The organism is Pseudomonas violetae, assembly GCF_023072615.1.
GTDB lineage: Bacteria > Pseudomonadota > Gammaproteobacteria > Pseudomonadales > Pseudomonadaceae > Aquipseudomonas > Aquipseudomonas violetae.
Window position 1 is genome coordinate 287,164 of sequence record NZ_JAKNRW010000005.1, and the last position, 57,671, is coordinate 344,834.

The following is a 57,671-nucleotide window of genomic DNA, read 5'->3' on the forward strand; positions in this document are numbered from 1 at the left end:
CATCGGCGGAGTCGCCGACCATCTGGTGACTGTTAATACGAACAGTGCGCACATGGCTGAAGTCGGCAGCCAGCTCAGGCAATGAGGCGGCACTGCGCAAGTCAATTTCGAACGCCGGCTCCAGGCCTCTGTAGAGGCCTCTGCGCCAGCAGTCACGTACGCTTACCGCGAGCTGCCTGCGAGCAGAGCTCCCTGGGCGAGTGCCGATCCAGGTGACTAACTGGCGCTCCAATGCCTCGAACTCGCGCTGACGATTGCCCAACAGGTTGAACACTTGCTGATGGGTATCCCCGGCGCTCAAGCGGCTGCGGACAAATCGGCTGGCTTCGGCATCGGAAACGTTTGGGTAGAGTTCTCGTACCCTGGTCACGAGACCGGCATCGGGAAAGCCGACGCCGCGGCCACTGGCCAGGTAGCCGAGTTGCCCGGACGCCAGGCGCCAGGACGGAGCGCTGGCATTGACCGGTCGTTGATTGAGTACCCGTGACATTTCCTCACGATGGGTGTTGGCGTAACTCGCCAATTCTTCTTGCAGCGCCTGGACCGGGTCGCCCTGGAGCCCGGCACGGGTGGCGGGCGGCAGCACCTCGAGCAGCGCGCCAAACAGATTGCGGCCGTGCGCTGGAAGGCTACTGAGCGTGCCGCCGTTAGCGTCAAACGCCTGGAAAACGCCTTCGCGCTTGACCAGGTAATAACGAGTCGTAGCGTTATCAGCGCCGACACTGTCCAGCAACAGGCCGCGGGGCGAGCCCGAGCGGACTTCCACGCGCAAATCTGCCGTCCAGCCGACCACGTACTGCAAGGTGTGCACCGCCAGCCGGTCGCTGGCCACCGACGCCATGCCTTCCAGCCGCAGGCCACTCAGTGCGCGAGTCAGGGCCCCTTGCTGCAGGTGCGGGCGAATGGCCTTGGCCTGGCGCAACGACATTTTCCCGGTGCTGCGCAAACGTGCCGTCTCAGCATCACTTGACTGGTTCAGGACTTGCTGTGCTGCCTCCGGCGATAGCGTCGGGAAGCTGCGTTGCAGGCGCTGTATATCGGCGTTTTCCGCGAGGAATTTGGGGGCAAGCAGACGGTCGAACAGCATCTGTTTTCGCTCCAGCGCTTGATCGGCCAGGCGGTCTCTGAACATCTGCACCGGGTCTGCGCCGTCTTCCACGCTGCGGGCTCCCAACAACTGGATGCGCTGCGGTTCGTCGAGGGAGGAGACCACGAGCTCCGGCAACTTGCCGGCCCTGATTTGCGCCAGGCTGATCTTGATCGTGGGCCTCGCGCTGTGCTGGGCCTTGGGCAAACTCAAGCGCTGCGATGCCCCCCAATGCTCGGCCCCCTCGAAAACCTCCAAGACTTCGTCGAGCGGCCAATTGGGCAGATTGACCACCATAGGCGCGACCAGCTCGGCACCACTGTCGAGCCTACCTCCATTGCGCAAGCGGGCGATCAACTCGTCTACCTGCCAATCTGTCCTGAACGCGGCAATGGCCTCCGCCAGTCTCGGCGGTGGTGGCTGGTGATCGACGTGCATCTGGCGCAAGGTATCATCGCTGACCCCGCTGGCGTCTGCGATCTGCCGCAATTGCGCATCCGCGAAGCCATCCATCTGCGGGCCCATGCGTCGCAACAGCGTCAGGCGATCCCACTCCAGAGGACGCTCATGCACATGGCGCCAGGCGCCCAGCTGGTTGTGTTGCAACAAGGGCCGATACGCTTCGGGGTTGCCGGGGTGCTGGATTCGCCATTGCTTGAGTGCTGGATCGTAGGTCTTCTCGTAGGCGTTGCCCTCTAGCTTGATGTAGGTTTTGCCTGCCACCTCATACTGGCCCAAGGCGTCTGGCCTCACCCCATCGAGGACCACGTCGCTCTTGTAGGCGGCAAGGTCCGGGTGCCATAGCCGCGGCTCACCGAAGGGCGTGGTGACCGTGCGCATTCCGTCGACCAACCGTGAGGCCGTAATGGGGGGTGCCTTACTGGCCACCGCACCGAGCACAGCCATGAAAGCCACGTTCTGCAGGACCGAGCCGAGATGTTGCCAGGCTTCCTCGGCATCGCCCTCCTTCCAGGCTTCGACCCCCTGATACACCTCTCGCCCCAGCTGCACCGCAGTCACCACCAGCATCACTTCGCCCAGGCCAGGGACAAAAAAGGCGGCGACGTTGAGTACATTCAGGCCCCATTCAGTCAGATGCTCCAGGCGCTCGATCCAGGCCTGGTGGTCAACAGCGGCGGTCGGAATAGCCAACAGCCTGGCGTTGAACTTAACCCTGGCCAGATGAGCGTCGTAGCGTGCGCCGAACACCTGCGCATCAATGAATGTTTCGCTCAGGCCCAGGTTGACGTCGTCATTCCAGACCTCCTCGTACATGCCATTGCGGTAGGCTTCGGGGTTGTAGGGCGGGCCGGGCCAGACCGGATTCGGGTTCCATCGCTGGGTCTTGAGCTGGGCCTTGAGCCGGCGGAAAAACCTGGGGGATTCGTCCTGGGGCAGTAAGCCTGAGATGAAGCGTTGGAAGGTGCGCGAGCGCAGCCTGATGGCAAAGTCCTTGGCGAATGCGTCCAGGGACGAGAATTCCTTCACGGGGTTCTGCGGGTCACCGGGGATGCACACGATGATCCGCGCATGACGGTCGACCGCCAGGCTCCATACGGGTATCGGTAACAAGGCGTCGGCGATGTCCTCCAGCGTCGAGGTGGGTTTTCGCGATGCGGACCCGATGATCAATACATCACTCAGCTGCGAGCCCAATACGGTCAATTGGCTGTACGCCACTGCACGTCCGTCAATCTGCGGACTCGAACTGCCGTCGAGCACCGCCAACAGCGTGGCATACGCCGATTCACTGAGATCGGCCTTCATTCGCGCGATATGGGCCTGCAGGCGCAGTCGGTCCTTGTTGGCGGTGATCGTCTGCTCGCGAACGGTTTCCGCCGTCGTGGGCGTATCAAAAACTTCGCTTAGGTGGTCCTGATACTGCTGGCCCAGATCGAGCTGCCGACACAGGCTGGCGAACTCTGCGGGGTTGATCGACAGTTTGTCGCTGATCTTGTAACGCGTGCTAAAGAACGGGTACTGATCCCGTTGATCGTAAAGCTCGTTTTTCATGGAGCCGGCTGGCGCCAGTGCGCTGGTTTCCTGCAAGGCAACTTCGTCGAACGCCTCGTCGGCCTCGAAGTTGCGTAACGCAGCCTGCAACAGCGTCTGCTCATCGGCGAGATTGGGCGCGCGCAAGTGATAGAGCATCGTGGCGGTCACGTCGGGCGACTGGCCAAATTGCTTGCTCATGGCCGCCTCCAGCAGCGGCTTGGCGAATTCGGTGATGCCCTTGAAGTCCTTTAGTGTCGTGGCCAGCGCCTGGCTGGAGTTGTGGCTTTGTACCTGACTGTCGTACAACGCCAGGCGCAATTGCTCTGACGCCTGGGCGTAAAGCGTCGCATAGGTGCGGGCAAATTCCCCGGCGGGATCACGGACACGCACCAGGCTGTCGATATGTGACGGCGCAAGGTGTCGGGTCCAGTCAGGCAGGCGTCGCTTGATAAACGGAACATTAAATCCGTAATCAGCGGGGGGCGAGAGTTCGGGCATAAGGTCTATCCTGATGGCTGTGGGTAAGCCATCAGGAAATCACGCCCCTCCCCGTACCTGGCGGTACATACTTATCGGGGCGAGTGAACTGACGCGGTTCATTGACTATGCTTACGGCACAGACTCAACGCGGTACGACGGGGGGAATATGGACGATCCAGTGGACAACAACAAACCGCCAACCTTCTGGCAGATGTTGCACAGCGTCATGGCGGCGGCATTCGGGGTTCAGAGCGGGAAAAACCGGGCTCGAGACTTCACCCATGGCAAACCCAGTCACTTTGTAATCCTGGGAATTGTGTTCACCGCGGTGTTTGCGTTGACGTTGTTTGCCATCGTCAAGCTGGTGCTGCACCTGGCGGGCATCTGAGATCGCTGTCAGTGCATCAGGGTGAGCATGCTGAAGGGGTACCGGTAAGACGCCGGGCGACCTTTTGCCGACAGGCGCCGGAAATCCACCTGATAATCGGTCGAAGTCTTCATGGCCAGCAGGCGCTTGGCCTGCGTTTGATCGATCACTTGCAACAACGCAATCATCCGGTCTCGTCCCCCGTGCCGACTCAGATCCACACCGAGTTCATGGTCATGCACCTCCACCAGCGCCCAGCCGCCAAGGGTAAAGTGCCCGCCCACTAACACGCTCAGGCGTCCGTCCACCTTTGCCTGCAAGGCCAAAGGCGAGTTATTGACCGCACTGAAAAGTGCGTCCTTGCCCGGAACCCCGCCTACCTCCGAATACGCCTGCATCGCGCCGAACGCCATTTCGTCATTGGCTGACCACACCAGAGTCACTTTCGGATAGCGCTGGAACAGCATTCGGGCTTGCTCATACGCCCGCTGCCGGATCCAGCCGCTATACACCAATTGGCGCAAGCGTACCTCCGGATGTTCAGCCAAGGCGCGATACATGCCTTGCTCGCGCAAATGGGCAGAGGGCGTGATCTTCAAGCCGGAAAAGGCCAGCAACTCGATCACCTGACCGGGCGCGGCAGGCGGATGCTGGCGAATCAGTTCCTTGAGCATCAGGTAGCCGCCCTCCTCGTCATTGGTCACCAGACTGCCCAGCAGGTCAGGACGCTCCCCCAGCAGGCTTTTCTGATTGTCCGTCAGGGTCGCGTTGACCATGAACAGCTTCACCCCACTGCCCTGGGCCAGGCGCAAGATTTGCGGGGCAACGTATTGTTCGTTGACGAAGATCAGGTAATCCGGACGGTGTGGCCCCTGCAAGGCCTGACGGGCTTGCGCCAGGGTCAATTCCGGCATGCGATCGCTATAGAGCACCTGCAGGTCAATGCCCAGGTCATCCGCCGCCGCTCGCATGAACTGCGCGTAGCTCACCCAGAAGTTTTCGTTGGTGCCACCGGGACTTAGGAACAGCACCGATTCGGCGCGCGCAACCGGGCCCCAGGCAGCGCTGAATGCCAGCAATAGAGTGAAGAAGTATTTGAGCATTGGTCGTCCGGGCCCCGAAAATCCGCCGCGCATTATAGCCAGCGAACCCCGGTAAATCGGCCTTTACTGCAGATTTTGTCTGACAACCGTCGGCACCAGGCCCGGACGAGGTTGGTTATTGATGACTGACCCAGAAAACAGCAGTACCCACGACCAGGATGATCAGGAACAAAATGGCCCAGGCATCCACCGTACTATCGGGTTTTGAAGCTTTGGTAGGGTTGCTCATTGCATCGCCTCTTGTCGGTTTTATCGGTGATTGCAGGAAGACTCGCTCACAGTTAAGACGACGATTGCCCACACCACAAACGTGGGTTTGGTAACAACGATTCTCGTTAGTCGTTTTGGTTCTTTACATATACTCAAACATCACTTTTGCGCATAACTACAAACTGGTATCTTGCCCCGGCTCCGTTGGGAGTGCGCGGCCGTGCGCGCAGAATCGCCGAGGCACTATCGGACTTCAGCAAGCCTCACATGCAGCTGGAACCGACCGGCCCAAGCCTGAGAACAGGACTTATATGTACGTATACGACGAGTACGATCAGCGGATCATCGAGGACCGCGTCAAGCAGTTCCGTGATCAGACCCGACGCTATCTGGCAGGCGAGCTGAGCGAAGAAGAATTCCGCCCCCTGCGCCTGCAAAATGGCCTTTACATCCAGCGTTTCGCGCCGATGTTGCGGGTCGCGGTGCCTTACGGCCAGCTGACTTCGCGCCAGACGCGAATGATGGCCAAGATCGCCCGTGACTATGACAAGGGCTATGCCCACATAAGCACCCGACAGAACGTGCAGTTCAACTGGCCGGCGCTGGAAGACATCCCGGATATCCTGGAGGAACTGGCCACCGTGCAGATGCACGCAATCCAGACCAGCGGTAACTGCCTGCGCAACGTCACCACCGACCAGTTCGCTGGCGTCGCTTTCGATGAGTTGATTGATCCGCGCCCATGGTGCGAGATTGTCCGCCAGTGGACTACCTTCCACCCTGAATTCGCCTACTTGCCCCGCAAGTTCAAGATCGCGATCAACGGTTCGACGTCCGACCGTGCCGCCATAGAAGTGCATGACATTGGCCTTGAACCGGTGCATAACGCGGCGGGCGAGCTCGGGTTCCGAGTTCTGGTCGGGGGCGGCCTGGGCCGTACCCCAGTGGTCGGCGCCTTCATCAACGAATTCCTGCCGTGGCAGGACCTGTTGAGCTACCTCGACGCCATCCTGCGTGTCTACAACCGCTATGGCCGTCGTGACAACAAATACAAGGCGCGGATCAAGATCCTGGTCAAGGCGCTAACCCCTGAAGTCTTTGCCCAGAAAGTCGACGCGGAAATGGAGCACCTGCGCGGTGGTCAGACCACCTTGACCGAAAGCGAAGTGCATCGGGTCGCCAAGCACTTCGTCGACCCCGACTACCAGGCGCTGGACGATCAGAGCGCGGCATTGACCGAACTTGACCAGCAGCACCCGGGCTTCGCCCGCTGGCGCACGCGCAACACCCTGGCGCACAAGAAGCTGGGTTACGTCGCCGTGACACTGTCGTTGAAACCGACCGGCGTTGCCCCGGGGGACATCACCGACAAACAACTCGATGCCGTTGCCGACCTGGCTGATCGCTACAGCTTTGGCCAGCTACGAACGTCCCACGAGCAAAACATCATTCTGGCGGACGTCGAACAGTGCCAACTGTTTAACCTGTGGGGTGAACTGCGTGAGCAAGGGTTCGCCACGCCGAACATCGGCCTGTTGACCGACATCATTTGCTGCCCGGGCGGTGACTTCTGCTCCCTGGCCAACGCCAAATCGATCCCGATCGCCGAATCGATCCAGCGTCGTTTCGATAACCTGGACTACCTGTTCGACATCGGTGAACTGGACCTGAACATCTCGGGCTGCATGAACGCCTGCGGCCACCACCACGTCGGCCACATCGGCATTCTCGGGGTGGACAAGAAAGGTGAAGAGTTCTACCAGGTCTCCCTGGGGGGCAGCGCCAGTCGCGATGCGAGCCTGGGCAAGATCCTCGGCCCGTCCTTCGCCCAGGAAGCCATGCCTGACGTGATCGAGAAGCTGATCAACGTGTACGTCGAACAACGTACCGAAGACGAGCGCTTCATCGACACCTACCAGCGTATCGGCATCGACCTCTTCAAGGAGCGCGTCTATGCAGCGAATCATTAAGAACAACGAAGTCGTCGACGAAACCTGGCACCTGCTGCCCAAGGACTTCAATATCGACGAGATCAGCAACTGCGATGACCTGATCGTCCCTCTGCAACTGTGGCGTGAACACAGCCGAATGCTCAAGGCCCGCGATGGCGGCCTTGGCGTGTGGCTGGATGCGGATGAAGAAGCGGAAGAAATCGGTGATGACGTGGACCAGTTCCAGGTCATCGCCCTGAACTTCCCCGCCTTCACCGATGGTCGCAACTATTCCAACGCCCGCCTGCTGCGTGACCGCTATGGCTTCAAGGGCGAGCTGCGGGCGATCGGCGATGTGCTGCGCGATCAGCTGTTTTACCTGCGTCGCTGCGGTTTTGATGCCTTCGCCTTGCGCGCCGACAAAGACCCTTACGAAGCGCTGGACAGCCTCAAAGACTTCTCGGTGACCTATCAGGCCGCCACTGACGAACCGCTGCCACTGTTTCGTCGTCGCTGACGCGTTACAGGCATGACCCCGATCGGGGTCATGCCTCATCGCTATTCAATTGGAAACGGTCGCCCCAGAGCCACCCAGTCATGGAATAACCTGGCACGGTCTTCCAGAACGCCCAGCACAGCCATGGGACTGTCCAATGGACCTGTGCTCACAGGCACGTCACGAACCAATCTTGCCCAGAACTCTGGCGAGGCATCCGCCTCGCTCAACAGGCGCCATACACGCGCCTGTAAATCCTGATACCTGACCCGGAATTCCGGTGTGAGGCTGAGGGTGTTCATGCTGCCCAACAGTCGCGCCCCCGCAGGCTTGAGTAGCGTTCGCTGCCAGATCTGCAACCCTGTATTGCGGTGCTCTGCTTCAACTCCGACTAACCAGGCCGCAGGTTCAGAATAACCAACCCCCGGGCTGCTCAACCATAAGTTGATCCCAGTGCGCTCACGATGCGCCACCAACCGTTGCAAAGTGTCCGGATCCGTCAGCGGGTTGTTCCACAGCAATACCCGGTCCCTGGCGGTAGCCTGGTTAACCACGGCCTGGGGGACTCGCGTGATTTGGTTGTGGCTCAAATCAAGGAACGTGAAGTGCGGTTCATCCGGGATCCCCAGAGGGCAGCGGCTGATTCCGGTATTCCTCAAGTTGACCCAGCGCAAGTTGTTCATGCCAACCAACAGCGGTGGAACCCCTAAAGGGTTTTCGCCCAGGTCGAGAGTTTCCAGGCGGGTCAGGTCGCACAACTGCGAGGCAGTACGCTCGTTGAATACCAGCCGCGTGGTTCGCAAGTTGAGCGAAGTCAGTTGGGTCATCTGGCCGATCACGGGCGGCAAAACGCTGCCTTCAGTGCCCATGATGAAGCGACTCAGGTCCATACTTTCCAGATTTAATACTTCAAGGTTTGGAAAGCTCTCGAGGAACCCATTGAGACTTTCTGGCACGCCCAGGTCGAAGCCTCGCAATGATAGTTCAAGCACCTCGTTGAACTTGATGCTCATCGCCGGCAATCGATGGTAATCCTCGAAGTCGAGCACCAGCCTGACGCCGCGCAACCGACCATCCCGATATAAACGATCTTGCATCGGACCGCGTTTCTGCCAGATAGCCACCAACTCCTCGGCAAGCTCTGTCCTGACTCCGCGCTCCTGCTCCGCTGCGATTTGCATCACATGGTCGTTTTGTGTGGCGATCTGCATCGCGTTCATACCCGCGGCTTGCGGGTCGCCCAGGTTCAGGACGGTAATGTCCATGTCATGGATGTCCTGCGCCACCTGCCCGACCCAGTCGTTCAAGTCGTAGAGGAGTTGATCGAGTTGCAGGTTCAGCCGATCGATGTACGCCTGCAGGTAGTCGCCGGCGTCGTGGATCAGTTGATCCATTTGCGCCTCGCTGATGTTCGGGTAAACATTGCGCAACTGCAGTTTGTTCATTCGTAACTGCAGCGACTGACCCTCGGGAGTGTTTGGGTAACCCCCGCCGCGCAGCCCCGTCGGCTCGAATGCCAGGCCGGCGTCCAACCTTTGCAGACCGAGCAGTGTTTCGGCACGGGGTAACGCGCAATCGGCGATTTTCAGCCGTAGATCCCTGGCGGGATCCGGCGACCGGAGTTGCAGAGCCGTGCACTCTTCATCCGTCAATACGCCCAGCACGGCGTCGAAAAAGTCAGTGGGGTGGTCTGCGCGCAGATAGTGCCCCCCAGCCTTGATGATCTGCCGCAAATGCGCGGCATCGAGTGACCCGCAACGGTCAAGTACTCGACCGGAAGCCGTGCCGTCCAGGATCTCGATTTTGAGGTCATTCGGCCAGCCGGGTAGATTTTTCAGCGAGTGCAGCGCCAGTGCGTCCGACCCGGGGTTCGCCGCCGTCCGCAGGAACAAGCCTTCATAGGCCCGATTGAGGCGCACGTGCAGTTGGTACTGTTGCGCCTTGCTGTGCAGGCGTGCAATCACTGGCGGGATTTCACTGGCGTGGGGCAATTGCTGGATGTCGACACCTTGGCGATCGAGCATTTGTTCGATGGCGCTTTTGGGAAGGTCCGGGTACTGCTGTTGGAACAGCCTGACCCACTCATGCTGCGACTGTTGCAGCGCTGCATAACGGCTGTTGAACAGCGCCGGGCTGGCGGATAGACCGAGGTCCTGAGCGAGCTTGAAACGGCTGATGGTGTCGGCCAGCAACGGGGTTTGCGCGCGACCTGTCTGCATCAACCTCAGCATGTCGTCATCCACTGCACAGACCTTGTTGATCTGTGCCAGCACCTCATCACTGAAGGACGCTACCGAGGGGCCGAGGCCGCGCATCAGTTCCAGCCTGGTTGCCGGCACCGGGCCTGCGATGGCGGGTGTCGGCGTGGTTGTATCTTCCAGTGCAGGGGCCTCACGCTCAGGGTACCGTTGCGTGATGCTACCGGCTTCGGTTGTTTCGACTTCCAGCGCCGCGCCCATCACTGGCAGCGCATTAAGTACGCCAAAGACGGTGCGGGTTATGCCTGCAGAACGTTCGCCGGAGTTACTGGCGTTGATCGCATGGTCCAGCCCATATCCGGCGTCAATCAATCCAGCCAGCGCCAGCATCCCTTCCCCTCCCGGGACGAACAGAGCAAGTGGCCCGAACCGGTTGACCCATTGCACGACCGGCTCCACAACCGCACTGAGGTTGTCGCGATTGACCTGCGCGTCGTCACGGATGCTCTCAGCATTCGCCCGGGCGGCCTGCTTCATGGTCAGTACCAGCCGCGCGAACGGATCGGTGTCCGCCGCCTGATCCTCGAAACCGATATAGTCGCTCGGGTCCCAGTAACCGTCGTTATTGAAGAAACCGGCATTGTTGCCCAGCCAATGTTTGGCCGGATAAAGGGCCATGCCATCCAGGGCGGTGAAGACGCCGGCATGAAAGAACCCATCCTCCCGATCCTCTTCGGCAAAGTGGCCAGCCAGCGCCTGCCTGGTGGCACTGCCTCGACCCTGCACTACCGCCCATTGGCGCAGTTCAGACGCGTTGGCGAAGTCATGTAACGGCGAAGAGTTGCCCGGAACATACAGCACAATCCGCCCGCTATGGGCGTTGCGCAAAGCCCAGACATCGGTCGCGGTGTAGCGGTAGATTTTGAGCAGGCCGCAAGTGATGGGCGGCACAATTAGGGTCGGCGCATGCAACTGCGCGAGGGTCAGGGTGTTCCACTGCTGGTTGGGCGGCAAGCCTGCGGCCTGCAGGGCCAGCTGCAGGCCCTCCTGGCTCAGACGTCGCTCATGCCGTTGCAACCACGCTGCCATGACAAACGCCGCCTTGGCCGCCGTGCGCAAACCGCAGGGCGCAGTTGCAACCAGCGCATCGTCGCCCGGCCAGGCCTGCTTCAGGTAGGCCTGGTACAAGCCCTTCAAATTCAGATTCCAAACCCATTTCTTGAACTCGTCGGGGCGTAGCGGGATTTGTGTCGACGGCCCATACACTTGCGGCGTGGTTTGGCGATAGATACCTTCATGCGCTTGGTGGTTGCCGCTGCCATGGTCGGCAAATTCGTCGACATTCTCCACGATGTTGACGCTGGGGCCGACATCGGGTGGCGAGTAGAGGCCGAGCGCGTTTTCTGCGAATCGCCCGTCGCCCACCGTCTGATAATTCGACAGCACGGCTTGCAGCAGCGACTGAGAGCTCGCGACCCGGCCCTGTTCGACCCCCTCACGTGCAGGATGACCCTTGAAATGATAATCCAGCGTGACCAGCGAGGCCGTTCGCGGATCGATGCCCAGGCCCCATTTTTCCTTGATCAGGCGTTCGGCGAACTCCGCCGGGGTTTGTGGGAGGCTGAGATCGAGCGCGGCTTTTAATTCGTCACGCATGTTAACCGTGACCGTCGGTTTTGGGGCATCAGTCGGGCCCTGGAGATCATCAATCATTGGGCGGTCTCCGGCGGGCGGCTGGCGCTTGGCGCAGCGGGGGCGGGATAACGCGTCAGCGCGGCGGCCGTCAGTTGGCGCATCAGTGCCCGACGCTCGTTCTTGAAATTGTCGATGATGGTATTCACGCGTCCGGTCGACGCCTCGCGGGACAGATCAAATTGAGATTCGACTTGCGCGACCCCCCGCGCCACGCGGTCATTGATCGCCAGGAACTGCTCCTCATGGGAGGACTCCAGGTATTCAGTCCAAAACCCTTGGGTCATCATCCACTCGCGCATTGCACTGGAGCCTTCAACGGTCAGCACCCGTTGATAAGCCGTATCCAGCGACGCTGCCGATACCTCGACATTCGAGCGCGACAACAGGTACCGCGGTTGCGACGGCAGGCCCAGGCGTTCCGCAAGGCCCACTCGATAGGCCAGGCTGATTTCCAGTGCATGTTCATAAGAAGCGGATTGCGAACCGGGCCGCATATTGATGTCAGCCAGCGCCAAACCTTCGACCTGCTGCAGCCTGAACAAGCCCCTGAGCAAGGTGACCAGTTGCTGCTCCAGCGACTCGACGCCGGTGGCAGCCGACACCCTGGCCCGGTAGCACAGCACCTGGACCTCCATCTCGCTGAAGAGTGACGAGTAGCCATCAATGCTGAACCTGGCGAGCCTCGACTGGCGGAAAAGCGCGCGGCGCAAGCGATCATCAAGGCTCGCCGCTTCCAGCACATTCCAGACCCGCTCGCTGAGGTGATGGTACAAATGGGTGTAGTCGGCCGTCGCGGACAAACGCCCCAGTACATCGAAAAAACTGTTGGAATCAGGGTAGGACTGCAATGATTCCCACACCGTTTGCCGGCGTTGCGCTTCAATTTCGCCCAGGCCCACCAGCCAATGCGAGCTCTGCGCCTGGGGCGTGGTGTATGCGCCAGGCCGGCGATACTCCGAGGCGATCACCCCAAGGTTGACGCCGGTTTTCTGCTGGTGCGCCACGATTTTTTTCAAGGTGTCAGCTGTCAACGGGTTGCCGTGGATATGAGTCCCTTTGTTCCCGAGTGAATTACCGGTAAAAACCTCCTCCCCAACGGTTTCAATCTGGTTATCGCGTAAATCGAGTTCACGCAGCTGCGGTAGATTCGAAGCGCCAGCAGGCCATTGGTTGATCCCGGTCGCGCGCAGATTAAGTTGCTCCAGGCGTTGCAGTGCGCTGACGTCGGGAGTCCGGGTCAGGTTTGGATTAAAAGAAAGATCCACGGACTCCAAACGTGTCATACCCGCCAGCAGTGTCACTGATTCGGCGGTCAGTTGAATCTGGTTATCACTGAGGTCCAGATGCTCCAGACTGGACATATTGCCCAGGGCCAGGGGCAACCTGGTCAGATGATTGCCTCGCAATGAGAGGTGGCGAAGATTGTGAAAGTTATGCAGAAAAGCATTCAATCCGGCGCTGGCACCTACGCCGTTCATCACCAACCGGCCAACATGACTGAAATCGCCAGTGATGACCGGCAGCTCGCCCAAGGGTTGAGGCGCGAAGATCAGCGTGCCCAGTAGCCTGTCGTCAGAGTCCGCAAATTCCGGCTCTTTGCGCCAGCAACGGATGATCTTTTGGGCAGTATGATATTTTGCGTTTTTACTGACCTCAAGCCTTGGGCTACCGGGCTGCTGATGCCAGGTTTGCCGACTGACCCACTGACTCAGCACCTGCCTGATTGTCTGGAATTCCAGCCTGAGTGCTTCGAGCTTGGTCAGCACGGTAATGACGTTCGTCCCCAGGGCGTTGACCAGGGCATGAATTTTTGCGGGGCAATGGAGCGGATGCAACTCCAGCGCCCTGCTGACCAGTACGTTGTCAGAACTGTTGACGACCAGGCGAATGGGGCTGGCCATGGGCGTTTTCGGCATGGGTCGATCCGCCAGCCGCATGGGCGAGGTATAGCCTGACCAGGTTGGCATGGCATTGACAAGTTGTGCGATTGCAGCGCGCCGGGCCAGCGCGAGCTCGGTGATTTTCTCGCGCAACGCCTTACCGGCGTCACGGGTGTTCACCCCCAATGCCGTCCTGCGCTGAGCCGAGAGTCCATGCCAGAGGGCTTCAAAGTAGCTTGCACGCGTTCGGTTGCGGACAATGCTTGAGGGAGTGATGTCATCGACCACGACAGAATAGTGATCGGGATGGATGTCGATTCGCACTTTTTCCGTTGCCTGTTCCAGACCAATATAGGCCGACCGGGTCGTGGCGCCAATTGCCTCGCTCATCCGCAGCCATATGTCGTCGGTCCAGCCCGGGAGCTGTTGCAATGTGTCGAGGACCAGGCGGTTAGTGGCCAAGCCTCCCGTCGCATCGAGGAACAATCCTTCGTAGGCCCGACTGACGTGCATCACCTGGAGATAGCGACGCGCTTCCTCAGCGAGCCGCAAAGGTATGTCACCCGCCTCCAGGGCATCCCATTCAGCGGTTTCGGCGTTCCTCACCAGCTCTTCGGCAATGGCCCGGGGCAGTTGGGCAAACCTGTCCATCAACAGGGTTGCACGGGCGTCACTCGCCACTTCGGTACGCATGTAAACCCAATCGAACAGGGTTGATCGATGACTTTCAGCCTGTTCGGCCACCACCCTCGCCAGCGCAGAAGCCTGGGTCGCTGGCTGCGTTGATGTCGTGCCCAGCAAGCTTTCTCGAGCACTTCTTTGCATCGCCGACAGCAGCGAGGCGTGCAATTGTCCATTGAATAACACCTGCTGCTCGATACTGATGGTGCTGCCCTCTGCGGCACCTGCTGGTCCATACAGAGCGGCTTGCCGACCACTCGCATTGACCACTTTGATCCTGCAATTCGATGGCCAGCGGCTGTAGGCGGTCAACAGCCGCAATTGCAGATCAGGGTCGGCCTGGGCGGCCAGTGAAGGGTTTCTTGATTGCGCAATGAAGGCGTTGATTGCCGCATCGGCGCGAAAGCGCTGCACCGTATCGGCCAGTAGTGCCGGGGGATGGCTTCGGTCGACGTGGGCCTGGCGCAGAACCGAATCATCGATGGCACAGACAGCAAGAATCTGTCCGGCCGTGGTATCGGACAGGTCATTCTGGTGATAACCGAAACGCCGAAACAGCTTGATTCGGTCCCACTCCAGCGGCAGCTCCGAATCATGCCGCCAGGCCCCGGCGTCGTTGGTTTCGAGCAACGGTGCATAGGTGTCATTGCTGCCCACCGCCGGCAGCACTTCCCAAAGATCCGTGGCAGGTTTCGGGCGAACGGCATAAAGCCTGTTGTCGACGGGCAGGAATGCCTGACCGTCAACCCATTGAAGTCCCCTGTTATCAGGCGCCAGTGTTGCGGGCAACCGCCGGCTTTGCTGGTAAATCGCCAGATCGGGATTCCACAAGCGGCCCCGGGAGTCGCTACCTGGCACCTTCCTCAACCGCTCGATGAACACGGAGCTCCTGACCGACCTGAAAACCTTTCCAGCGACTGCTGTGCCTGCGGCAAAAGCAGCCATGAGGATCAGGTTTTCCACGGTATCGAACAAGTAATCCGTGGCCTGTTCCTGCTCGCCTCTGGCCCAGCTGGCGACCCCTTCGTAGACCTCCACCAGCATCTGCAAGGCGGTTACCGCCAACAGGACCTGGCCAACCACCGGGACAAAAGAGGCACCGAAAAGCAGTAGATTGAGGCCGATGCTCTCGTAGGTCTCCAGTCTTTGCAGGCGGCTCTTCTCGTCTTCATCGTCCGTGGGAACTACCAGCAATCGGGAATCGGCCAGCATCTGTTGCGAGTATTGACGGAAGAGCTCCTGGAACGGATCGCCTTGCAGATCCGAAACTGATACCGACACGTAGACACTGCTCGGGGGTAACGGCGAGCCGCTGGGTGAGGCCAAGCGTTTATTCAGGGTTTCCAGAAAAACCGCACGTTCACTGAGCTTGATATAGCGCAGGAAGTGCTGGCGGAACTCACTCTGTCTCAGTCGCCGGCTTAATTGCGCTTCAAAGTCTGTATACGAAGCGTATTCCTTCAGCGGGTGCAGTGGGTCATCCGGCAGATAGACCGCGCAGCGGGTGCCGTCATGATCACCGACTGGCCCGATACGCAGCGCCCCACGGATGGTCACGTCAAACAATTTCAACGCCTGGTATCCCAGGGTGCGGCTATTCAGAACGATGGCCTGTTGAAGTTTGACGCCCTTCAATGCCTGGTGCATTTCAACACTGATGGATTGAGTCATCAGCGCCACATGGCGTTTCACTTCAAAGCTGTTTTTGGCGTGGGTGACAAACTTGGCCGATAATGGGTTAACCGCAGATAGCGGCTCAAACAGCGACTTGATATGAGTCTGGTACTGCTTGCCCAAGTCTAGTTTTCGACACAACAGGGCAAACTCGTGCGGCTCGACAGGCAATATCCTGTTGACACTCCCGGTGATTTTTTCAGGAATATAGAGGGTCGACGTACTGCTGTAATTCTGCGACAACGTTTCACTGAGCTCGAAATTTTCGCAGGCAGCAGTCAGCAGATCCCGGTCGATCGGCAGGACCAGCTTCTTGCGCAGCCCCAGCAGGCTGGAAGTGGAGCGAACATGTTGAAAAATGACACCGACAGGATCAACAGGGTTACCCACTTTGTCCGAGAGGGCCTTGGCCAGTAGCGGGAGGCAGAATGCGTCGGGCGCTTGAAGGTCCTTGAGGATCTCGGCCAGCTCGCTTCTTGAACCGTGGCTTGCGATCAGGCTCTCATAAAGTTCGCAGCGCAATTGACTGGATGCGGTCAATAACCATCCAGGGGCATTGGTTTTAATCAGGTCAAAAAAGACGCCCTGCTGATCGGGGGTCAATACAGGAAGGGTCGGAGTTGCGGTCTGCGCAGGCATGATCAATCACTCGAAACTGACGGTGACCATCAGCCTATCGAGCCTGCTTTTTCAGATGCCCTACATATATATCGCCGGATAAAAAAAGACCCCTTCCACTGTATTCAAATGAAAGGGGTCATGCGTGACCGTGTTACCAGAAGCGTTGTTGGGTCAACCGGCTCCACCACGTCAGCAATACCCGGTCGACCGAACCGCTGGCCGCCATGCCGATGCGCTCCTGCAAGCTTTTACGTTCGGCATAGTGCAGGTGATACAACTCAGATTTTTTCGCGCGCTCTGCCAGGTACTCGTCGCTGGTCTTGAGCTCATCGACCAGTTGCAGGTCCAGCGCGGCCATGCCCAACCAGATTTCACCGGTGGCCACCTCATCAATCGCCAGTTGCGGGCGATACCGGGATACGAAGTTCTTGAACAGCTGATGGGTGATGTCCAGGTCTTCCTGGAATTTTTCCCGGCCTTTCGCGGTGTTTTCGCCAAACACGGTCAAGGTGCGCTTGTATTCCCCAGCGGTCAGCACCTCGAAATCGATGTCGTGTTTCTTCAGAAGGCGATTGACGTTGGGCAGTTGCGCAACCACGCCGATGGAACCGAGGATGGCAAACGGTGCGCTGATGATCTTCTCGCCAATGCAGGCCATCATATAGCCGCCGCTCGCCGCGACCTTGTCGATGCACACGGTCAAGGGTACGCCTGCGTCACGAATGCGCGCCAGTTGTGACGACGCCAGGCCGTAGCTATGCACCATGCCGCCACCACTTTCCAGGCGTAGCACCACTTCATCCTTGGGTGTGGCGAGGGTCAGCAAGGCGGTGACTTCATGGCGCAGGCTTTCAGTGGCGGAGGCCTTTATGTCGCCATCGAAATCCAGCACGAACACCCGGGACTTGGCCTCGGATTTCTTCTTCTGCTTTTTCTCGGTCTTGGCCTGGGACTTGCGCAGCACCTTGAGCTGGTCCTTGTCGAGCAAGCTGTGCTCAAGGCTTTCACGCAGGCCTTTGTAGAAATCATTGAGCTTGCTGACCTGTAACTGGCCGGCGGATTTACGTCGACCCTTGCTGCGCAATGCCGCAAAACTGGCCAGGACCACGAGAATGGCGACCACCAGTGTCACGGTCTTGGCCAGAAAGCTGGCGTACTCGGCAAAAAACTCCACAGCAACTCCTTCATTACTAAGCGAGGCGTGAAAACGCCCGCAGGGTGGTAACCAGCATACCCATGAGCCGGCCTGTCGGCCAGCCGCGAAACCTGTAGTAACAGGCCTGGAACGGGCATTTCAAACAAGCGTATGTTTTTTTATTGACAGCACACCATCATCCCCCATAACCTCGCCAGACCTTCAACGTACCGGGATGAAGCGGACGTGGGCAGCATCTATCTGATTCGACATGGGCAAGCCTCCTTTGGTGCAGACGATTACGACGTCCTGTCGTCGACCGGTGTCCGCCAGGCGCAAATCCTCGGCCAGCACCTGGCCGAACTGGGTATCAGCTTCGATCGCTGCCTGGCAGGCGATCTGCGCCGTCAACAGGATACGGCGACCGGCGCCCTCGACCAGTACGCCGTCGTCGGGTTGCCCGTGCCTATCCTGGAAACCGATGCGGCCTTCAACGAATTCGACGCCGATGCGGTGATTCGCGCGTTGCTGCCAGAGTTGCTGCCGCAGGAACCGAAAGCCCTGAATATCTTGCGTAACGCCGCGCAGAACCGCGGCGAATTCCAGCGCATCTTCGCGCTGATCATTGAGCGCTGGCTCGCCGGCACCTATGACACGCCGGGACTGGAAAGCTGGCTGGAGTTTGTTGAGCGGGTTCGGGCCGGGCTGCACCGTATTCTCGAGAGCGCCGACAATACCCAGAAAATCGCCGTGTTTACCTCAGGCGGGACCATCACTGCCCTGCTCCACCTGATCACCCAGATGCCTGCTCGGCAGGCCTTTGAACTGAACTGGCAAATCGTCAACACCTCGCTCAACCACCTTAAGTTCCGTGGGCGCGAGGTGGCACTGGCTTCCTTCAACAGTCATGCGCACCTGCAACTGTTGAAGGCCCCGGAACTCATCACATTTCGCTGAGTCCGGATTATTGTGACCCTGGCTGTAATCATCCAGCTCTAATTACCCAAGAAAGGATCGAACCATGACCTCCGTAGCTGATGCCGTACAAGCAATGAAAGCCAAGTTCAACCCAGCCGCTGCTGCCGGTCTGGACCTGGTCTTCGGTTTCCGCATCGACGACACCAAAAACTTCTCGCTGATCGTAAAGGACAGCACCTGCGAACTGCAGGAAGGCGAAAATCCGGACGCCCAGGTGACCCTGGTGATGGACGGTGAAACCCTGGAAGGCATCGTCAGCGGCGAGACCGACGGCATGCAAGCGTTCATGGGCGGCAAATTGCGCGCTGAGGGCGACATGATGCTGGCGATGAAACTGTCCGAGCTGTTCCCGGCCTAAGCGACGCGCCCCGATCTTCGGGGCCATGCCTGGCTGCAAACGAATCCCGCCCTTCGAGGCGGGATTTGTCGTTTTTCGGCTCGGTGAAAAGGCCGCGGGTGGATTTGCCGTCTATATTTCTTCTGGCCGCATGCGTCAGACATCGGCTGCTGGCCCTCGCTTGCGATGCAATAAGCCCTGTGGAGAGCACCGCCATGAGCGCACGTGACGACCACGACGGATTGAACCGCCGCCGTGTACTGCAAGGCCTTTCGGCAGGCGCCGTCGGCGCCTGGATCAGCCCGCTGTTTGCTGGGAGTAAAACCATGCCCGACACCCCCGCCGACCTCATTTTGTACAATGGACGCCTTCACACAGTCGATCGCAAGAAGCCCCAGGCGAGTGCCGTGGCGATCAGAGACCGTCGTTTCGTAGTGGTTGGCAGCGATGCCCAGGCCATGGCATTGCAAGGTCCCGGTACGCAAATCGTCGACCTGCGAGGTCGCACAGTGATCCCCGGCCTCAATGACTCGCACCTGCATCTGATCCGCGGCGGCTTGAACTACAACCTGGAACTGCGCTGGGAAGGCGTGCCGTCCCTCGCCGATGCCTTGCGCCTGCTCAAGGACCAGGCAGACCGCACGCCAACGCCACAATGGGTGCGTGTGGTCGGGGGCTGGAATGAATTCCAGTTCGCCGAGAAGCGCCTGCCTACCCTCGAGGAATTGAACAAGGCTGCTCCGGACACGCCAGTGTTTGTCCTGCATCTCTATGACCGCGCCCTTCTTAACCGCGCAGCGTTGAAGGTCGTCGGATACACCCGGAACACGCCCAATCCGCCGGGTGGCGAGATCCAGCGCGACGCCAATGGCGATCCAACCGGGATGTTGATTGCCCGCCCCAACGCGATGATCCTCTACTCGACCCTGGCCAAGGGGCCAAAGCTGCCGCTCGAATACCAGGTGAACTCGACCCGCCAGTTCATGCGCGAACTTAATCGTCTGGGCGTTACCAGTGCCATCGATGCCGGTGGCGGATACCAGAATTATCCTGACGATTACCAGGTCATTCAGCAGTTGGCCAAGGACAAGCAACTCACGGTTCGCATTGCCTACAACCTGTTTACTCAGAAGCCGAAGGAGGAACTCACCGATTTCAGGAACTGGACTGGCACCTCTCGTTACGGCCAGGGCGATGACTTTCTGCGGCACAACGGCGCAGGCGAAATGCTGGTGTTCTCAGCGGCAGACTTCGAGGACTTCCTCGAACCGCGTCCGGACCTGCCACAAACCATGGAACAGGAACTCGAACCAGTGGTTCGGCATCTGGTGGAACAACGCTGGCCGTTCCGTCTGCACGCCACCTACAACGAATCCATCACGCGCATGCTCGACGTGTTCGAGAAGGTCAATCGAGATATCCCGTTCGATGGACTGCCATGGTTTTTCGATCACGCAGAAACCATTACCCCGCAGAATATCGAACGCGTCAAAGCGCTGGGCGGGGGGATCGCGATCCAGGACCGCATGGCGTTCCAAGGCGAGTATTTTGTCGACCGTTATGGCGCCAAGGCAGCCGAACACACCCCACCCATCGCGCGCATGCTCGCCGAAGGCTTGCCGGTCGGTGCCGGTACTGATGCCACACGGGTCTCGAGTTATAACCCCTGGACTTCGCTTTACTGGCTGGTGAGCGGTCGTACGGTCGGTGGACTGGAGCTGCATCCCCAGGGCCTGAGCCGCGACACCGCGCTGGAACTGTTCACCCATGGCAGCGCGTGGTTTTCTTCTGAACAAGGCAAAAAAGGCCAGATCAAGGTCGGGCAGCTGGCTGACCTGATCGCGCTTTCAGCCGACTATTTCCACATTGAAGACGAGGCGATCAAATGGATCGAGTCCGTGTTGACGATTGTCGATGGCAAAATCGTCTACGGTACCGCCGAGTTCGACAAGCTCAGCCCGCCGCCAGTACCAGTGGTGCCTGAGTGGTCGCCGGTGGTCACAGTGCCCGGCCACTGGAAACCACTGGCGCCGTTGACAGCCCAGGTTCATCAGTGCGTGGGCGCCTGCGCAGTGCACGCCCACAGCCACGAGCGAGCACGACTGTCCTCTGCACCGGTCAGTGATTTCCAGGGGTTCTGGGGAGCGTTCGGGTGTTCGTGTTTTGCATTCTGACAGCCGTGCCCCATTGCCCGCGATGGCGACATCACCGTCGCAATCGCCGGCAGCCCGGTTCCCAAGGATGCATCGTCCTCCCTCGCCACAAGTCAGCACTGCTCCTACAATGCCTGCACCTCCCGCACCGGCCACCCCATGGACATCGACCTCGCCCGCACCTTCCTCGAAATCGTTCGTCACGGCAGCCTTGCCGCCGCTGCGCAGAAGCTCCACGTCACCCAGACCGCCATAACCGCACGGGTGCAGAAACTCGAAAGCCAACTTGGCGGCACGCTGTTTGTGCGCAATCGTGCCGGCGCCCGCCTGACGCCCAACGGCGAGGCCTTTGTGGTGTACGCCAACCAGTTGGTGCAAACCTGGGAAGCGGCGCGCCGGGACTTGCCGCTGCCCGAGGGTTATCGCAATGTCCTGCACATCGGGGGTGAAGTCAGCCTGTGCAACCCGCTGATGCTTGGCTGGGCCGGCGAACTGCGGGGGAAAATTCCCAGCCATGCGCTGCGCATGGAAGTCCGTGATGGCGAACATTTGTTGCGCCAGCTCGAGCTTGGGCTGCTGGACGCGGCGCTGGTCTTTCAGCCCGAGTACTGGCCGCGCCTGCAGGTCGAACAGGTGCTGGAAGAAAAACTGATTCTGGTGCGGCTGGTGGCCAAACCCGACCCCTACGTCTATATCGACTGGGGCCCGGAATTCCGTCGCCAGCATGATGCCGCGCTGCCGGAAAACGCCCGGGCGGCCCTGAGCTTCAACCTCGGCCCGCTTGGCCTGCAATACATTCTCGAACAAGGAGGCAGCGGGTATTTCCGCACTCGGGTGGTCCAGAGCTACCTGGAAAGTGGCATCATGGAAAAAGTACCCAAGGCTCCAGAATTCAACTATCCCACCTACCTGGTCTACTCCCGCGACCGGGATTCGGCGACGCTGCAACAGGCATTCGTTCTACTGCGCGAAGTCATCAAGCGCGATGGCGACTGGTCACAACGCTGGGACCCGCTGACCTGAGCACAAGTTGCACCGGAGCATGGCGTTTGTGCCGTTGAGATCAGCCCAGCCAAAATCCTGGAATCGGCTATTCTGCTGGAAGTTGGCCATCATCTCGGATGAGCGCATTGAGGCAGACCACCGATACATTTCGCAGCCGTTACCGCGCCGCCGTGCACCCGCGCTACAACCCGTGGCTGCACGGTGCTTTCGTCCTGGCGTTCGGACTGCTGGCCACCGGCGGATTCTGGAGCACCGTGCAGCAAGTCAAGCCACTGGAATGGCTGGCCGTACCACTGACCTTGTTGCTGTTCAACGCTGGCGTCTACCTGGTGCATCGCCACCTCGGGCACCACAAGAAGCACTTCGCGCGGATGTTCTACGCCCGTCACGCCGGCGATCACCACAGCTTTTTCACCCCTGGGCACATGGCTTACGACAGCACCCGGGACTGGCGGGTGATCCTGTTTCCGGCGTGGCTGATCGTGTTGCACACAGGGGTGATTACCCTGCCCCTCTGGTGGCTGCTGTCGCACATCAATACCAATGTGGCCGGTTTGTTCGGAGGCTGCCTGCTCCTCGGCTATCTCACCTATGAAGTGTTCCATGCCTGCGAACACCTGCCGCCGAGTAACCGCCTGACTCGGCTGCCATGGATCCGCCAGATGCGCCGACTACACGAACTGCATCACCGCCGCGAATTGATGCAGGAGCGTAATTTCAACATCGTTTTCCCCCTGATGGATTACCTGTTCGGCACCCTCTACTGGGAACCGGAACAACTCACCACGCCCCAGACGAGTAGGCCCATGACCCGCATGCAGCATCAAGTCGACATTGCCGCAAACCCGATTGAGGTGCTCGCCTATGCCTGCGCCGCGACCCGCTGGCCGGAGTGGCATCCTTCGTCCCTGAAAGTCGACGGGCAGGCCGGCCCGCTGCATGCGGGTTCACGCTTCGAAGAAGACATTCGCGCCGGTGGGCGGGAGGGCCACCTGAGCTGGGTGGTCGAGGAGTATCTACCCGGGCGGCGCTGGAGTGCCCGGGCCCAGGGCGACAAGGGCCTGGCGCTGGTGGTGACCTATGAGTGCGCGGCCCAAGGCGATGGCACACGGTTTATCCGCACACTGGACTATCAGTTCCAGGGCCTGGCGATGCGCCTGGCCAATCAGCTGTTGCTCAAGCGTCGCATTGACCGCGAGTCCGCGCAGTCAATGCAGGCCTTGCGCGCAATGGCGCAACAGCACCTGGCCACGACGGGAGTCACTGTGTGAGTCGATCATTCAGGTTTCGTCATGTCGTGTTGCTGGTGATTGTGGCTATAGCGGCGTTCCTGTTGTTGATGCCCACCAAGGTGCAACCGGTGGCCTGGAACCCGTCTGCGGCGCCTTCGCTCACCAGTGGCGTGTATGCCGACAATCAGCGCCTCAAAGATTTGGAACCCGTGGGTGCCGCCAACATCGACGGGCCGGAGGCGTTGCTGCTGGAGGATAGCGCCCTGATCACCGGCCTGCATGACGGTCGATTGATCCATACCAGCCTCGACGGCAAGACCATCAAGGTACTGGCCGACACCGGAGGCCGGCCTTTGGGCCTGGCGCGGCATCCCAATGGCTTACTGGTGATTGCGGACGGGGTCAAGGGGCTGATGTCCCTGGATGCCCAGGGTCGTCTGATCCCATTGGCTACGGAGGCCAACGGCGTGCCCTTGGGTTTTACCGACGACGTGGCCATCGACAAATCCGGGCATTACGCCTATTTCAGCGACGCTTCCAGCCGATTCGGCTATGGCAGCGATGGCGATGCCATCATCGAGCATGGCGGCGACGGACGCTTGTTACGTTATGATTTCCAGACCGGCAAGACTGCCGTACTGTTGGACAAACTGGAATTCGCAAACGGCGTGACACTGGGCCCGGACGACAGCTTCGTGCTGGTCAACGAGACCGGCGCCTATCGCATCAGCCGTTACTGGCTGAGCGGGCCGAAAGCCGGCACTCATGATGTATTTATCGACAACCTGCCGGGTTTGCCGGACAACCTTTCATTCAATGGCGAGAACCGCTTCTGGGTGGCGCTTTACGCGCCACGTAACGCCCTGCTGGATGCGATGGCGCCTCATCCCTTCGTGCGCAAAGTGATTGCCCGAGCAATGACAGTGCTGCCCAAGCCGGTGGAAAAGCGTGGGTTTGCCCTTGGGCTGGATCTGCAAGGCAAGGTGATCGCCAACTTGCAGGACGGCAGTCGCGACAATTATTCGCCGATCACGACCGTGCGCGAGTATGGGGACTGGTTGTATTTCGGCTCGCTGAAGGCCGATCACATGGCGCGGTTGCCTCTGGCGAAGGCACTGCAATAATCAATAACCTGTAGCGCGCAACTTGCTGCGGCCTGTGGGATATAAGGCGTGGAATCAATCGTCAGAACGCCGCCCGCAGCAAACCGGCGCCTAAAGGTGCAAGTTCTTACCGTGGATTGATTTCGCCATCGCGTTCCGCGTTATCCGTCTCCTCACGAATGCGATCACCGTCGATTTCGCTGATGTCGCCCTCTTCGATCGGCCGCACTCCTTCGTTATCAGGCAACTCGTCGATGCCTGGTTGGTCTTCGGGATTAATTGTCGTGCGCCCCGGGCTCAAAGGCTCAGGGTGAGTCGGGATCGGGTCATACCCGCCCTGTTCTTCGCTGGGGAATTTGGGATCACTCATGAGGCACCTCGCATGGAGCCGTTGATTGGGACTCTTATCATTCGAGGTGCCGGGATTTATCCCCGTTCCAAATTTTCAGTCACCGGTCGTCGGTGCTGAACCGTCAGGACGATGCCTGAAGTTGCTGGACGATCTTGTCCTTGACCTGCAAGCGCTTCTCCTTGAGCTTCTTCAGCGCATCATCGCTGGGTGCATCCGACTGGGCGGCCTCAGCCTTCACCACCTCGGCGTCGGCTTGGGAATACTTGTTGAGCAGTGAATCCAGGAATGGATCATTGGTGCGTTTTTGCTGGATCTCTTCCTTTGACAGTTTCAGGTCCTGATAAAGATCGTGGGTCACCGGCATGGAACACCTCCGTTTGTTGATCGGGATGAACGCGATCAATTGCGCTCACCAACTACCAGAATGGCCTCGGTTGACCAGTTCTGTCGATACCACAGGTGTCCGTTCGTCGTGCTGACGCAAACGCGATAAAACCTTTGCCGATCTACCGCCCTCCATTTAATAACGATCAGCGGATCGCTTATAAAACCTGTGTGGAGATTGATCAATGGACGGATTTACCCTGCGTAACCTGGCCCTGGCCGTAGCCTTGAGCAGCATGGGCACCGCATTTGCCGCCACTTCCAACGATTTCGTCGACAATGCTGCCGCTGGCGGGATTGCCGAAATCGAAACCAGTCGACTGGCGCTGGAAAAAAGCCAATCGGCGGACATCAAGGCTTTCGCCAACATGATGATCACCGATCATTCCAAGGCCAACGACGAACTCGCAGCGTTGGCAAAAAAGAATGACATCGAAGTGCCAGATACCACGACCCTGGTGAAGCAGGCCAAGGAAAAAATCCTCGACATGCGCGATGAATCCTTCGATACCGCCTACGCCAACAACCAGGTGAAGGCCCACGAAGAAACCATTGAGCTGTTTAAGAAAGAAGCCAACACTGTGACCGATGACAAGGTCAAAGGCGCGACCGACCTCAAGGCGTTTGCTCAGAAAATGCTGCCGGCCCTGGAAAAACACCTGGCCAAGGCGAAAGAACTGCAAGCTGCGCATCCAGACAAGTAAGGCGCTTGCCTGGTACTGAAATAGGTTTATGCCTGTTTCGAGCTAACGCCCGATGCACCGCATCGGGCGTTTTGCATTTCAGGGGCACAAGCATGACCACCCAATGGGCAAGAAACCGCACTGCCGCCGCAGGTGCCGTCAACCAGGCACATGGGATGGCTCATGTGCTGGGAGCATCGCGGCTAGGGGAGCCGAACTTGAAGGGATCGGCACCACGGTTCTCGCGGTTCCTCTCTTTGCGCGCCTCGTCCGGTGGGTGGATCATTTGGACCGTCAGGCTGCCGTCCTGGCCGGCGTAGACTACCGCGCTGGCACCGCCGTCCAGGTAGCTGGCAATGGTCGCCAGGCTGATTTCGACCAGCGCCCCACTGACGCCGATATTGCCCAGACGCCGCCCGATGTCGTACCCCTCATCGACATTCCCCAACTCTATGCCATGGCCGTCGGTATTCAGGCCGTACAAGGCAATGCTCAGGGCAATTTCTGCGTCCAGGTTATCGGTGGAATCGTAGAACACTCGGACCGGTTGCTGCCCATTGGGTAACGTCTCCAGGGCCTGTAACCAGCCCGCCTGCATGGCTTTGGCCTGCAACGCCGGTTTAAGCCGCTTGCCGTGTTCATCCTGCATCGAGACCTTGATCGGCCAGTGCAAGTAACCCAGCACTGGCGCGGCGTCGAACTCTTTGACCTGGTGCTGGGCCCAGCGTATGGGCAGCCATGGGGAGGGTTTGAAGTAGCCTGTGCCTTGGTCAGAAAGCGTTTGCCAGAGCGAGGGGAGTTGCGACTGCCAGTAGGCGGTGGACATGGTGCCAGGGGCATAGGGTTTTTCACACCCTTTGGCACGCTCCGCCTCTTTGTACACATCGCGAAATTCATGGGAATGCTTCCAGTAAAACGCCCAAAGCTTGCCCAAGTCATTGTTTTTATTCTGATTGTCCTCAGGCTCATGGGTGATATAAGGACGAATAAACCGATCCACCCGATCCGAGCGAGTCACCAATAGCCCGGTCATGCTTTCGTACACCGTGGGAACGACATGGCCGTTCTGCAATCCAGGAGTGCCTGCCACGCGCAAACCGTTTCGAGTGACATCGCCGTCCTCGCTCACGATTAAGGCTTGGGGTACTTCGGGGTTGTCATCAAAGAACTGGAACAACCGCTCGATCATGCCCTGAACATGGGTTGTATTCTCCGCGTCCTGCCACAGAAAGAGCGTGACCCCGAGCGTGGCGGCATTGCGACCGTTGAGGATATTGCTCGCGGCCCCTGTATCTGTAGGTTGCTTGTTCGGTGCGATGGAAAACACCGGGATTGGCCAATACGCCACCGACTCGCCTGCCGAATGCTTGAAAGCAACACGAGTGTTGATTGCCTTGGTGATTTCCCGGGAGCTCAATGAAGAATCATAATCCTTGGCGTCTCGTGAATAGATTGAAGTGAAGTTGTTGTTCTTTTTTTAACTTCTCGCCAGATCGATGATTGATGCCAATCGTCCACCGCCATCCCCCCCCCCGGATTTCCAACGCATAAGTCCGCGCTTGCGTGGCTTGCTGCTCGGTGATTTGCGCCATGACTTTGGCTTTATAAGCGGCAAACCCGGCCTTTTCACTGGCCACGGCTTTGCCCCACCAGTGAACGCTGAAAATCAGTACCAAAGGGCCCAGAATGGCGGCGATACCCCAGCGTATTATGGGGTTCATGTCACGAAGGACCACGTTGTTCTCCTCTGCCTTGATGTGGACCATCCAAACGAAGCCGAGCCATAGGATCAGCAGTATTCCGGCGATCCAGAGGTAAGGCTTGAGTGCTGGTAAAATTCGGGTTCGATGTTGAGAGTTGCTCACAAGGCGACTCCTTTTTAGCGGCGCCGGCAAGCAGAGAGGGCGGTGTTAGCGATACCAAGTCGGAGGGCGGGAAGATACCTTTGTCGTAATACAAGTAACTGGCCCTCACTAGTGCCTGAGCCTCAGCGCTGAGTCGCGACCATCCCGGCAAAAGTCCGACTTGCTCGAATTGTTTTTTGTCCATCTTCCAATCCGCAATCGCCACCAACACCTCACGCATGGCCGGCTCATCAAGGCAGCGGGCCTGGCCGACGGCAATGTCCATCGCCGTCACCCAACGCTGGTTTTCCGGGCTGCGCAAGATCGCTGAGTGGTAGGCGTTGGCGCCCCACAGTGGTGTCGTCCGGGCAAAAATACAGATACACCTTGCCGCGATTGTCGCGCTCGGGAAACACCGTGAGGTTGCCGATTTTGTCTTTGCGGGTGCCTTGAGTCGGCGACCATCGCACGCCGGTGCGACCGCCATAGGTTTTGCTATCCCTGAGCGCGGCTAACGGTGGCTGGGCAGGAGGCGTTTGCGTGACCGCCGTGACGATACGGATCTACGTGGCGAGTGTGTCATGGTCTTGGGGGCGGCAGTATCTCGACGATAAAGGGTTGTCAGGTCCATTTAACGTTTACTCCGGCGAAAGCTCCTGGAGAGTTCCGAAAAGCATCTGCAACCTGGTCGGGGCGTCAGCCCCCGGGTTGCAAATGAACAATGCGGCTGGACGTTAGCGTGCACGGATTGGTGGGCACAATCGTAGCGACGTGGTGGCTCTGTATGGTTTTTTGTAGCTGGGAAGTCAGAAGCGGCGCGATTACTGGCCAAGCCCGGAAATGGGGACGATGGTCAACCCTACAATTTCAGAATCGTCTTACAGCCGAATCACCCCTTATCCATTGCACCTTCCTGAAAAGAAGCCAGAAGGTGTAAACCTTATTCAGGACGGGACAGCTCCAACAAAAAGGCCGCATCAATCGATGCGGCCTTTTTTATGTGGCCACAATGCGCCTAGCCGCCATCGGTATCGATATCACCATCGGTATCATCACCAGGTTTAGCCCGATCCGGTTCAGGCTTGAAGCCCGGACTGAATTCGTTGTCATTATCATCGTGCTGGTTTTTCTGATCCACCGCCGAGTCGACACTGTCTGGTGTGCTGGTGTGCTGTTGCGAAGCAGAGCTGTCGCCGGGCGTCTGTGGATCAATCGCCGGATCATTGCGGTCGACCGCTTGATCCGGCTGCTGCGTCATCGAGTCATCTTTCATAGGTACCTCGTTCATCAATGCAAGGCAGGCTGAAACAGTCGCCTTGTAGATTCGAAGCCACACCTCGTACAACGTTCCATCGATGATCGCCTACGCTGTGTTAGGTGATAAATATCTGCGCAGCGGGACAACTATTTCTACCGGCAAATGTCACTGCTTTGTGCCGATCCAAGTTTTTCGTAATCGGCCAATAATTTCAAGGAGTTCAGGCACATGGCGGCACTGCAGACCAGCACACTCGATGCGATGAAAACCAACCAGAATCAACTCCTCGAAGATTGGACCCAGCGCCTGGAAGCCAGCGGCGCCTCGCGCAACGTCAAGGAGCAGGACCTCAAGCAACAAACTACGCAATTCCTGCAACTCATCGTCTCCGGCCTGGAAATGGGTAACGGCCAGAACATGGCGGCACCCGGCTGGGACGAGATCCGCCAGTTCCTCGAGAAGCTGTCCCACAGCCGTGCGCTGCTCGGCCAGGACTCCCATCAGACGGCCAGTTTCATCTTCTCGCTCAAGGGCCCGATGTTTGCGATGCTGCAAAATCATTATCAGGACCACCCTGCGCTGCTGGCCGAACAGCTGTGGGAAGTCTCCGAGCTGCTCGACGCCTTGGGCATGCACACCATCCGTACTTTCCAGAAGTCCCGCGAAGCAGTGATCAAGCGCCAGCAGGAAGAGCTTTTGGAACTGTCGACGCCAGTGGTCAAACTCTGGGATGGTGTACTTGCCCTGCCAATGATCGGCACCCTTGATTCTCAGCGTACCCAAGTGGTGATGGAGTCGCTGCTGCAGCGCATCGTCGACACGGGCTCGGAAATCGCTATCATCGACATCACCGGCGTGCCGACTGTCGATACCCTGGTCGCCCAGCACCTGCTCAAAACCGTCACCGCGATTCGCCTGATGGGTGCCGATTGCATCATCAGTGGCGTCCGTCCACAGATTGCCCAGACCATCGTGCACCTGGGCCTGGACCTGCAAGGCGTCGTCACCAAGGCCAACCTGGCCGACGCCCTGAAACTGGCCCTGACCCGTCTGGGGTTGACTGTCAGCAAGGCAGGTTGAGCCGATGGAACGCATTCCAATTCTGCAAATGGGCGACTTCCTGCTGGTGACCATCCAGGTCGACATGCATGACCAGCTCGCCCTGACGCTCCAGGACGACCTGTCCGAGCGCATCAGCCGCACATCCGCTCGCGGCGTGTTGATCGACATCTCGGCGCTGGACATGGTCGACTCGTTCATCGGGCGGATGATCGGCACCATTTCCGGCCTGTCGCGCATCATGGACGCGCAGACCGTACTGGTGGGCATGCAGCCGGCTGTGGCGATCACCTTGGTCGAGCTCGGCATGACCCTGCCGGGCGTGAGCACGGCCCTGAATGTCGAACGCGGGATGAAACTGCTGCAGGATCGAGTACGTGAGCAATGAACGTGCGCAGCAGTGGCAGCCAACCCATTCAAATCGAACAGGATGTGGTCCTGGCGCGCCAGACGGCGCGCAAGCTGGCCACTGAGTGCGGCATGCGCCTGATCGACCTGACCAAGATGGTGACGGCCGTCAGCGAACTGGCGCGCAATACCATGGTGTATGGCGGTGGCGGCGACATGGATTGGCAAATCCTCGACGAAAACGCCCGCACCGGCCTGCGCCTGGTGTTTCGCGATGAAGGCCCGGGCATCCCCGATATCAAGCTGGCAATGACCGACGGCTGGACCTCCGGCGGCGGTCTCGGCCTGGGCCTGACCGGCGCAAAACGCCTGGTGGAAGAGTTCGAGCTCGATACGGCGCCCGGCAAGGGTACTCGCATAACGATCACGCGATGGGTATGAACATCAGCGGTTCGATGACGCAAGTACTCCCCATCGAAGACAACAGCCAGATCGGCCACGCCCGCCGTACCGCGCAGAAACTCGCGGAGCAGCATGGCTTCGACGCCACGGATGCCGGGCGCGTCGCCCTGGTCGCCACTGAGCTTGCCAGCAACATACTCAAGCACGCTGCCAGCGGGGAGCTGCACCTTCGGGTGCTGCCGCGCGCATCAGGTGCCGCGATCGAAATGCTCGCCATCGACCGGGCCAATGGGTTTGACCTGGAGGCCTGCCTGGCCGACGGTTTTTCTACCGGTGGTACCCAAGGCATCGGCCTGGGCGCGGTGTCACGCCAGACCGAAGTTTTCGATGTCTATGCAGACAATCGAGGCGCCGTGCTGCTGGCCCGCCTGTTCCCGCGCGGCGACAAGGCTGCGGACCAGCGGTTCGGCGTCAGCCAGCATTCCTTGCGCAACGACCCCGCCTGTGGCGATGTCTGGCACCTGGCCTTTGACGGCCCGCGTATCAGCGCCCTGGTCATCGATGGCCTGGGCCATGGCGAAGATGCCGAACGGGCTGCACGTGCTGGTGAGAAGACCTTCGCTTTAGCACCTTTCACCTCGCCGGTGATGCTGCTGGAAGACATCCATCGCGACATGATCGGCACCCGCGGCGGCGCCCTGGCCATCGCCCATTACGACGGCGACGCCGATGCGCTGAAATTCGTCGGTATTGGCAACATCGGCGCCTGCCTGATCGCCCCTGGAAAATCAAGTGGCCTGGCGTCGCACCCGGGCATCGTCGGCGGGCAATATCGAAAGGCGCAACCCTTTGACTATGCTCAAGTGAACGGACAACTATTGATCATGTACAGCGACGGCCTGCAGTCCCGATGGAACCTGCAAGATTACCCCGGCCTGGTGCACCGCCATCCCGCCGTGATTGCCGCCATTTTGCACCGCGATTTTTGCCGCGGACGCGACGACGTCACGGTCGTGGTCATTGCGTTGGAGGCCAATCATGGCTGATGCACCCATCAATCACGACGAGCAAGCGGCACTGGTCGCGCAGTTGCAAGCCGAGGCCAACGCCCTGCGCGAGGAGCTGGACGAAACCAACCAGGGCGTCTTGGCGCTGTATGCCGAGCTGGATACCCAGGCCGATCAGCTGCGCCAGGCGTCGGACCTCAAGAGCCGCTTCCTGTCGTACATGAGCCACGAGTTCCGCACGCCACTGGGCTCAATCCTGAGCATCACCCGCCTGCTGACCGACGAACTCGACGGCCCGTTGAGCGCCGAGCAGCACAAACAGGTGGCCTTCGTCAGCAACGCCGCCCGCGAGCTCAGCGACATGGTCGACGACCTGCTGGACCTGGCAAAGATCGAAGCCGGGCGCATCAGTATCTCCCCCGCCTGGTTCGACATGTTCGACCTGTTCGCCGCCTTGCGCGGGATGTTCCGCCCGATCGTCGATGCCAGCGCCGTGGACCTGATCTTCGAGGAACCGGTGGGCCTGCCCAAGCTGTTCACCGACGACAAGAAGCTTGCGCAGATCCTGCGCAACTTCATTTCCAACTCGTTGAAGTTTACCACCCGCGGCGAAGTGCGGGTTTCGGCGCGACTGCATAACGCTACCCACGTACGTTTTGCCGTCAGCGACACCGGAATAGGTATCGCCCCGGAGCTACATGGCGCATTGTTCGAGGACTTTTCCCAGGTCGATTCGCCGCTGCAAAAGCGCCTTCGCGGCACCGGGCTCGGATTATCCCTGTGCAAACGCTTCGCGGAGTTGCTGGGTGGCGAAGTCGGCCTGGAGAGCAAGCCGGGCCTGGGCTCGACCTTCTTCGTGATCATCCCGCTGGCGATTGCCATGGAGCCCGCCGATGAAACGTGACATTCGCCTGTTGATCGTCGATGACAACGTCGCCACACGCTATGCCCTGCGCCGGCGCCTGGAACGCCACGGCTATGAGGTACTGGAGGCGGGCACCGGTGGCGAGGGGCTCGAACTGATCGCCAGTGTCGCGCTCGACGCGTTGATTCTCGACGTCAACCTGCCGGACATGAGCGGTTTCGACATCGTGCGCAAGCTGCGCTGCGACCCCGTCACCGCCCTGCTGCCGGTGATTCACGTGTCAGCGGCATCAATCCAGACCGGCGACATCATTACCGGCCTGGATGCGGGCGCAGATGCCTACCTGATCCACCCGGTCGACCCGGACGTGCTATTGGCGACCCTGCGCACCCTGCTGCGCGTGCGTGAAACTGAAAACGCCCTGCGCGAAAGCGAGGCACGTTTTCGGGAAATTTTCGTCAACGTGTCTGCGCCCATCGCGGTACTGGACGCGCAGCTCAAGGTTCACGAATGCAATCACGCGTTCACGCAGCTGATGCAGGACAACCTCGACCCGGATGCCCTGCGCGAGTGTTTTGCTGCGGACCAGGGTGCCGTCATCGATGAACTGCGCCTGCGCCTGGCCTATGGCGAGCGCTGGAAAGGCACGCTGAACATGCGGGTGCACGGCGAAGTCCGCGAGACCGAATGGCAGCTGTCACCCTATCGCACGCCTGAACTGAGCCTGGTGTTCGTCGAAGACGTTACCGAGCACCGGCATCGCGAACGCTCGCACCTGGCCCGCCTGGATGACGCCACGACCCAGCTGGCCAACGAAGTCGCCCAGCGCGCGCGCACCGAGGCGCAGCTGCTGCAAGTGCAGAAGATGGATGCGCTGGGCAAGCTCACCGGCGGCATCGCCCATGACTTCAACAACCTGCTGACCGGCATCATCACCAGCCTGGAACTGATCCAGAAACGAATCGCCGCGTCACGCACCGACAAGGTCGGGTTTTATGCCGAAGCGGCCTTGAGCTCTGCCATGAGTGCCTCCTCGCTGACTCATCGCCTGCTGGCATTCGCCCGCCAGCAGCCACTCGATACCCGGCCGGTGGACATCAACGCCCAGGTGCGCTCACTGGAAGAATTACTGATGCGCACCATCGGCGAGCGCATCGCCCTGAAACTCGAACTGACGTCCAAGGCGGCGATTGCTTTGGTCGACCCGGTCCAGCTCGAAAGTGCTGTGCTCAACCTGGTAATCAACGCGCGTGATGCACTGCCCCAGGGCGGCAATATCTGGGTTAGCACCTATGCCGCCTTCTCCCACGGCGATCCCAATTTGGCAGATGGTGCGTATGTCGCCCTAGCGGTGCGCGATGACGGTATGGGCATCGAGCATAGCGTAATCGGCAAGGTCTTCGATCCGTTTTTCACCACCAAGCCCCTGGGCCAGGGCACTGGGCTTGGTCTGTCGACCATCTACGGCTTCGCCCGACAATCCGGCGGCGACGCGCACATCCGCAGCGTGGCCCGCCGTGGCACCGAAGTCACCATCATGCTGCCCGCCACTAACGATCCGACGTCCAACGAGGTGACCCCGCTCACGGTTGAGGCCCAAGGGGATGGCGAGCATGTACTGATCGTCGAGGATATGCCGTCGGTGCGCATGTTCGTCGCCGAAGTGCTGATGGACGCCGGTTACCGCTGCACCCAGGTCGGCGACATTGAAAGTGCACTTGAGCGGTTGCAGAGCGACCCGTCGATCGACCTGCTACTGACCGACGTCGGTCTGCCGCGCATGACCGGCCGCGAACTGGCGGATGTAGCGCGTGGCTGGCGCGCGCAGTTGCCGATCCTGTTCATGACCGGCTACGCGGAAACCGCGATCAACCGCCAGGTGTTCCTCGGCACCGGCATGGAAATGCTGGTCAAGCCGTTCCAGATCAATGAGCTGTTGGAGAAGGTTCGGCGTACGATTGATGGGGTATGAGTCAAGAGCCGATCATTATTGATCGCAGGCAACGATGCTCCCTGTAGGAGCAAGCTTGCTCGCGAAGAGCCTAGGTACACCGCGCATGTTCAAGCAGCCCACGTCATCATGGACGCCCATCGCGAGCAAGCTCGCGCCTACAGGAGGTTAAGCGTACGGGCCAGAAACGGTGCCGTCTTGCTCCTCTTGCTCCTGGCAACCTTCAGCGGCGCCCCTGCCACTACCACTTTCCCACCCTGATCCCCTGCCCCAGGCCCGATATCGATCACCCAGTCACTCTGCGCCACCACCCGCATCTCGTGCTCGACCACAATCACCGTATGCCCAGCCTCCACCAGGGTATTGAGCTGCGCCATCAATCGATCGACATCCCGCGGGTGCAATCCGGTGGTAGGTTCGTCGAGCACATACAGGGTGGCCCCCCGCTGGTTGCGTTGCAGTTCAGTGGCCAGTTTGATGCGCTGGGCTTCGCCGCCCGACAGCTCTGTGGCTGGCTGACCGAGGCGCAAATACCCCAGACCGATGTCACGTAACACCTCCAGTGAACGATGGATACCTGCCTGTTCGGCAAACACCTTGACGGCGTCATCCACCGTCAGCTGCAACACTTGGGCGATGTTCATGCCTTGCCAGACGATAGCCAGCGTCTCGGGGTTGTAGCGCGCACCGTGGCAGGTCGGGCATGGCGCATACACACTGGGCATGAACAGCAACTCGACGCTGACAAAACCTTCGCCTTCACAGGTCGGACAGCGGCCTTTGGCGACGTTAAAGGAAAACTGCCCGGCATCGTAGCCTCGCGCCCGCGCCTCGGCAGTGGCGGCATACAGCTTGCGCACACTGTCAAACAGGCCCGTGTAGGTTGCCAGGTTCGAGCGAGGTGTACGGCCAATCGGTTTCTGGTCGACCTGTACCAGGCGCTTGATCGACCCCAATCCTGCAGTCACCTGGCCGCCACTGACCTGCGGTGCGTCATCCTCCAGGCTCATTTCCTCGGCGTTGCTGTCAGCCACCGGGCGCCCCAGGTGCGCCCCCACGAGCTCCAGTAATGCCTGGCTGACCAGGCTCGATTTACCCGAACCCGAAACGCCGGTGACCGAAGTGAAGCACCCCAGCGGAAATTCCACACTGAGGTTGTCCAGGTTATTACGCGTGATGCCTTCCAGGCGCAGCCAAGCGGCTGGCTTACGGCTGGTTCGCGCTTGACTCACTTGTTCGGCGAACAGGTAGTCCCGGGTTTGCGATTCCTTAACCTCCGCCAGGCCGGCCGGTGGCCCGCTGTACAGGATGCGCCCGCCATGCTCGCCGGCTGCCGGGCCGACGTCGATCAGCCAGTCGGCACGGCGCATGGTCTCCAGGTCGTGCTCGACTACAAACAGGGTATTGCCTGAGGCCTTCAGCCGTTGCAGGGCATCGAACAGCGCCTCGCCATCCGCCGGGTGCAGACCCGCCGAGGGCTCGTCAAGCACGTAAATCACGCCGAATAGTTGCGAACCCAACTGGGTCGCCAGGCGCAAGCGTTGCAACTCGCCGGACGACAAGGTCGGCGTGCTGCGCTCCAGTGCCAGGTACCCCAGGCCCAGGTCAGTCAAGGCACTCACCCGCTCCAGCAAGTCCTGGGCGATGCGCTGCGCCGCCAGACGTTTTTCCACCGACAGGTTAGGCGTATGCCGCACATCCGGAGCATTGGCGTGCGCGCTCGCCCCATGAGCCACCCGCTGGGCGCGCGCGTCCAGGGTTTGCCGCTGCGTGAAGACTTCGCCAGGCTCCTCGGCCAGCTTCAGGTAGCTCTGCGCCGCCACCGGTTTCAACACCTCGGCAAACTGCAGTAAAGGCATCTGCGATAATTCACCGATGTCATAACCAGCGAACTTCACCGACAACGCTTCGCGCTTGAGTCGTTTACCGTCGCACTCCGGGCATGGACTGCCAAGCATGAACTGCGCAACACGCTTCTTCATCAGCGCGCTCTGGGAATGGGTGTAGGTGTGCAGGATGTAGCGTCGGGCGCCGGAGAAAGTGCCCTGATAACTCGGTTCCATCTTGCGCTTGAGGGCGACCCTGGTTTCTTCGGGAGTGAGCCCGGCGTACACCGGCACCGTCGGCGTTTCCTCGGTGAAGAGGATCCAGTCACGCTGCTTCTTCGGCAGCTCGCGCCAGGGCTTGTCGACGTCGTACCCTAGCGTGACCAGGATATCGCGCAGGTTTTGCCCCTGCCAAGCCATGGGCCAGGAAGCGACAGCGCGCTGGCGGATGCTCAGACTCGGGTCCGGAACCATCAGCGCTTCGGTGACTTCATAGACCCGGCCGAGGCCATGACATTCCGGGCAGGCGCCTTGGGGTGTGTTCGGCGAAAAATCCTCGGCATACAGCATCGGTTGCCCGGGCGGGTAGCTGCCGGCCCGGGAGTACAGCATACGGATCAGGCTCGACAAAGTAGTCACACTGCCCACCGACGAACGCGTGCTCGGCGTGCCGCGCTGTTGCTGCAGCGCCACGGCGGGCGGCAAGCCATCGATGGAGTCGACGTCGGGCACCCCGACCTGGTCGATCAGACGCCGCGCATAAGGCGCCACGGATTCGAAATAACGCCGTTGCGCTTCGGCGTAGAGAGTGGAAAACGCCAGGGATGACTTACCCGAACCGGAAACTCCGGTGAACACCACCAACGCATCCCGAGGGATATCGACATCGACGTTCTTGAGATTGTGTTCCCGGGCACCGCGCACCCTGACCATGCCGGAGGTTGGATCGGAATTCATAGGCTGCCTTGATTGAAATGAGGATACTTAATCTCAGGTTTACAAAGATCAATTGGTTCCGTGCAAAACCCGATAATTCACTTCAACCGCTAAGGACATTGCGAACCATGCGCGTCAGCGCCTCCGGCCCATAAGGTTTACTCAGCAAATGAGTATCAGGACTGAGTTGGTGATTGCGCGAAATGATGTCGCGGGTATGACCCGACGTGAATAGCACCGCTACCGGCGGTTTTTGTACCTTGGCCCAGGCGGCCAGGTCCGAGCTCTTGATCAGCCCGGGCATGACCACGTCAGTGAAAATCAGATCCACCGCAATGCCCTCCAGCAACATCTGCATGGCGATGTCGCCGTTGGCAGCGGTAAGCACCTTGTAGCCTTCCTCGTGCAGCAGTTCTACGGCAGCGGCGCGCACCGCCTCGTTATCCTCAACCACCAGGACCGTTTCGTGGCCTCCCTGATGCTGCGCGTCATGCACCGTTGACTCGGCAGGCAGCGCAAGCAGGCAGCGCGGGAAATACAGCTTGACCCGGGTGCCCTGGCCTTCGGTGCTGAGCATCTCGATATGCCCGCCGCTCTGCTTGACAAAGCCGAACACCATGCTCAGGCCCAACCCGGTGCCCTGCCCATCGGCCTTGGTGGTGAAAAAGGGTTCAAACGCCTGCGCGAGCACCTGAGGCGACATGCCAACACCGGAGTCAACGACCGCAACGCGCACATAATCGCCGGCAACGATGCCCTTGCCCGCACAGAACTGGCGCTCCAGTGCAACGTTCTCGGCGCTGAGCACAACCGTGCCCTCACCCTGCATGGCGTCCCGGGCATTGATTGCCAGGTTGAGGATGGCGTTTTCCAACTGGTTACGGTCAACGTTGATATGCCAGGACTCTTGCGGAACCCGCACATCAATCTGCAGGGTTTCGCCCAGCGCTCGCTGCAGTAACTCTGCCAGGCCTTCGAAGATTTGCCGAGGGTTGCAGACCGCCGGTGAAAGTGGCTGGCGTCGGGCAAACGCGAGAAGTTGCGAGGACAGCTTGGCTCCTCGCTCGACCGCCGCGATCGAGGCCTTGACCCGACGCTGCACGTTGGCATTGTCCGGTTCATGCCGCGCCAGCAGGTGCAAGTTGCCGGCGATCACTTGCAGCAGGTTATTGAAATCGTGGGCCACGCCTCCGGTGAGGCCGCCGATGGCTTCGAGCTTCTGCGACTGACGCAGTTGCTCTTCGGCTTGCAGTCGCGCACCGACTTCTTCGGCGACGCGCTGCTCCAGGTTTCGGGTGAACTTCAGCAGTGACTCTTCAGCCGTCTTGCGCACATGGATGTCAATCAACACCCCGGGAAAGCGCAACGGTTCGCCACGTTCATCGAACTCGCAGCACCCGCTGGCCAGCACCCACAGATAACTGCCGTCAGGACGCAACACGCGGTATTCGGCGTTAAAGGGTGCACCGGTTTTCTGCGCCTGATCCACCTGCTCACGGACCCAGTCCAGGTCCTCGGGGTGAACCTGCGATTCGGCGATGGTACTGGGCAGGTTGGACAGATCGGATCCTGGCGGGAAGGATAATGTCCGGGCGAATCGCTCGTCACCGGAGAGAACGTCGGCCTTGAGATCCCAAACGAACGAGCCTAGCAAGGCCCCGGCATTCAGTGCCAGGCGTACCCGCTCGTTATCGGCGCGATAGGCATCTTCGGCCGCCCGACGCCGGCGCTCGGAAATGACATGGTCAGTGGTATCGACCACCATCGCCATGACGCCTGCAGGGCGCCCCTCGTCATCGGCAACCGGGCTGTAATAAAGATCGAGCCAGACATCTTCGGGGAGCCCGTTGCGCAACAGCACCAGTTCTTTGTTGTGATAGGACAAGGTACCACCGCCCAGGCAAGTGTCCATCACATGCCGGTTGAATTCGGCGACTTCTGGCCAACCCAGTTCCACCGGAGAGCCCAGCAGATAAGGATGGCGTCCACCGGCGAATTTCGAGTAGGCGTCGTTGTAGATCATATACCCGGTCCGCCCCCAGAGCATGACCATCGGCAAAGGCGACGCAAGCATCAACTGCACTGTGCTGCACAGACTTTTCTGCCAATGCTGGACAGGCCCAAGCTCGGTCAGGCTCCAGTCGAATGCACGAATGCGTCCGGCCATCTCACCGTTCCAGCCAGCACACCCGTGGCTTGCGTCTAGAAACTGCATCGACTGACTCTTAAGCCCCTGAAATGACACCTGCTTGCTTCGAGCACACGAGGCGCCAATGGTTTCATTAACTACGGCTGATTCGTTTCGCGCAACAACTCATCACCTGTATCTAATTCACCTGTGGCGAGGGCATCACACTTCAATCAGATGCTTTAGCGGATGGTAGCCAGTTTTCAGCGTGGCGGCGACGTCGAGGATGGCCTTTTCTATGCCGTTTAGATGCATGCAGGTCAATTCGATCGCCGCGCCCTGGTTACCAGCCTCGATGTACTCGATCAGCCGCAGGTGCTCGTTATCTCGGCAGGCCTCGTGACTGTCGTCGTCCAGTGCCGCCGCGTACAGCGAAGCTCGGGAAATAAGCTTCTGGAACCAGTCGAGCAACACCGGGTTGTTCAGGCTGCGCGCCAGCTTGATGTGGAACTCACCCAGCAGATGTATCAACCGCTCGTGGTCGCCGTTGCGGTGCGCTTCATCCTCCAGCAGCAGGTGTTCGCGCAGGTCCTGGGCCACTGCCGAATCGCGCCGGCGGCACAGTTCACTGACGATGCCGATCTCGATCAGGCGACGGGTTTCAAACAGCGAACGAATCTCTTCATCACTGGGCAATGACACCGATGCCCCTTTATTGGGCTCGGTGGTCACCAGCCCGTCGGCTTCCAGCTGCTTGAGCGCCGCGCGCACCGACGTGCGGCTGACATTAAAAAGCTCGGCCAGTGATGCCTCGCCAAGCTTCATCCCAGGACGTAACGAACGCTTGCTGATCGCCTCGTAAACCCCTTGGTAGACGCGATGCACGGTTGTCTCAAGTCTCTTTTCGCTCATCTGAATACTCCTTTGTGCCGCACAACCGACCCCTGGCAATGACTGGCCAACGAAAAAAGGGGGTTGCACCCGCAGATTAATCCGGTTATTTGTAGATTGCATCCAGATATTGCATACAATAATTAGGGGATTGCACCATTATGGATCAGCCAGTCGCTATCGAAGTGCGTAACGTCTCCAAGCGGTACTCTGACGATCCGGGGTTGGCTCCAGCCCTGGACAACGTGTCAGTCGACATCGCCGACAACGAATTCTTTACCTTGCTGGGGCCCTCCGGCTGCGGCAAAACCACCCTGCTTCGCACCATCGCCGGTTTCGAGCACGTCAGCAATGGCGAGATCCGCCTCGGGGGTGAACCAGTCAATGGCTTGCCGCCCTTCAAGCGCCGGGTCAATACGGTGTTTCAGAGCTACGCGCTGTTTCCACACATGACTGTCGCGCAGAATATCGCCTTCGGCCTCGAGATGCAGGGTCTTGATCGCAAGCAGACCGCCCGGCGCGTCGAAGAAATGCTCGCGCTGGTGCAGATGCAGCACCTGGCCCAGCGCAAACCCGCCGAATTGTCCGGCGGGCAACAACAGCGCGTGGCGCTGGCCCGGGCGCTGGCCCCCAAGCCCAAGGTCCTGTTGCTGGACGAGCCGCTGTCGGCCCTCGACCTCAAGTTGCGCAAGGAAATGCAGGTCGAACTCAAGCGAGTGCAGAAAGAAGCCGGCATTACCTTTATTTTCGTCACCCACGATCAGGAAGAAGCCCTGACGCTGTCCGATCGTATCGCCGTGATGTCGGCGGGCAAGATCCTGCAGATCGGCTCCCCCAACGACATCTACGAGCGTCCCCAGCATCAGTTCGTCGCGCAGTTCATTGGCGACATCAACTTCCTTCCCGGCCACCTCAAGCGCGGCCAGAACAACGAAAATCTCTTCGTGCCCAACGGCATGCCGGTGGAAATTCCCTGCCAGGCACAGGGACTGGACAGCGCGAAAGTGCAGCTGGCGTTTCGCCCGGAGCGTTCGCAACTGGTCGATCCCACGCAACCCCATCACCTGCGGGGCGTGATCGAAGCCGTTCTGTACGTGGGCACCGCCACGCTTTACCAGTGCCGCCTGAACAATGAAATCAAGGTCATGCTGCGCGAGAACAACGAAGGTCTGAACCGCGGCCGGGCCGTAGGTGACCGGGTCGCCGTCAACCTCCCGCCCCACGCCTGCCTGTTGATGGAGGCCTGAGATGAGCGTCAGCAGTTATTCCCCCGCCTTGAACCGTGCGCTGCTGTTGAGCCCGGTGGTCCTTACATTGCTGGCCCTGATCGCCATTCCCCTGGGCATCATGGGCTACATCAGTCTCTTGCCGCGCAACGTCTACGGCGGTGTCGACTGGCAGGCCGACTGGCAATTGCAAAGCTATGTGCAGCTGTTTTACCAGGAAGGTTTCGACGGTGAACTGGAGCTCAACTGGGTCTACGCGCAGGCACTGTTGCGCTCGGTGTTCCAGGCGGGTGGCACCACGGTGTTGTGTTTCCTGTTCGGCTTTCCGGTGGCGCTGTGGATGTCCAGCCTGACCCCGGGCCGGCGTAACCTCATGGTACTGCTGATAACCATTCCATTCTGGACCAACCTGCTGATCCGCAACTACGCCTGGCTGATCATTCTGCGCGAGCACGGTTGGGTCGCGCAAAGTCTTAACGCGCTGTTGCCCCAGGCCGGTGGCATCACCCTGCTGTACAACGACTTTGCCGTCAGCGTCGGCCTGGTCTACAGCTTCCTGCCGTTCATGATCCTGCCGATCTACTCGACCCTGGAGAAACTTGACTGGCGCCTGGTAGAAGCCGCGTACGACCTCGGCGCCAATCGCTGGCACGCACTAAAGCGAATCATCCTGCCGCTCTCGATGCCTGGGGTGATCGCCGGCGCGCTGCTGGTGTTCGTACCGAGCCTGGGCGCCTTCATCACCCCGGCGATTCTCGGCGGGGGCAAAACGTTAATGATCGGCAACCTGATCCAGCAACAGTTCGGCACCGCTCGCAACTGGCCGCTGGGTAGCTCGTTGTCGTTCCTGTTACTGGGGATTCTGCTGCTGTCCCTGGTGCTGTACGCCCTGTATAGCCGCAATGCGGCCAAGACCCTGCGTCGGGGAGCCACCCTATGATCGCCCTGCACCTGAAGAAACTGCCGCTGACCCGAGAAGTCAGCCTGTTGATCCTGGCCTATCTCTACCTGCCGATCCTGGTCTTGATCGCCTATAGCTTCAATGCCAACCGCTCGGCGACGGTATGGACCGAGTTCTCCTTCGCCTGGTACGGACGGATCCTGGCGAACCCGTCGATCCAGACCGCCGCTTTGAACTCGATCATCGTCGCCAGCATCGCCACGGTCTGCGCCACGGCGATCGCCTTGCTCGCGGCGTTGGCGACCTACCGGCCGTTCTATGGACAGAAAATGGTCGAGGGTGGGATCAACCTGCCGCTGATCCTGCCGGAAATCGTCACGGCTGTCGCCACGCTACTGCTGTTCATGGCGCTGGGCATCAAGCTTGGGTTGCTCACCGTGATCGTCGCACACATCGGCTTTTGCATCCCTTTCGCTTACCTGCCGATCCGCGCGCGCCTCAATGATCTGGACAAAAGCCTGCTGGAGGCGGCCAACGATCTGTACGCCAACCCATGGCAGGTGTTTCGCCGGGTCACCCTGCCGCTGCTTTGGCCTGCTGTGCTGTCCGGTTCGGTACTGGCCTTTGTCGTCAGCCTGGATGATTTCATCATGACCTTCTTCGTTGCCGGCCCGGGTTCCACGACCCTGCCGGTGTACATCTTCTCGGCAATCAAGGCCGGCGTGACGCCAGAGATCAATGCGATTTCGACCCTGATGCTGGTGATTTCAATCGTGCTGGTGGTGCTGGCCTTCTGGCTGGGACAGCGCGGCAAAAACCAATGAGCCTGGAGCGTTCTGTCATGAAAATGAAAAACCTGCGTTACGGCGTCGCCGGTCTGGCACTCGGTTGCCTGACGGTTTTTTCCGCGCAAGCTGCCGAGCCCAAGGAGCTGTTTTTCTACAACTGGACCGATTATTACCCGGTCGACCTGCTGGCCAAATTCGAGAAAGAGACCGGCATCAAGGTCACCACGGACGGCTACGACAGCAACGAAACCCTGCTCGCCAAATTGCAGGCCGGTGGCGCTGCATACGATGTGATCGTGCCTTCGCAGTCGATCATGCAAACCCTGATCAAGCAGGACTTGCTGCTGCAAATCGACGCCGCTGCCCTGCCCAACTTCCAGTACGTGAAGCCGGCATTTCGCGACCCCACATTCGACCCTGGCCGCAAGTTCTCGGCGCCTTACCTGTGGGGGACCACCGGCTTCTCCTATGACAGCGCCCGTGTGCCCGGCGGCAAGCTAGACGATTCGTGGAAAGAGTTTTTCGAGCCGCGCAAGGAACTACAAGGCCAACTGGCGGCACTCGACACCTCCAGCAGTGTGATCAATGCCGCCAGCCATTACCTGAATGTCGACGAGTGCAGTGAAAACCCTCAGGACGCCAAGCGCATCCTGGAACTACTGCGCAAACAGAAGCCATTCCTGAAAATGTACAGCTCGGATAACACCGTGGACCGCATGGCCTCCGGTGAAGTGATCATGATGCAGAACTGGAACGGCTCAACCGCCCGCGCCACCCTGCAGAAAAACACCATCAAGTACGTCTACCCGCGCGAAGGCCTGGCGATGTTCCAGGACAACTTCGCCGTGCCGAAAAGTGCGCCACATCCCGGTAACGCGAAGATTTTCATCGACTGGATGATGAAGCCGGAAAACGCAGCGGCGGTGTCCAATGCCATTGCCTATGCCAACGGAATCCAGAGCGACAAACTGCTGGACGCCAAGTGGAGGGTTATGGACGCGATCAACATGCCAGACGAATTCGCCTCGCGCCTGCGCCCGGAGAAAGAGTGCAGCAACAAGGCGCGGGAACTGCAGGACCGGATCTGGGCGAAGCTCAAGGGTTGAGCCTGGCCCGGGACCGCGTCGCGCTCTTCGCGAGCAAGCCCGCTCCCACACAAGTGTTGTGATCCCTGTGGGAGCGGGCTTGCTCGCGAAGAGGCCCTCCCATCCAACAAAGATTTTGAGGTATGCAATGACCCACCCCCGCTGGCTACGCAACGTGCGCCCCTGCGGCACCACCGCCGAAGACCTGCTGATCGAAGACGGCCTGTTCAAGCAACGCCGCCCGGCCACAAACGCAGCGCTCAGCGCCACTGACATCGACGGTCAACACCAACTGCTCACCCCGGCCCTGGTGGAAAGCCATGTGCACCTGGACAAAACCCTCTGGGGCCAGCCCTGGCGCCCGAACAGCGCCGGGGCGACCCTCAAGGACTACATCGCCAACGAGCGACGCGTGCTGCGTGAAGTCGACTCGCCCATTGGCCAACGGGCCGGCGCGCTTCTGGAAAACTGCATCGCCCGCGGCTCGCTGACCATGCGCTGTCACGTCGACATCGACCCGGAGTTCGGCCTGCGCCATGTCGAAGCCATGCAGCAACTGCGCGAACGCTACCGCGATCTGATCGACCTGCAACTGGTGGTGTTCCCGCAAACCGGTCTGATCAGCCGCCCCGGCACTGCCGAACTGATGCGCGAAGCTATGACCCTGGGCGTGGAAAACGTCGGCGGCCTTGACCCCTGTGGCATCGATAATGATCCGCTCGCACAGCTTGACTGCGTATTCAAGCTCGCCAGCGAATTCGACCGTGGCGTGGACATACACCTGCATGATAAGGGCGAACTGGGCCTGTGGCAGATCGCCCTGATTGCCGACTACACCGAGCGCTTCGCACGTCAGGGGCAGGTGATGATCAGTCATGCCTACTGTCTCGGCATGTTGCCCTGGAGCCAGGTCAAATCCGTGGCCGAGCGTCTGGCGGCGCTCGGCATTTCGCTGATGAGTTCGGCCCCCGCCGACTGCGCAGTGCCACCATTTCTCGCGTTGCGCCAGGCTGGGGTCAACTTGTGTCTCGGTTCGGACGGCATCCGCGATGCCTGGTCGCCCATGGGCAACGGCGACATGCTGGAGCGGGCGATGCTCCTGGCCTTTCGTTTCGACCTCAACAAGGACGATGAACTGGCAGCCGCCTTCGACGCCGCGACCGTCAATGGAGCCCGGGCATTGGGCGTCGAGAATTATGGCCTGCAAATCGGCGGGCCGGCAGACTTCCTATTGATGCCGGTGCAGACCCTCGGCGAAGCTGTGGTCACGCGTCCGCCGCGCCAGGTTTATCGCCGCGGCCAGCTGATTGCCTGCAATGGACGCTTGCTGGACAGTCGCCTGTGAGTCGCCCGGCAACTATCATCGGTCTCAAAGCCGCTTGTGTGGTCGGCTTCGACGGCACACAACACGTGCTATGGCGCGACGGCGAAGTGGTGTTCGAAGGCTCGCACATCCTGTTTGTCGGGCGCGGTTATGCGGGCCCGGTGGAACAATGGATTGACTATGGTAATGCCCTGATCAGTCCGGGGTTCATCGACCTGGATGCACTGGGCGACCTCGATTCCACGGTCTTGACCCTGGACAACGGCGACGAACGTGACATGGGCCGCATGTGGTCCGAAGAGTACTTGGCGCGGGGCCCACGGGAGAGTTTCAGTCCAGAGGAAGAGGTATTCAAATACCGCTACGCTTTCACCCAACTGATCCGCAATGGCATCACCACGGCAATGCCGATCACCTCGATGTACTACCGCGAATGGGCCGAGACCTACGACGAGTTTGCCGCCGTCACCCAGGTTGCCGGCGAACTGGGCCTGCGTACTTACCTCGGCCCTTGCTACATGAGCGGGATGAGTTACTGGCGTGCGGACGGGACCCTTGGGCATCACTTTGATGAGGCCAAGGGGCTGGCTGGACTGGCGGCGGCTGAACTATTTTTCCAGGACTTTGACGGCACTTACGGGGGTCTGGTTCGTGGCGCCTTGCTGCCGGATCGCATCCAAACCTGTACGCCAGCATTGCTGCAAAAAACCGCCGCTTTAAGTCGCGAACTTGCTGCGCCAGTGCGCCTGCACTGCTGCCAGGGGCTTGGCGAGGTCGCAATGGTCGAGCAACTGCGTGGCTGCTCCCCGCTGGCCTGGCTGGAGAAACTGAACCTGCTGACACCCCGTAGCCTCCTGCCACACGGCATCTACACCTCAGGTGCCGATGACCTGCAGCGCCTGGTGAACGGCGGTGCCAGCCTGGTTCATTGCCCAGTGGTATTTGCTCGTGACGGCGAGGCGCTGAACTCGTTCGGGCGCTACCGGGCCTTGGGCATCAACTTCGCCCTGGGCACCGATACCTGGCCGGCAGACTTGCTGGAAAATATGCGCCAGGGCTTGAACATCGCCCGATTGCTGGAGGGCGGCAACTCGCTGACCAGCACCCTGGACCTGTACAACGCCGCCACCCTCGGCGGCGCCAAGGCACTGGGGCGCGACGACCTGGGGCGCCTAGCTCCAGGGGCCAAGGCCGACATCAGCATATTCAACCTGCGCGGCCTGCACTTGGGCCCGCTGTTCGACCCCCTGAAAAACCTGGTGCTGGCGGGGCGCGGAGACGATTGCATAGCCAGCTATATCGATGGCCGCTGTGTAATGCAGGACGGCCAGGTCCAGGGCATCCACTACCCCGCCCTGCAACGCCAGGCCCAACGACAATTCGAGAAACTGATGCGCAGCCACGCCGAACGGGCCGCAGGCCAACCGGACTGGAAAACCCTGTTCAAACCGGCCATTGCGTTTGCCGACGATTACAGCGCAACCGCGCCTTTAAGCGGCATCGACCCCTTACTTTAGAGAATTCTGCCCATGCACAGCTTCGACTTCAGCACTATGAGCCCTCGGGACAAATATAAGATATTGATCGGCAGTGTGGTGCCCCGCCCTATTGCTCTGGTCACCACGATCGATGGCGAGGGCCGAATCAACGCCGCTCCCTTCAGCTTTTTCAACGCATTGTCCGCCGACCCGCCGATCCTCGCCCTGGGCGTGGAAAATTATGGTGACCAGAGCCCCAAGGACACCACGCGCAACATCCAACTGAATCAGGAATTCACCGTCAATATCGTCAGCGATGCCCTGGTCGAGGCCATGAACGTCTGTGCCGTGCCCTTCGCCCCTGGGTTCGATGAACTGACCGCTGCCGGCCTCACGGCCATCCCCGGCACCCTGGTCAAATGCCCCCGAATCGGCGAAGCCCCGGTGGCACTGGAATGCCGGCGGATGATGGCGCTGTCGATTGGGCAATCGCGGGAAATCATCTTTGGTGAAGTATTGATGGCCCATGTCCGCGATGAACTGATCGACCTGAAAACGCTGTACATCGATCAACTGGGCCTGGATGCCATTGGCCGGATGGGCGGCCACGGGTATGCCCGCACCCGGGACTATTTCGACTTGCCGACGCGATCGCTGCAGGCCTGGACGGAAGCGCCGGGGGCCGGCGAACGGGTTTGGCCCCAGGCATTGGAGCTGTGCAGGAGAGGGAGATAGAGGGGCAGGGAGAGGATTCATCAGTGGAAATCCCGACTGCGGATACTGATCCCGTCCAATAGCTCACTCAGGTCACTCATGCGTCCGGCAATCAGGTGCCGGACCTCGCCCTGGCTCTCCCAGCGCCCATCAACTTTGAGCAACTGCGAGCCCACCAGCACTTTGCGCTGGCGCTCAGCCAGGTCGCGCCAGACGATCACGTTGACGTTACCGAACTCATCTTCCAGGGTGACGAAGGTCACACCACTGGCGGTACCCGGTCGCTGGCGGCCGGTGACCAGGCCCGCGACACTGACCGGCCGTCCATGCTCGACCTCCAGCAATTCCCTGGAGCTGCGACAACGCCGTGCTTTCAGTTCCCCGCGCAACAAGGCCAGCGGATGTGGGCCGAGGGTGGTGCCGACACTGGTGTAGTCCGCCAGCAGGTCCTCGCCAACCGTGGGCTTGGGCAAGGCCACCGGTTCCTCTTCCTGCGTTGGCAACCCGGCAAACAAACCCAGCTGCCTCTGCACCCCTGCCACTTCCCAGCGTGCGCGATGGCGATCTCCTGCCAGCCCGCGCAGGGCTGCGGCATCGGCCAGTAGCTCCTGGGCGCGGGCATCGAGTCGTGCCCGTTCGCCGAGGTCGGCGATGTCGACAAAGACCCCACGAGCCCGGGCCGCCTCGATGCGTCGGGCATCGTCCTCGCGAAAACCCTTGATCATGCGCAAGCCCATACGAATCGCCGGCTGCGCCCCGGCAACGGGTTCGAGGCTGCAGTCCCAGTCACTGGCGCGAACATCCACCGGGCGAATCTGCAAATGGTGGCGCCGCGCATCCTGCAGGATCTGGTCGGGACTGTAGAAACCCATGGGCCAGCTGTTGATCAGCGCGCAGGCAAATGCCGCTGGTTCGTGGCACTTCAACCAGCAACTGGCGTAGGTCAGCAAGGCAAAACTGGCCGCGTGGGATTCGGGGAAACCGTAGCTGCCAAAGCCCTTGATCTGCTCGAAGATCAGTGCGGCGAACGCCTCCGTATAGCCGTTTTTCTTCATCCCGGCAGCCAGGCGCAATTTGTGCGGTTCAAGCCCGCCGTGACGTTTCCAGGCCGCCATGGAGCGGCGCAACTGGTCCGCCTCGCCCGGGCTGTAGTCAGCGGCAACAATGGCGATCTGCATCACCTGCTCCTGAAACAACGGCACCCCAAGGGTTCGCTTCAACACCTCGCGCAATTGCTCGGACGGATAGGTTTCCAGTTCTTCCTTGTTTCGTCGTCGCAGGTACGGATGCACCATGCCCCCCTGGATAGGCCCGGGCCGCACGATCGCCACTTCAATCACAAGGTCATAGAACACTTTGGGCTTGAGCCTGGGCAACATCGACATCTGGGCCCGAGACTCGATCTGGAACACCCCAACCGTATCCGCACGACCAATCATTTCGTAGGTCTGCGGGTCTTCGGCCGGCACCGTAGCCAGGCTCAGGTCGAGGTTGCGGTGGCGCCGCAACAGGTCAAAACAACGACGAATGGCACTGAGCATGCCCAGCGCCAGGATATCGACCTTGAGCAGCCCGACGGCATCCAGGTCGTCCTTGTCCCATTGAATGATGGTGCGCTCGGCCATGGCCGCGTTCTCCACCGGCACCAGGGTGTCGAGTGGCTGCTCGGAAATGACAAAGCCGCCCGGGTGCTGGGACAGGTGCCGGGGAAAGCCGATCAGTTGCCCGGTGAGGCTGAGTACCCGACGCAACACCGGGCTCTCGGGGTCGAATCCGCTTTCGCGCAGACGCTCCAATGGCGGCGTCTGATCACTCCAGTGGCCGCAACAATCGGCCAGGGCGTTGATTTGGTCCGGCGGTAAACCCAGCGCCTTGGCCACGTCGCGCACGGCCCCGGCAGCGTGATAGGTGCTGACCACGGCGGTCAGGGCGGCACGGGTGCGACCGTAGCGCTGAAACACGTATTGCAGAACCTCTTCGCGACGCTCGTGTTCGAAATCAACGTCGATATCCGGCGGTTCGTTACGTTCCTTGGAGAGGAAACGCTCGAACAACATGTTCATGCGTGCCGGATCGATCTCGGTGATGCCCAAGGCAAAACACACCGCCGAGTTGGCCGCCGAGCCCCGGCCCTGGCAGAGAATTTTCTCGCGTCGGGCAAACGCAACGATGTCCTGCACGGTGAGGAAATAGCTTTCATAACCCAGCTCGGCGATCAGGCCCAGTTCCTTGTCGATCAGTTGCCGAACCTTGTCACTCGCACCCTCGGGCCAACGCTCACGAATCCCGCGCTCGGTGAGTTCCCTAAGCCACGAAACTCCGCTGTGCTCCTCTGGCACAAGCTCACATGGATATTGGTAGCGCAACTGGCTCAGCTCGAAGGTGCAGCGCCGGGCGATCTTGACTGTTTCGTCGAGCAAGGCCTGGGGGTAGAGCTCGCCCAATGCATCAAGACTGCGCAGGTGCCGCTCGCCATTGGGGTGCAGGCGTAAACCGGCAGCTGCCACCGGCACGTGATGGCGGATGGCGGTCATGGTGTCCTGCAGCGCGCGTCGCCCTCGCACATGCATGTGCACGTCGCCGCTGGCCACCAACGGGATTCGCAGCTCACCCGCCAGGCTCGTCATATCGGCCAGTAGACGGCGGTCATTCTGCCCGCAGTGCAACTGCACCGCCAGCCACAGGCGCCCAGGAAATACCTGCCGGAGCCAGTGACCATTGCCCGCATCATCGACAACGTCAGGTACCCACAGCGCCAGTAAACCCGGCAACGGCTCGCTGAAATCTTCGCGCAGCACTTGGTACTGACCTTTCTGCGTCCTGCGCCGGGCCCGGGTGATCAGCCGGCACAGGTGCTGATAACCCTCGAGATTTTCCACCAGCAGCACCAGTTTCGGGCCGTTCTCGATGCGGACTTCACTGCCGATGATCAGCGGCATGCCCAGCGACTTGGCCGCCTGCCAGGCACGAACGATGCCGGCCAGCGTGCATTCATCGGTAATGGCCAGCGCCTGGTAGCCCTGCTTTTTTGCCCGCTCAAACAGCTCAAGCGCACTGGATGCGCCGCGCTGGAAGCTGAAGTTCGACAGGCAATGCAGTTCGGCGTAGCCGATGGTCATGCAAACCAGCCCTGCAGCCACAACGGACCGCCATTACCCACTGCTCGATAGGCCCAGGCCTGCTGGCCGGAACGGGTTTCAATCAGGTAGTAGTCGCGTCGCACATCACCGCCATCCCACCAGCCGGACTCGATTCGCTCCGGCCCCATGAGAATGCGCGCCGACCCTTCCTGCACCGCCAGCGGCTCAGTCAGCAGCCACCCCGGACGTTGCACACCGCACAGCCCGGTACCGAGCTGATTATCGGCCCCGGCCTGCCATGCACATTCAGGTCGATGGTCGGCCTGAAACCGCAAGCCGTGAACCGCATCATCCCCAAGCCGGGCCCGCAAGCGCTCGCGCAATTGCTCCCAGGGCAAGGACTGTTGCGGGCGGTCGTCGAACAGTTCCTGATGCTGGGGCACAAAGGCGGGCAAGTCTTCGGCTCGCAAGCGAAAACCCCGCACCGGGGCCTGCACCTGCACCTGTTCCAGGCGCCCACGGGCCAGTTCGAAGAGCATCACCGGATCGCGCTCGGCGCTGAGCAGGCCGACCTTGATCACGCTGTCCGGCAAACCGGCATGTTCCAGGTGCAGGTCAAAACGCTGCACACCACTGTCGCGCCCGCACAGGAATGCCGCCAGATCGCCTGTCAGGCGGCGTAATGGAAACAGCAACGCCTGGTGGGACAGCACATCAAAATTGAGCTCGATGCGCACATCAAAACGATCCGCTGGCAGATAGAACGCCAGCGCCAGCGGCCGGGTCCCGCACAAGGTGTCCAGATGCAGTAGCACCCGAGCCTCGAACCGCCGGGCCAGACTGTTACGGGGTAGCGCCTGCACCTGGTGCAGAGTGCGCAGGCCCATGCGCGACAAGGCTATGACCACCGCAGGTTCCAGGGCAATGCGGTCGATGGGCAACTGCGCGAGGTGGCGCTGCAACGCGGCATCATCGGCGACCACCAGACCGTCATGCAGGTTGGCCAATACCCGTGCGGCCACCGGATTGGGGGCTGCGACTATGCGATGGCGAAAACCCAGTTCCCCCAGTTCGTTGCGCAAGCGGGCTTCGAACTGTGGCCAGGGTCCGAACAGTCCCAGGCTGGATTCGATTTCGAATACCAGCGCACGGGGGTAATGCACGCTGACCTGGGAGCTGAAACGATAGGCCCAGGCTGCCAGGAATTGCTGCCAGTGCTCGATTTCGGCAGTGTCGTACTCCGCGGTGACAAATCCCTTGCTCAAGGCCTGTGCGGCAGTCATTGACTGGCCCGGACGCAAGCCCAGCGCCCGGGCAGAAGCGTTGACGGCCTGCAACACGCGGCGCTGGGCCGGGCCGGTCAGCAGCGCCAGCGGTTGGTCCGGGTCGCTGCGCTGACGCAAGACCGCGTCCAGCGCCAGTTGCGGGAAGAGAATGCATACCCAACGCATGGCAACCTCAATGCCCCACGGCAAAGGCGATTGGCGCGGAACGGACCAGCCCGCCTCGGCACTTGAGCACCCGCAGTTGCGCGGGGCGCGCATCGATAGCGATGCGCAGGGCCGCTGGCGAAGGGTTGATGGCCTCCTGGATCGAGCGATAGGCAAACGCCAGGGTCGAGCCGGTTTCTGCTGCCACTTGCAAGCGGCGCAATGCACGGTCATCCGCCTTATGTGGCCAGCACAGCACCGCGCCGCAACTGCCCGAACGCAGGCACTGCTCCGCTGCCCACAGGGCATCGCGTTCGCTGGCCCGGATGATCGACAGCTGACGCAGGTCGATCCCGGCGTTTTCCCAGGCTTGTGGGTAGGGAACAAAGGGCGGCGCCACCAGGACAATCCGCTTCCCCGCTGCGGACAACCGTGCCAAGGCCGGCCACACCAGTTGCAATTCACCCACGCCCTGCCCGGCCAGGAGGATTTCAGTCAGTGCCGCTTCCGGCCAGCCACCGGTGGGCAGCGCGGCATCCAGCACCGAGTGCCCGGTAGGTTGCGGGCTGGCAGTCGGGGGCGCAGGCCGACCCTTCCAGACCTGGCCACCATTGAACAGCGTATCCAGCGCAACGACGGCACCCATCAGCCTTGCCTCACCAGGCCGCAGAACACCCCTTCGATGGCCAGGTCCTGATCGGCTTCAACGATGATTGGTTGATAGGCGGGGTTGCGTGGCAACAGTCGGACCGTCTCGCCCACCCGCTCGAAGCGCTTGATGGTCACCTCACCATCGAGCCGTGCCACGACGATCTGGCCATTCAGCGCTTCGGCGCTGCGATGCACCCCCACCAGGTCGCCATCGAGAATGCCGTCCTCGATCATCGAGTCGCCCTGGACCCGCAGCATGTAGTCCGGCACCCGGGAAAAGATCGCCGGGTCGAGCATCAAGCGCCGGTCAACCTCGGCATCGGCGCCGATGGGTGCCCCCGCCGCCACCCGGCCAAGCACCGGGATGTCCAGCAGTTCCGGGCGCGCCGCCTGGCCGAGCACACGAATGCCCCGGGCCTGATGGGGGTTGACCTCGATGAACCCGGCTTCGGTGAGCGCCAGCACGTGCTTGCGCGCCACACTTCGCGAGGCGAAACCAAACGCCTCGCTGATCTCGGCGAGGCTTGGGGGCTGACCATGCTCGGCGATTCGATCGCGGATGAAGGTCAGGATGGCGGTACGGCGGGGAGTCAAAGTCGTCATGGAGTACATTTGTACTCTTTTGCGGTTTTGGTGACAAGCACCATCCGTCCCGGGCATGACACGACTTTGACTGCAGGAGCGAGCTGGCAATGGCCGTCAACGAGTGTCAGCCAATGCGCAACGCGCGCAGGTCGAGGTGGCCATCTTTGAGCGGCGGGCACCAGTAGTAGCCGCCAGTAATCGGCCGGCTGATGCGGTACAGGCCATCGGTGATGCCGTCTTCCAGGCCACTCATACGGCGCAGTTGGGCTTCAAATGCATCCAAGGAGAAGCCGAATGCCAGGAACATCAGGCCGGCACGGTCGCCTTCAATCCAGGGCATTGAACGGCGAACTACAAACGCCTCCGGGGCGAAACTCTCTTGGGCGGTGCGTTTGACATGAGCGGAGATTGGCGCATCGTCCAGTTCTTCGTTGTCGCTCAGGCGGCGGCCCATGATGTTGTCCGTCTCATGGGACGGCAACGCGCGAAAACCTTTCAAGTCGTGCTGCCACTGCTGGATCGCGGCAAAACTGCCACCGACCAGGCCTTCGGCGCCCTCGCCCAGCAACGCCGCCGCCACAGCCGCTTCGTCATGGGGGTTTTCCGTGCCGTCCTCGTAACCTGTCAGGTCGTGGCCGGTCAGGTGGCGAAAGGTTTCATTCATCTGCACCAGGCGCAGCGCCGGCGCCAATGCCGCTTCGATGGCGTGGCTGCGATTGAGCAATTCGCCCCGGTCGATGCCGTGCAGCCAGCACCACAGGGCATGCTGGGTCGACGGGTTATCGACGCCGACGCCGGTCATCACCGGGAATGCCCGCAGGCCATCGACGCTGGCGTGGAGCGCCTTTACCAGGGACTCACCGAAGCCCACTACAGCGGATTTGCCGTCTACCAGTTGCATCAGGTTATCCAGCGCAGCCGGCAATGCTTCGATGGACTCCAGTGCGAAGAACAGATGACGGGCTTGCAGCGGAACGGGGGTGGCGAGGATGCCCGGCTGGTAGTGACTCATATCGACTCCTTGAAAAAGCTGCGGAGTTTACCGGGGTCTTTGATCGTATACACATGGGTTTTTTAGCCGGAGCAGACTTGCCCATGACCGCTTCGTCGGCCTATCGCTGCATAAATGCAAAACATGCTGCAATATCGCAGCACTTTTGTGCAGCTGCCCAAGCCTTGCGCCTACAAGCTGCTACAGAGCCAACGACAAATCTGTTTGGCATGCGATGTGCCCTGCTTTTGAAATCCTCAGCAAACCCGAGCCGATTCACCATGGATATCCTGAATTTACTGGCCCACAGAGCGCCGCCCTGCACCAGCACCCTGAGTGCCGACGGGTTGCTCGTGAACCTGTCCGCCAGCTTGAGCGATCAACTGGGTTACTCGCCTGAAGACTCGTTGAACCAGCCGATCGAACACCTCTACAGCATCGAATCGGTTCGCACCTTGCGGGCACTGTTCGCCAACCCGCCTGCGGACGAGCAGGTCCAGAGCATCGAGCTGACCCTGATCCGCCACAACGGCAGCCTGCTGCACGTGATTGCCAGTGGGTTGCTGGAGTGGCGCGAGGTCCAGCCTGCCTGCCTGCACTTGTTGAATATACCGCTGGGCACACTGGGCCATCGCCTGCGGGAAATGCACAACGCCAATGAAGTGATGAGCCAGATGCTGCAAAGCGCCAAGGTGGCCTACTGGTGCATCGAGTTTGCCGAAGCGGTAGACATCAATAACTCGCCGGATGAAATCGTCCGCCAGGTGTTCGAAAACGACTCGCACTGGCGCCTGTGCAACCGCGCCATGGCCGACGTCTACGAGATGCCCTCGGATGTCGACTTCAATCAGCAACCGGTGCGTCTCTACTGGCCGCGCAGCCCGGCCAACGAGGAATTTGTGCGGCGCTTGATCGAAGCCGGATTCAGCGTCGACTGTGCCTTGTCCGTGGATCGTCGCCACGATGGATCACCCGCCTACGTCGAGAACGATGTGCGCGCAACCATCGTCAACGGGCACCTGCTACGCATGTGGGGCAGCATTCGCGACGTCAGCCAGGAACTGCGCATGCAACACGATGCCGAGCAACGCATAGACGCTCTGCGCCGGGTGTTCGACGCGGTGCCGGACGCTGTCCTGGTGATTGACGAGCACTTGCAGCCGCAATGGCGCAACGCGGTGTTCGAAGAGACGTTCGGCATCACCAACGGTGCCGGCATCGCCCGCCTGCTGCTGGACCACGCATTGCCGGAGCGCACCTGGCATCGCCTGCCGCTACCTGATTTGAGTGGCCGCGCGCCGGACTTCGATGTGCACTGTTCGCGTATTCTGATTCGCGAAGGTGTGGCCTGGCGCGTCGCCGTGTTTCGTCAGCGCCAGGGCGTAAGCACCCAAGAGTTGCACCCATGAAAGACTCGAATCTGCCACCCAGCCTGCAGATGGGCATGCGTTCCTCGGTCAACGTCAGCAGCGAAGTCCTCGGCGCGTTACTGGAAACCCCGGCCCTGCACGCCCTGCTCGACAGCTTCGGCGAGGCACTCATCATCACCGATGGCGAAGGCCGTGTACGCTTTCTCAACCTGGCGGCCGAGCGGGTCAATCGCTTGTCCAAACAACAGGCCATAGGCTTGCCTGACAGTGAGTTTTTCCAGCGCTCGACGCTCAATTACGACGACCTGCAAGCGGCGCTGAATCGTGGCGGCAACAGCGCCTTGACCCGCTCCAGGGAGGGCCGGGTGATGCTCAGCAGCACCCATGCAATCCCCACCGGGGCCTATGAAAAACCTTTTCGCATGCTGACCCAGAAGGACTTCGACGGCAGCCAGCCACAACGTCGGGCGTCGCTTGGGGCTCGGCCAGTGGAGCCCCAAGGCCTGCGCGATCCGCAGGACAACGCCCTGCACCTGTCCCCACAGTTGTCGGGCATCGCCGACACCGGCGTGCGCGCCTTCCGCCGCCGCGCCCGCCTGTTGCTGCTGGGTGAGCCAGGGGTCGGCAAAACAGCCATCGCCCGGCATATTCACCGCGCTGCGGGCTGGGGCGACCGGCCGTTCATCCATGTCAATTGCGGGAGCATTCCGGAGAGCCTGTTTGAGTCGGAGATGTTCGGCTATGAACGGGGGGCATTCACTGGCGCGCTTGCAGGAGGCAAACAAGGTTATATCGAAGCGGCTGCCGGCGGGACGTTGTTCCTCGACGAGATCGGCGAGATACCGCTGCACGTCCAGGCCAAGCTATTAAAATTCCTCGAGGACAGCACCATTCAATCGGTCGGCTCGCCCCTGAGCAAAACCGTGCAGGTGCAGGTCATTGCAGCCACCAACAAGGACCTGCGGCACTTGGTGAGCATCGGCGAGTTTCGTGCCGACCTGTATTACCGCCTGGCCGTGCTGCCAGTGGAAATTCCACCGTTGCGCCAGCATCGTGCTGACCTGCCCTTCCTGATCGACATTCTGCTCAGCCGCGTCAACGGTGACCGCGAACCGTCCCTGAGCTTGTCCGCGGGCTGTCGCAAGCGGCTGTTGAGCTACGACTACCCGGGTAACATCCGCGAGCTGGTGAATATTTTCGAACGCCTGGCGGTGCTCGCCGACGATGAAGCGCAGGAACATCACCTGCCGGCCGAAATGCTCGAACCGCTGCGCCCTCGGGAACCGGCAAATGCGCAGCTGGCCGATGAAGAGGATGCGCAGCAGAACCTCAAGCTGCAGGTCCAGCATTTCGAACGCCAGGTAATCCTCCAGGCGATGCACCTGTGCGGCAGCAAGCGCAAGGCTGCGGTGCACCTGGGTATCGACATCGGCACGTTGATTCGCAAGTTGCAGCGCGAGTGATTGAGTGGGGAACGCAAAGGCGCTGCAAAAACGCATACATATTCGGTTACTTTTGCCATCACCACCCTCTCTTATAATTATAAAATTCTTTTAAATCAAATAGATAAAGAACTGGCATGACCTGTGCTCCTGCTATTTGCAACCCACCATCGTTGGGCTTTGCACAAGGCCGGCTTTTACCCGCCGCGCCGGTAGCCAGGAGGAATAATAAAAATGTTGATCACCGGGATCAAAAGCCGACCGGTTTATGACCGGCTGGAACCGCTGCCAGGCGGTCTGCACCAGATCAT

At 60.3% G+C, this 57,671-nt stretch carries 42 protein-coding genes and 2 pseudogenes (2 of these 44 only partly in view); 26 read left to right on the plus strand and 18 right to left on the minus strand.

Annotation, left to right across the window (positions count from 1 at the left end; translation table 11 throughout):
* Positions 1–3,580, minus strand: partial view of an NEL-type E3 ubiquitin ligase domain-containing protein gene (locus L9059_RS10020; RefSeq protein ID WP_247290474.1) — the 5' portion only. It extends 3,425 nt beyond the left edge of the window; the window shows 3,580 of its 7,005 coding nt (coding positions 1–3,580); its start codon is at positions 3,578–3,580; the stop codon falls past the left edge of the window.
* Positions 3,581–3,728: 148 nt separating this feature from the next.
* On the opposite strand from L9059_RS10020, the gene L9059_RS10025 reads away from it, so the two are divergent.
* Positions 3,729–3,950 (plus strand): DUF2970 domain-containing protein, encoded by a 222-nt coding sequence (locus L9059_RS10025; RefSeq protein WP_247290475.1) that lies wholly within the window; start codon positions 3,729–3,731, stop codon positions 3,948–3,950.
* An 8-nt stretch (positions 3,951–3,958) separates the two neighbouring features.
* On the opposite strand, the gene L9059_RS10030 is transcribed toward L9059_RS10025, so the two are convergent.
* The gene (locus L9059_RS10030; protein WP_247290476.1) at positions 3,959–5,032 is read right to left on the minus strand and encodes an ABC transporter substrate-binding protein; all 1,074 of its coding nucleotides are present in this window, start codon (positions 5,030–5,032) and stop codon (positions 3,959–3,961) included.
* A 521-nt stretch (positions 5,033–5,553) separates the two neighbouring features.
* Here L9059_RS10030 and L9059_RS10035 point away from each other — a divergent pair.
* Positions 5,554–7,212 carry a nitrite/sulfite reductase gene (locus L9059_RS10035; RefSeq protein WP_247290477.1) on the plus strand — a complete coding sequence of 553 codons (1,659 nt, stop codon included), beginning with the start codon at positions 5,554–5,556 and terminating at the stop codon, positions 7,210–7,212.
* Entirely contained in the window at positions 7,196–7,690 is a 495-nt protein-coding gene (locus L9059_RS10040; protein ID WP_247290479.1) for a DUF934 domain-containing protein, read from the plus strand. The genes L9059_RS10035 and L9059_RS10040 overlap by 17 nt, the downstream gene beginning before the upstream one ends.
* Before the next feature lie 41 nt (positions 7,691–7,731).
* Here L9059_RS10040 and L9059_RS10045 read toward each other — a convergent pair whose 3' ends face one another.
* From L9059_RS10045 to sohB, 3 genes are all read right to left on the minus strand, one after another.
* Positions 7,732–11,580, minus strand: a complete 3,849-nt coding sequence (locus L9059_RS10045) for a dermonecrotic toxin domain-containing protein (RefSeq protein WP_247290481.1) — start codon at positions 11,578–11,580, stop codon at positions 7,732–7,734.
* Positions 11,577–16,337: an NEL-type E3 ubiquitin ligase domain-containing protein gene (locus L9059_RS10050; protein ID WP_247290483.1), complete on the minus strand. Its 4,761-nt coding sequence runs from the start codon at positions 16,335–16,337 to the stop codon at positions 11,577–11,579. Before L9059_RS10050 ends, L9059_RS10045 begins: the two co-directional genes overlap by 4 nt.
* A 232-nt stretch (positions 16,338–16,569) precedes the next feature.
* The gene (sohB, locus tag L9059_RS10055) at positions 16,570–17,592 is read right to left on the minus strand and encodes a protease SohB (protein WP_247290485.1); all 1,023 of its coding nucleotides are present in this window, start codon (positions 17,590–17,592) and stop codon (positions 16,570–16,572) included.
* A gap of 207 nt (positions 17,593–17,799) precedes the next feature.
* Between sohB and L9059_RS10060 the strand changes: the two genes are divergently transcribed.
* The 6 genes from L9059_RS10060 to L9059_RS10085 all read left to right on the plus strand — a co-directional run bounded on the left by L9059_RS10060 (position 17,800) and on the right by L9059_RS10085 (position 24,382).
* Positions 17,800–18,510, plus strand: a complete 711-nt coding sequence (locus tag L9059_RS10060) for a histidine phosphatase family protein (RefSeq protein ID WP_247290487.1) — start codon at positions 17,800–17,802, stop codon at positions 18,508–18,510.
* Positions 18,511–18,574: 64 nt separating this feature from the next.
* On the plus strand, positions 18,575–18,889 hold the full coding sequence (locus L9059_RS10065; protein ID WP_008154977.1) for an SCP2 sterol-binding domain-containing protein: 315 nt from the start codon (positions 18,575–18,577) through the stop codon (positions 18,887–18,889).
* Between the two features lie 305 nt (positions 18,890–19,194).
* A complete protein-coding gene (locus tag L9059_RS10070; RefSeq protein ID WP_247290567.1) occupies positions 19,195–21,042 on the plus strand; it encodes an amidohydrolase in 1,848 nt (615 codons plus the stop codon).
* Between the two features lie 138 nt (positions 21,043–21,180).
* Positions 21,181–22,044, plus strand: coding sequence for a LysR family transcriptional regulator (locus L9059_RS10075; RefSeq protein WP_247290488.1), 864 nt, complete (start codon positions 21,181–21,183; stop codon positions 22,042–22,044).
* A 107-nt stretch (positions 22,045–22,151) separates the two neighbouring features.
* On the plus strand, positions 22,152–23,297 hold the full coding sequence (locus L9059_RS10080; RefSeq protein WP_247290569.1) for a sterol desaturase/SRPBCC family protein: 1,146 nt from the start codon (positions 22,152–22,154) through the stop codon (positions 23,295–23,297).
* Positions 23,294–24,382 (plus strand): SMP-30/gluconolactonase/LRE family protein, encoded by a 1,089-nt coding sequence (locus tag L9059_RS10085; protein ID WP_247290491.1) that lies wholly within the window; start codon positions 23,294–23,296, stop codon positions 24,380–24,382. Before L9059_RS10080 ends, L9059_RS10085 begins: the two co-directional genes overlap by 4 nt.
* 106 nt (positions 24,383–24,488) lie before the next feature.
* On the opposite strand, the gene L9059_RS10090 is transcribed toward L9059_RS10085, so the two are convergent.
* Positions 24,489–24,731: a hypothetical protein gene (locus L9059_RS10090; RefSeq protein WP_247290493.1), complete on the minus strand. Its 243-nt coding sequence runs from the start codon at positions 24,729–24,731 to the stop codon at positions 24,489–24,491.
* 103 nt (positions 24,732–24,834) lie between these two features.
* On the minus strand, positions 24,835–25,077 hold the full coding sequence (locus L9059_RS10095) for an HP1242/YdcH family protein (protein ID WP_247290495.1): 243 nt from the start codon (positions 25,075–25,077) through the stop codon (positions 24,835–24,837).
* Between the two features lie 205 nt (positions 25,078–25,282).
* Here L9059_RS10095 and L9059_RS10100 point away from each other — a divergent pair, with 205 nt between their 5' ends.
* Positions 25,283–25,801 carry a DUF4142 domain-containing protein gene (locus L9059_RS10100; protein ID WP_247290497.1) on the plus strand — a complete coding sequence of 173 codons (519 nt, stop codon included), beginning with the start codon at positions 25,283–25,285 and terminating at the stop codon, positions 25,799–25,801.
* A gap of 160 nt (positions 25,802–25,961) precedes the next feature.
* Here the strand turns inward: L9059_RS10100 and L9059_RS10105 are convergent.
* From L9059_RS10105 to L9059_RS10115, 3 genes and pseudogenes are all read right to left on the minus strand, one after another.
* Positions 25,962–27,645: pseudogene (locus L9059_RS10105) on the minus strand (type VI lipase adapter Tla3 domain-containing protein).
* Positions 27,646–27,655: 10 nt separating this feature from the next.
* A pseudogene (locus L9059_RS10110) lies at positions 27,656–28,217 on the minus strand (effector protein Tle3 domain-containing protein); the annotation flags it as partial.
* A 422-nt stretch (positions 28,218–28,639) separates the two neighbouring features.
* The gene (locus L9059_RS10115; RefSeq protein WP_247290498.1) at positions 28,640–28,897 is read right to left on the minus strand and encodes a hypothetical protein; all 258 of its coding nucleotides are present in this window, start codon (positions 28,895–28,897) and stop codon (positions 28,640–28,642) included.
* A 213-nt stretch (positions 28,898–29,110) separates the two neighbouring features.
* On the opposite strand from L9059_RS10115, the gene L9059_RS10120 reads away from it, so the two are divergent.
* The 6 genes from L9059_RS10120 to L9059_RS10145 are packed head-to-tail and all read left to right on the plus strand — an operon-like array spanning position 29,111 to position 34,535.
* Positions 29,111–29,962, plus strand: a complete 852-nt coding sequence (locus tag L9059_RS10120) for an STAS domain-containing protein (protein WP_247290500.1) — start codon at positions 29,111–29,113, stop codon at positions 29,960–29,962.
* 4 nt (positions 29,963–29,966) lie between these two features.
* The gene (locus L9059_RS10125; protein WP_240888283.1) at positions 29,967–30,329 is read left to right on the plus strand and encodes an STAS domain-containing protein; all 363 of its coding nucleotides are present in this window, start codon (positions 29,967–29,969) and stop codon (positions 30,327–30,329) included.
* The gene (locus L9059_RS10130; RefSeq protein WP_045057597.1) at positions 30,326–30,730 is read left to right on the plus strand and encodes an anti-sigma regulatory factor; all 405 of its coding nucleotides are present in this window, start codon (positions 30,326–30,328) and stop codon (positions 30,728–30,730) included. The genes L9059_RS10125 and L9059_RS10130 overlap by 4 nt, the downstream gene beginning before the upstream one ends.
* The gene (locus tag L9059_RS10135; RefSeq protein WP_247290571.1) at positions 30,727–31,737 is read left to right on the plus strand and encodes an ATP-binding protein; all 1,011 of its coding nucleotides are present in this window, start codon (positions 30,727–30,729) and stop codon (positions 31,735–31,737) included. Before L9059_RS10130 ends, L9059_RS10135 begins: the two co-directional genes overlap by 4 nt.
* A complete protein-coding gene (locus L9059_RS10140; protein WP_247290502.1) occupies positions 31,730–32,602 on the plus strand; it encodes a sensor histidine kinase in 873 nt (290 codons plus the stop codon). Before L9059_RS10135 ends, L9059_RS10140 begins: the two co-directional genes overlap by 8 nt.
* Complete coding sequence (locus L9059_RS10145; RefSeq protein WP_247290505.1) at positions 32,592–34,535, plus strand: response regulator; 1,944 nt, start codon at positions 32,592–32,594, stop codon at positions 34,533–34,535. The genes L9059_RS10140 and L9059_RS10145 overlap by 11 nt, the downstream gene beginning before the upstream one ends.
* 137 nt (positions 34,536–34,672) lie before the next feature.
* Here L9059_RS10145 and L9059_RS10150 read toward each other — a convergent pair whose 3' ends face one another.
* From L9059_RS10150 to L9059_RS10160, 3 genes are all read right to left on the minus strand, one after another.
* Positions 34,673–37,297, minus strand: a complete 2,625-nt coding sequence (locus L9059_RS10150) for an excinuclease ABC subunit UvrA (protein ID WP_247290507.1) — start codon at positions 37,295–37,297, stop codon at positions 34,673–34,675.
* Positions 37,298–37,379: 82 nt separating this feature from the next.
* Positions 37,380–39,491: a hybrid sensor histidine kinase/response regulator gene (locus tag L9059_RS10155; RefSeq protein WP_247290509.1), complete on the minus strand. Its 2,112-nt coding sequence runs from the start codon at positions 39,489–39,491 to the stop codon at positions 37,380–37,382.
* Between the two features lie 135 nt (positions 39,492–39,626).
* Entirely contained in the window at positions 39,627–40,316 is a 690-nt protein-coding gene (locus tag L9059_RS10160; protein ID WP_247290511.1) for a GntR family transcriptional regulator, read from the minus strand.
* Between the two features lie 140 nt (positions 40,317–40,456).
* On the opposite strand from L9059_RS10160, the gene L9059_RS10165 reads away from it, so the two are divergent.
* The 7 genes from L9059_RS10165 to L9059_RS10195 all read left to right on the plus strand — a co-directional run bounded on the left by L9059_RS10165 (position 40,457) and on the right by L9059_RS10195 (position 47,832).
* Positions 40,457–41,542, plus strand: a complete 1,086-nt coding sequence (locus tag L9059_RS10165) for an ABC transporter ATP-binding protein (protein WP_247290513.1) — start codon at positions 40,457–40,459, stop codon at positions 41,540–41,542.
* Position 41,543: 1 nt separating this feature from the next.
* Positions 41,544–42,461, plus strand: a complete 918-nt coding sequence (locus L9059_RS10170; protein ID WP_247290515.1) for an ABC transporter permease — start codon at positions 41,544–41,546, stop codon at positions 42,459–42,461.
* Positions 42,458–43,246 (plus strand): ABC transporter permease, encoded by a 789-nt coding sequence (locus tag L9059_RS10175; protein ID WP_201119683.1) that lies wholly within the window; start codon positions 42,458–42,460, stop codon positions 43,244–43,246. Before L9059_RS10170 ends, L9059_RS10175 begins: the two co-directional genes overlap by 4 nt.
* Before the next feature lie 17 nt (positions 43,247–43,263).
* On the plus strand, positions 43,264–44,316 hold the full coding sequence (locus tag L9059_RS10180) for an extracellular solute-binding protein (RefSeq protein ID WP_247290517.1): 1,053 nt from the start codon (positions 43,264–43,266) through the stop codon (positions 44,314–44,316).
* A gap of 127 nt (positions 44,317–44,443) precedes the next feature.
* Positions 44,444–45,640, plus strand: coding sequence for an amidohydrolase family protein (locus L9059_RS10185; protein ID WP_247290519.1), 1,197 nt, complete (start codon positions 44,444–44,446; stop codon positions 45,638–45,640).
* A complete protein-coding gene (locus tag L9059_RS10190) occupies positions 45,637–47,136 on the plus strand; it encodes an amidohydrolase family protein (protein ID WP_247290521.1) in 1,500 nt (499 codons plus the stop codon). The genes L9059_RS10185 and L9059_RS10190 overlap by 4 nt, the downstream gene beginning before the upstream one ends.
* 12 nt (positions 47,137–47,148) lie before the next feature.
* Positions 47,149–47,832: a flavin reductase family protein gene (locus L9059_RS10195; protein WP_247290523.1), complete on the plus strand. Its 684-nt coding sequence runs from the start codon at positions 47,149–47,151 to the stop codon at positions 47,830–47,832.
* A gap of 20 nt (positions 47,833–47,852) precedes the next feature.
* On the opposite strand, the gene L9059_RS10200 is transcribed toward L9059_RS10195, so the two are convergent.
* The 5 genes from L9059_RS10200 to L9059_RS10220 form a co-directional block, all read right to left on the minus strand.
* Complete coding sequence (locus L9059_RS10200; RefSeq protein ID WP_247290526.1) at positions 47,853–50,951, minus strand: error-prone DNA polymerase; 3,099 nt, start codon at positions 50,949–50,951, stop codon at positions 47,853–47,855.
* Positions 50,927–52,342 carry a Y-family DNA polymerase gene (locus L9059_RS10205; RefSeq protein ID WP_247290528.1) on the minus strand — a complete coding sequence of 472 codons (1,416 nt, stop codon included), beginning with the start codon at positions 52,340–52,342 and terminating at the stop codon, positions 50,927–50,929. Before L9059_RS10205 ends, L9059_RS10200 begins: the two co-directional genes overlap by 25 nt.
* Before the next feature lie 7 nt (positions 52,343–52,349).
* Entirely contained in the window at positions 52,350–52,967 is a 618-nt protein-coding gene (imuA, locus tag L9059_RS10210; RefSeq protein ID WP_247290530.1) for a translesion DNA synthesis-associated protein ImuA, read from the minus strand.
* A complete protein-coding gene (gene lexA / locus L9059_RS10215; RefSeq protein ID WP_247290532.1) occupies positions 52,967–53,584 on the minus strand; it encodes a transcriptional repressor LexA in 618 nt (205 codons plus the stop codon). Before lexA ends, imuA begins: the two co-directional genes overlap by 1 nt.
* 97 nt (positions 53,585–53,681) lie before the next feature.
* Entirely contained in the window at positions 53,682–54,569 is an 888-nt protein-coding gene (locus tag L9059_RS10220; RefSeq protein ID WP_247290535.1) for a Dyp-type peroxidase, read from the minus strand.
* Positions 54,570–54,829: 260 nt separating this feature from the next.
* Here L9059_RS10220 and L9059_RS10225 point away from each other — a divergent pair, with 260 nt between their 5' ends.
* From L9059_RS10225 to L9059_RS10235, 3 genes are all read left to right on the plus strand, one after another.
* Positions 54,830–55,957, plus strand: coding sequence for a PAS domain-containing protein (locus L9059_RS10225; RefSeq protein ID WP_247290537.1), 1,128 nt, complete (start codon positions 54,830–54,832; stop codon positions 55,955–55,957).
* Positions 55,954–57,381: a sigma-54 interaction domain-containing protein gene (locus L9059_RS10230; protein ID WP_247290539.1), complete on the plus strand. Its 1,428-nt coding sequence runs from the start codon at positions 55,954–55,956 to the stop codon at positions 57,379–57,381. The genes L9059_RS10225 and L9059_RS10230 overlap by 4 nt, the downstream gene beginning before the upstream one ends.
* A 213-nt stretch (positions 57,382–57,594) precedes the next feature.
* On the plus strand, positions 57,595–57,671 hold the 5' end (the start) of the coding sequence (locus L9059_RS10235; RefSeq protein ID WP_247290541.1) for a dimethylamine monooxygenase subunit DmmA family protein. It continues 526 nt past the right edge of the window; only the first 77 of its 603 coding nucleotides appear in the window; its start codon is at positions 57,595–57,597; its stop codon lies beyond the right edge, outside the window.

Excerpts from the sequence above, each read along its gene's own strand:
- L9059_RS10025 (WP_247290475.1), top strand. The coding sequence starts at position 3,729 with ATGGACGATCCAGTGGACAACAACAAACCGCCAACCTTCTGGCAGATG.
- L9059_RS10030 (WP_247290476.1), bottom strand. The coding sequence starts at position 5,032 with ATGCTCAAATACTTCTTCACTCTATTGCTGGCATTCAGCGCTGCCTGG.
- L9059_RS10035 (WP_247290477.1), top strand. The coding sequence starts at position 5,554 with ATGTACGTATACGACGAGTACGATCAGCGGATCATCGAGGACCGCGTC.
- L9059_RS10040 (WP_247290479.1), top strand. The coding sequence starts at position 7,196 with ATGCAGCGAATCATTAAGAACAACGAAGTCGTCGACGAAACCTGGCAC.
- L9059_RS10045 (WP_247290481.1), bottom strand. The coding sequence starts at position 11,580 with ATGATTGATGATCTCCAGGGCCCGACTGATGCCCCAAAACCGACGGTC.
- L9059_RS10065 (WP_008154977.1), top strand. The coding sequence starts at position 18,575 with ATGACCTCCGTAGCTGATGCCGTACAAGCAATGAAAGCCAAGTTCAAC.
- L9059_RS10070 (WP_247290567.1), top strand. The coding sequence starts at position 19,195 with ATGCCCGACACCCCCGCCGACCTCATTTTGTACAATGGACGCCTTCAC.
- L9059_RS10075 (WP_247290488.1), top strand. The coding sequence starts at position 21,181 with ATGGACATCGACCTCGCCCGCACCTTCCTCGAAATCGTTCGTCACGGC.
- L9059_RS10090 (WP_247290493.1), bottom strand. The coding sequence starts at position 24,731 with ATGAGTGATCCCAAATTCCCCAGCGAAGAACAGGGCGGGTATGACCCG.
- L9059_RS10095 (WP_247290495.1), bottom strand. The coding sequence starts at position 25,077 with ATGCCGGTGACCCACGATCTTTATCAGGACCTGAAACTGTCAAAGGAA.
- L9059_RS10100 (WP_247290497.1), top strand. The coding sequence starts at position 25,283 with ATGGACGGATTTACCCTGCGTAACCTGGCCCTGGCCGTAGCCTTGAGC.
- L9059_RS10115 (WP_247290498.1), bottom strand. The coding sequence starts at position 28,897 with ATGAAAGATGACTCGATGACGCAGCAGCCGGATCAAGCGGTCGACCGC.
- L9059_RS10120 (WP_247290500.1), top strand. The coding sequence starts at position 29,111 with ATGGCGGCACTGCAGACCAGCACACTCGATGCGATGAAAACCAACCAG.
- L9059_RS10125 (WP_240888283.1), top strand. The coding sequence starts at position 29,967 with ATGGAACGCATTCCAATTCTGCAAATGGGCGACTTCCTGCTGGTGACC.
- L9059_RS10130 (WP_045057597.1), top strand. The coding sequence starts at position 30,326 with ATGAACGTGCGCAGCAGTGGCAGCCAACCCATTCAAATCGAACAGGAT.
- L9059_RS10135 (WP_247290571.1), top strand. The coding sequence starts at position 30,727 with ATGAACATCAGCGGTTCGATGACGCAAGTACTCCCCATCGAAGACAAC.
- L9059_RS10140 (WP_247290502.1), top strand. The coding sequence starts at position 31,730 with ATGGCTGATGCACCCATCAATCACGACGAGCAAGCGGCACTGGTCGCG.
- L9059_RS10145 (WP_247290505.1), top strand. The coding sequence starts at position 32,592 with ATGAAACGTGACATTCGCCTGTTGATCGTCGATGACAACGTCGCCACA.
- L9059_RS10150 (WP_247290507.1), bottom strand. The coding sequence starts at position 37,297 with ATGAATTCCGATCCAACCTCCGGCATGGTCAGGGTGCGCGGTGCCCGG.
- L9059_RS10155 (WP_247290509.1), bottom strand. The coding sequence starts at position 39,491 with ATGCAGTTTCTAGACGCAAGCCACGGGTGTGCTGGCTGGAACGGTGAG.
- L9059_RS10160 (WP_247290511.1), bottom strand. The coding sequence starts at position 40,316 with ATGAGCGAAAAGAGACTTGAGACAACCGTGCATCGCGTCTACCAAGGG.
- L9059_RS10165 (WP_247290513.1), top strand. The coding sequence starts at position 40,457 with ATGGATCAGCCAGTCGCTATCGAAGTGCGTAACGTCTCCAAGCGGTAC.
- L9059_RS10170 (WP_247290515.1), top strand. The coding sequence starts at position 41,544 with ATGAGCGTCAGCAGTTATTCCCCCGCCTTGAACCGTGCGCTGCTGTTG.
- L9059_RS10175 (WP_201119683.1), top strand. The coding sequence starts at position 42,458 with ATGATCGCCCTGCACCTGAAGAAACTGCCGCTGACCCGAGAAGTCAGC.
- L9059_RS10180 (WP_247290517.1), top strand. The coding sequence starts at position 43,264 with ATGAAAATGAAAAACCTGCGTTACGGCGTCGCCGGTCTGGCACTCGGT.
- L9059_RS10185 (WP_247290519.1), top strand. The coding sequence starts at position 44,444 with ATGACCCACCCCCGCTGGCTACGCAACGTGCGCCCCTGCGGCACCACC.
- L9059_RS10195 (WP_247290523.1), top strand. The coding sequence starts at position 47,149 with ATGCACAGCTTCGACTTCAGCACTATGAGCCCTCGGGACAAATATAAG.
- L9059_RS10205 (WP_247290528.1), bottom strand. The coding sequence starts at position 52,342 with ATGCGTTGGGTATGCATTCTCTTCCCGCAACTGGCGCTGGACGCGGTC.
- imuA (WP_247290530.1), bottom strand. The coding sequence starts at position 52,967 with ATGGGTGCCGTCGTTGCGCTGGATACGCTGTTCAATGGTGGCCAGGTC.
- lexA (WP_247290532.1), bottom strand. The coding sequence starts at position 53,584 with ATGTACTCCATGACGACTTTGACTCCCCGCCGTACCGCCATCCTGACC.
- L9059_RS10220 (WP_247290535.1), bottom strand. The coding sequence starts at position 54,569 with ATGAGTCACTACCAGCCGGGCATCCTCGCCACCCCCGTTCCGCTGCAA.
- L9059_RS10225 (WP_247290537.1), top strand. The coding sequence starts at position 54,830 with ATGGATATCCTGAATTTACTGGCCCACAGAGCGCCGCCCTGCACCAGC.
- L9059_RS10230 (WP_247290539.1), top strand. The coding sequence starts at position 55,954 with ATGAAAGACTCGAATCTGCCACCCAGCCTGCAGATGGGCATGCGTTCC.